47 protein-coding genes and 2 pseudogenes (2 of these 49 cut by a window edge) are annotated in these 57,341 nt (G+C 71.7%); 17 read left to right on the top strand and 32 right to left on the bottom strand.

Features of this window, described 5'->3' with window-relative positions:
* The 12 genes and pseudogenes from ACIQ1J_RS14800 to ACIQ1J_RS14745 all read right to left on the bottom strand — a co-directional run.
* Positions 1 to 1,999 carry the 5' portion of a flavin reductase gene (locus tag ACIQ1J_RS14800; protein WP_403557082.1) on the bottom strand. The gene continues 1,040 nt to the left of window position 1, outside the view, so only the first 1,999 of its 3,039 coding nucleotides appear in the window; its start codon is at positions 1,997 to 1,999; its stop codon lies off the left edge, out of view.
* Positions 1,996 to 3,486, bottom strand: coding sequence for a 4-hydroxyphenylacetate 3-hydroxylase N-terminal domain-containing protein (locus tag ACIQ1J_RS14795; RefSeq protein ID WP_403557081.1), 1,491 nt, complete (start codon positions 3,484 to 3,486; stop codon positions 1,996 to 1,998). The genes ACIQ1J_RS14800 and ACIQ1J_RS14795 overlap by 4 nt, the downstream gene beginning before the upstream one ends.
* Positions 3,487 to 3,497: 11 nt before the next feature.
* A complete protein-coding gene (locus ACIQ1J_RS14790; protein ID WP_403557080.1) occupies positions 3,498 to 4,997 on the bottom strand; it encodes a hypothetical protein in 1,500 nt (499 codons plus the stop codon).
* Positions 4,998 to 5,002: 5 nt separating this feature from the next.
* The gene (locus tag ACIQ1J_RS14785) at positions 5,003 to 5,248 is read right to left on the bottom strand and encodes a ferredoxin (RefSeq protein WP_403557079.1); all 246 of its coding nucleotides are present in this window, start codon (positions 5,246 to 5,248) and stop codon (positions 5,003 to 5,005) included.
* Positions 5,245 to 6,615, bottom strand: a complete 1,371-nt coding sequence (locus tag ACIQ1J_RS14780; protein WP_403557078.1) for a phenylacetate--CoA ligase family protein — start codon at positions 6,613 to 6,615, stop codon at positions 5,245 to 5,247. The genes ACIQ1J_RS14785 and ACIQ1J_RS14780 overlap by 4 nt, the downstream gene beginning before the upstream one ends.
* Positions 6,612 to 7,586: a BtrH N-terminal domain-containing protein gene (locus ACIQ1J_RS14775; protein ID WP_403557077.1), complete on the bottom strand. Its 975-nt coding sequence runs from the start codon at positions 7,584 to 7,586 to the stop codon at positions 6,612 to 6,614. Before ACIQ1J_RS14775 ends, ACIQ1J_RS14780 begins: the two co-directional genes overlap by 4 nt.
* Entirely contained in the window at positions 7,583 to 8,269 is a 687-nt protein-coding gene (locus ACIQ1J_RS14770) for a hypothetical protein (RefSeq protein WP_403557076.1), read from the bottom strand. The genes ACIQ1J_RS14775 and ACIQ1J_RS14770 overlap by 4 nt, the downstream gene beginning before the upstream one ends.
* The gene (locus tag ACIQ1J_RS14765) at positions 8,266 to 8,958 is read right to left on the bottom strand and encodes a class I SAM-dependent methyltransferase (RefSeq protein ID WP_403557075.1); all 693 of its coding nucleotides are present in this window, start codon (positions 8,956 to 8,958) and stop codon (positions 8,266 to 8,268) included. The genes ACIQ1J_RS14770 and ACIQ1J_RS14765 overlap by 4 nt, the downstream gene beginning before the upstream one ends.
* Complete coding sequence (locus tag ACIQ1J_RS14760) at positions 8,936 to 11,059, bottom strand: molybdopterin-dependent oxidoreductase (protein ID WP_403557074.1); 2,124 nt, start codon at positions 11,057 to 11,059, stop codon at positions 8,936 to 8,938. Before ACIQ1J_RS14760 ends, ACIQ1J_RS14765 begins: the two co-directional genes overlap by 23 nt.
* Positions 11,060 to 11,064: 5 nt before the next feature.
* Complete coding sequence (locus ACIQ1J_RS14755; RefSeq protein WP_403557073.1) at positions 11,065 to 12,102, bottom strand: BtrH N-terminal domain-containing protein; 1,038 nt, start codon at positions 12,100 to 12,102, stop codon at positions 11,065 to 11,067.
* A gap of 26 nt (positions 12,103 to 12,128) precedes the next feature.
* A complete protein-coding gene (locus ACIQ1J_RS14750; RefSeq protein ID WP_403557072.1) occupies positions 12,129 to 13,478 on the bottom strand; it encodes a TrpB-like pyridoxal phosphate-dependent enzyme in 1,350 nt (449 codons plus the stop codon).
* A gap of 924 nt (positions 13,479 to 14,402) precedes the next feature.
* A pseudogene (locus ACIQ1J_RS14745) lies at positions 14,403 to 14,558 on the bottom strand (transposase); the annotation flags it as partial.
* Positions 14,559 to 14,802: 244 nt separating this feature from the next.
* On the opposite strand from ACIQ1J_RS14745, the gene ACIQ1J_RS14740 reads away from it, so the two are divergent.
* From ACIQ1J_RS14740 to ACIQ1J_RS14710, 7 genes are all read left to right on the top strand, one after another.
* A complete protein-coding gene (locus ACIQ1J_RS14740; protein ID WP_403557071.1) occupies positions 14,803 to 15,852 on the top strand; it encodes a C39 family peptidase in 1,050 nt (349 codons plus the stop codon).
* A gap of 10 nt (positions 15,853 to 15,862) precedes the next feature.
* Positions 15,863 to 16,471 (top strand): hypothetical protein, encoded by a 609-nt coding sequence (locus ACIQ1J_RS14735; RefSeq protein WP_403557070.1) that lies wholly within the window; start codon positions 15,863 to 15,865, stop codon positions 16,469 to 16,471.
* Positions 16,472 to 16,593: 122 nt separating this feature from the next.
* A complete protein-coding gene (locus ACIQ1J_RS14730) occupies positions 16,594 to 17,187 on the top strand; it encodes a transposase (protein ID WP_403557198.1) in 594 nt (197 codons plus the stop codon).
* A 312-nt stretch (positions 17,188 to 17,499) separates the two neighbouring features.
* Complete coding sequence (locus ACIQ1J_RS14725; RefSeq protein ID WP_403557069.1) at positions 17,500 to 18,951, top strand: ABC transporter permease; 1,452 nt, start codon at positions 17,500 to 17,502, stop codon at positions 18,949 to 18,951.
* 36 nt (positions 18,952 to 18,987) lie between these two features.
* Complete coding sequence (locus ACIQ1J_RS14720; protein WP_403557068.1) at positions 18,988 to 19,656, top strand: ABC transporter ATP-binding protein; 669 nt, start codon at positions 18,988 to 18,990, stop codon at positions 19,654 to 19,656.
* A gap of 161 nt (positions 19,657 to 19,817) precedes the next feature.
* Positions 19,818 to 20,555, top strand: coding sequence for a response regulator transcription factor (locus ACIQ1J_RS14715; RefSeq protein ID WP_403557067.1), 738 nt, complete (start codon positions 19,818 to 19,820; stop codon positions 20,553 to 20,555).
* Positions 20,552 to 22,078, top strand: a complete 1,527-nt coding sequence (locus ACIQ1J_RS14710; RefSeq protein WP_403557066.1) for a sensor histidine kinase — start codon at positions 20,552 to 20,554, stop codon at positions 22,076 to 22,078. The genes ACIQ1J_RS14715 and ACIQ1J_RS14710 overlap by 4 nt, the downstream gene beginning before the upstream one ends.
* Before the next feature lie 732 nt (positions 22,079 to 22,810).
* On the opposite strand, the gene ACIQ1J_RS14705 is transcribed toward ACIQ1J_RS14710, so the two are convergent.
* From ACIQ1J_RS14705 to ACIQ1J_RS14660, 10 genes are all read right to left on the bottom strand, one after another.
* On the bottom strand, positions 22,811 to 24,292 hold the full coding sequence (locus ACIQ1J_RS14705; protein WP_403557065.1) for a polysaccharide lyase 6 family protein: 1,482 nt from the start codon (positions 24,290 to 24,292) through the stop codon (positions 22,811 to 22,813).
* A gap of 458 nt (positions 24,293 to 24,750) precedes the next feature.
* Positions 24,751 to 25,530, bottom strand: coding sequence for a polysaccharide lyase family 7 protein (locus ACIQ1J_RS14700; protein ID WP_403557064.1), 780 nt, complete (start codon positions 25,528 to 25,530; stop codon positions 24,751 to 24,753).
* A gap of 87 nt (positions 25,531 to 25,617) precedes the next feature.
* Positions 25,618 to 26,694: a nitrous oxide reductase family maturation protein NosD gene (locus ACIQ1J_RS14695; protein WP_403557063.1), complete on the bottom strand. Its 1,077-nt coding sequence runs from the start codon at positions 26,692 to 26,694 to the stop codon at positions 25,618 to 25,620.
* A complete protein-coding gene (locus ACIQ1J_RS14690) occupies positions 26,691 to 27,278 on the bottom strand; it encodes a hypothetical protein (RefSeq protein ID WP_403557062.1) in 588 nt (195 codons plus the stop codon). Before ACIQ1J_RS14690 ends, ACIQ1J_RS14695 begins: the two co-directional genes overlap by 4 nt.
* 10 nt (positions 27,279 to 27,288) lie before the next feature.
* Positions 27,289 to 29,331: a hypothetical protein gene (locus tag ACIQ1J_RS14685; RefSeq protein ID WP_403557061.1), complete on the bottom strand. Its 2,043-nt coding sequence runs from the start codon at positions 29,329 to 29,331 to the stop codon at positions 27,289 to 27,291.
* Between the two features lie 6 nt (positions 29,332 to 29,337).
* Positions 29,338 to 31,092 (bottom strand): heparinase II/III family protein, encoded by a 1,755-nt coding sequence (locus ACIQ1J_RS14680; protein ID WP_403557060.1) that lies wholly within the window; start codon positions 31,090 to 31,092, stop codon positions 29,338 to 29,340.
* Positions 31,080 to 31,847, bottom strand: a complete 768-nt coding sequence (locus tag ACIQ1J_RS14675) for an SDR family NAD(P)-dependent oxidoreductase (RefSeq protein WP_403557059.1) — start codon at positions 31,845 to 31,847, stop codon at positions 31,080 to 31,082. The genes ACIQ1J_RS14680 and ACIQ1J_RS14675 overlap by 13 nt, the downstream gene beginning before the upstream one ends.
* A gap of 83 nt (positions 31,848 to 31,930) precedes the next feature.
* Positions 31,931 to 32,857 (bottom strand): carbohydrate ABC transporter permease, encoded by a 927-nt coding sequence (locus ACIQ1J_RS14670; RefSeq protein ID WP_403557058.1) that lies wholly within the window; start codon positions 32,855 to 32,857, stop codon positions 31,931 to 31,933.
* A complete protein-coding gene (locus tag ACIQ1J_RS14665) occupies positions 32,847 to 33,758 on the bottom strand; it encodes a carbohydrate ABC transporter permease (protein WP_403557057.1) in 912 nt (303 codons plus the stop codon). The genes ACIQ1J_RS14670 and ACIQ1J_RS14665 overlap by 11 nt, the downstream gene beginning before the upstream one ends.
* Before the next feature lie 76 nt (positions 33,759 to 33,834).
* The gene (locus ACIQ1J_RS14660) at positions 33,835 to 35,124 is read right to left on the bottom strand and encodes an ABC transporter substrate-binding protein (RefSeq protein ID WP_403557056.1); all 1,290 of its coding nucleotides are present in this window, start codon (positions 35,122 to 35,124) and stop codon (positions 33,835 to 33,837) included.
* A 186-nt stretch (positions 35,125 to 35,310) separates the two neighbouring features.
* On the opposite strand from ACIQ1J_RS14660, the gene ACIQ1J_RS14655 reads away from it, so the two are divergent.
* Together ACIQ1J_RS14655 and ACIQ1J_RS14650 are read left to right on the top strand one after the other, a co-directional pair.
* Positions 35,311 to 36,348 carry a LacI family DNA-binding transcriptional regulator gene (locus ACIQ1J_RS14655; RefSeq protein ID WP_403557055.1) on the top strand — a complete coding sequence of 346 codons (1,038 nt, stop codon included), beginning with the start codon at positions 35,311 to 35,313 and terminating at the stop codon, positions 36,346 to 36,348.
* 267 nt (positions 36,349 to 36,615) lie between these two features.
* Complete coding sequence (locus ACIQ1J_RS14650; protein WP_403557054.1) at positions 36,616 to 37,959, top strand: MFS transporter; 1,344 nt, start codon at positions 36,616 to 36,618, stop codon at positions 37,957 to 37,959.
* Positions 37,960 to 38,637: 678 nt separating this feature from the next.
* On the opposite strand, the pseudogene ACIQ1J_RS14645 reads toward ACIQ1J_RS14650, so the two are convergent.
* Both ACIQ1J_RS14645 and ACIQ1J_RS14640 read right to left on the bottom strand, forming a co-directional pair.
* Positions 38,638 to 38,873: pseudogene (locus tag ACIQ1J_RS14645) on the bottom strand (hypothetical protein); the annotation flags it as partial.
* A gap of 64 nt (positions 38,874 to 38,937) precedes the next feature.
* Positions 38,938 to 39,264 (bottom strand): TraR/DksA C4-type zinc finger protein, encoded by a 327-nt coding sequence (locus tag ACIQ1J_RS14640; protein WP_403557053.1) that lies wholly within the window; start codon positions 39,262 to 39,264, stop codon positions 38,938 to 38,940.
* 339 nt (positions 39,265 to 39,603) lie between these two features.
* Between ACIQ1J_RS14640 and ACIQ1J_RS14635 the strand changes: the two genes are divergently transcribed.
* The 4 genes from ACIQ1J_RS14635 to secD all read left to right on the top strand — a co-directional run bounded on the left by ACIQ1J_RS14635 (position 39,604) and on the right by secD (position 44,225).
* Positions 39,604 to 40,557, top strand: a complete 954-nt coding sequence (locus ACIQ1J_RS14635) for a HAMP domain-containing sensor histidine kinase (RefSeq protein WP_403557052.1) — start codon at positions 39,604 to 39,606, stop codon at positions 40,555 to 40,557.
* Between the two features lie 2 nt (positions 40,558 to 40,559).
* Positions 40,560 to 41,273, top strand: a complete 714-nt coding sequence (locus ACIQ1J_RS14630; protein ID WP_210963064.1) for a response regulator transcription factor — start codon at positions 40,560 to 40,562, stop codon at positions 41,271 to 41,273.
* Positions 41,274 to 41,374: 101 nt separating this feature from the next.
* Entirely contained in the window at positions 41,375 to 41,809 is a 435-nt protein-coding gene (locus ACIQ1J_RS14625) for a hypothetical protein (protein ID WP_403557051.1), read from the top strand.
* Positions 41,810 to 41,885: 76 nt separating this feature from the next.
* Positions 41,886 to 44,225, top strand: coding sequence for a protein translocase subunit SecD (secD, locus tag ACIQ1J_RS14620; RefSeq protein ID WP_403557050.1), 2,340 nt, complete (start codon positions 41,886 to 41,888; stop codon positions 44,223 to 44,225).
* Between the two features lie 68 nt (positions 44,226 to 44,293).
* On the opposite strand, the gene ACIQ1J_RS14615 is transcribed toward secD, so the two are convergent.
* On the bottom strand, positions 44,294 to 45,145 hold the full coding sequence (locus ACIQ1J_RS14615; protein ID WP_403557049.1) for an FCD domain-containing protein: 852 nt from the start codon (positions 45,143 to 45,145) through the stop codon (positions 44,294 to 44,296).
* Positions 45,146 to 45,312: 167 nt separating this feature from the next.
* Between ACIQ1J_RS14615 and ACIQ1J_RS14610 the strand changes: the two genes are divergently transcribed.
* Together ACIQ1J_RS14610 and ACIQ1J_RS14605 are read left to right on the top strand one after the other, a co-directional pair.
* Complete coding sequence (locus tag ACIQ1J_RS14610) at positions 45,313 to 46,158, top strand: (2Fe-2S)-binding protein (RefSeq protein WP_403557048.1); 846 nt, start codon at positions 45,313 to 45,315, stop codon at positions 46,156 to 46,158.
* Positions 46,159 to 46,450: 292 nt separating this feature from the next.
* On the top strand, positions 46,451 to 47,509 hold the full coding sequence (locus ACIQ1J_RS14605) for a DUF2637 domain-containing protein (protein ID WP_210963059.1): 1,059 nt from the start codon (positions 46,451 to 46,453) through the stop codon (positions 47,507 to 47,509).
* A gap of 34 nt (positions 47,510 to 47,543) precedes the next feature.
* Here the strand turns inward: ACIQ1J_RS14605 and ACIQ1J_RS14600 are convergent, their stop codons facing one another.
* The 3 genes from ACIQ1J_RS14600 to ACIQ1J_RS14590 form a co-directional block, all read right to left on the bottom strand.
* Positions 47,544 to 47,942 carry an ATP-binding protein gene (locus ACIQ1J_RS14600; RefSeq protein ID WP_403557047.1) on the bottom strand — a complete coding sequence of 133 codons (399 nt, stop codon included), beginning with the start codon at positions 47,940 to 47,942 and terminating at the stop codon, positions 47,544 to 47,546.
* Positions 47,943 to 48,055: 113 nt separating this feature from the next.
* Entirely contained in the window at positions 48,056 to 49,798 is a 1,743-nt protein-coding gene (locus ACIQ1J_RS14595; RefSeq protein WP_403557046.1) for a pyruvate dehydrogenase, read from the bottom strand.
* A gap of 28 nt (positions 49,799 to 49,826) precedes the next feature.
* Positions 49,827 to 51,188, bottom strand: a complete 1,362-nt coding sequence (locus ACIQ1J_RS14590) for a protein phosphatase 2C domain-containing protein (protein WP_403557045.1) — start codon at positions 51,186 to 51,188, stop codon at positions 49,827 to 49,829.
* A 971-nt stretch (positions 51,189 to 52,159) separates the two neighbouring features.
* Here ACIQ1J_RS14590 and ACIQ1J_RS14585 point away from each other — a divergent pair.
* Positions 52,160 to 53,143, top strand: a complete 984-nt coding sequence (locus ACIQ1J_RS14585; protein WP_403557044.1) for a helix-turn-helix domain-containing protein — start codon at positions 52,160 to 52,162, stop codon at positions 53,141 to 53,143.
* Positions 53,144 to 53,244: 101 nt separating this feature from the next.
* Positions 53,245 to 53,727 carry a DUF456 domain-containing protein gene (locus tag ACIQ1J_RS14580; protein WP_403557043.1) on the top strand — a complete coding sequence of 161 codons (483 nt, stop codon included), beginning with the start codon at positions 53,245 to 53,247 and terminating at the stop codon, positions 53,725 to 53,727.
* Between the two features lie 158 nt (positions 53,728 to 53,885).
* Here ACIQ1J_RS14580 and ACIQ1J_RS14575 read toward each other — a convergent pair whose 3' ends face one another.
* From ACIQ1J_RS14575 to ACIQ1J_RS14560, 4 genes are all read right to left on the bottom strand, one after another.
* A complete protein-coding gene (locus ACIQ1J_RS14575; protein WP_403557042.1) occupies positions 53,886 to 54,419 on the bottom strand; it encodes a methylated-DNA--[protein]-cysteine S-methyltransferase in 534 nt (177 codons plus the stop codon).
* Positions 54,416 to 55,894 carry a bifunctional transcriptional activator/DNA repair enzyme AdaA gene (locus tag ACIQ1J_RS14570; protein ID WP_403557041.1) on the bottom strand — a complete coding sequence of 493 codons (1,479 nt, stop codon included), beginning with the start codon at positions 55,892 to 55,894 and terminating at the stop codon, positions 54,416 to 54,418. The genes ACIQ1J_RS14575 and ACIQ1J_RS14570 overlap by 4 nt, the downstream gene beginning before the upstream one ends.
* A 34-nt stretch (positions 55,895 to 55,928) precedes the next feature.
* Entirely contained in the window at positions 55,929 to 57,038 is a 1,110-nt protein-coding gene (rsgA, locus tag ACIQ1J_RS14565; RefSeq protein WP_403557040.1) for a ribosome small subunit-dependent GTPase A, read from the bottom strand.
* 240 nt (positions 57,039 to 57,278) lie between these two features.
* Positions 57,279 to 57,341 carry the end of a cellulose binding domain-containing protein gene (locus tag ACIQ1J_RS14560; protein WP_403557039.1) on the bottom strand. The gene runs 1,485 nt beyond the window's last position, so 63 of the gene's 1,548 nt are visible here — the last part of the coding sequence; its start codon lies beyond the right edge, outside the window; it ends in the stop codon at positions 57,279 to 57,281.

The raw sequence follows: 57,341 nt of genomic DNA, 5'->3' as shown, positions 1-57,341 counted from the left end.
CGGTCGTCGACAGGACGTCGTGGATGTTCCGGCCGTCGAGCCGCACCTCCAGGACGTGCCCCTGGAACCGCCGCCCGTCGCACTCCGCGCACACCACGTGCTCGCTGCGGAAGAGCGTGGTGTCGACCTCCGCGAGCCCCAGGCCCTTGCATGCCTCGCAGCGGCCGCCGGCCACGTTGGTGCTGAACTCGGTGCGGCCGAGGTTCCGTTCGATCGCGTCGGGGCTGCCCGCGAAGGCGTCCCGGATGTGGTCGCCGATACCGATGTAGGTCGCCAGGGTGGAGCGGCTGGACCGGCCGATGGGGCGCTTCTCGACGTAGGTCACGTCGTCGAGGTGCTTGATCCCCTCGATGTCGCCGGCCGCCCCGTGGTCCCGCAGCGCCGCCCTGACCTTCTCGTGCAGGGCGGCGACCAGCGAGCTCTTGCCCGCCCCGGACACCCCGGTGACGCAGGTCAGACCGCGCAGCGGCAACCGTACGGCCTGCTCCTCGACGTTGTTGCGGGACAGGGAGCGCACCTCCAGCCACTCGCCGTCGCCACCACGGGCCGCCTCGCGGGCGGTCGGCGGGGAGTGCAGGGCCTTCGCCGTCGGGGAGTCGGGGTGCTCGAGGAGCTCGGCGACCGGGCCCTCGAAGACGACCTCGCCGCCGCGGGAGCCGGCGCCGGGGCCGAGCTCGACGACCCAGTCCGCGGCGGCGATCACGGACTCGTCGTGCTCGATGGCGATGACGGTGTTGCCCAGGTCCCGCAGCCGGCGCAGCGAGGCGAGGATGTCGTCGGTCTCGGCCTCGTGCAGGCCGGCGGTGGGCTCGTCCAGGACGTAGCAGACGCCGGTGAGGTCGCTCGCCAGGTGCTGGGCGAGCAGCAGCCGCTGCAGCTCGCCGCCGGAGAGGGTGACGACGGTCCGGCGCAGCTGGAGGTGGCCGAGGCCGACCTGCGCGATGTCGTCGCACCGCTTGACGATCTCCCGGGCCAGCTCGCGGACCCGGCCCGGCAGCCGGCCCCCGGCGAGCGCGTCCCGCAACCGCTCGACGGACGCGGTGAGCTCGTCGCGCTGGAACTCCGGGAAGGTCCGCCCGTCGACGGTGGCGCGCAGCGACTCCGGCCGCAGTCGGCCGCCGTCGCAGACCGGGCAGGCGTCCCTGACCAGGTAGTGGGTGAACGCCTCGCGCCGGGCGGGGCTGCTGGCGTTGCGGTAGGCGCGCTCCAGGAAGCCGAGGATGCCCTCGAAGCGGAAGTCGTTGGTGACCTTGGACAGCTTGACGGAGTAGACGGTGTCGCTGCCGTGCAGGACCCGCTCCCGCTGCTCGTCGGTGAGCCGGGAGAACGGCCGGTCGAGCGGGATGCCGGTGTCCTCGGCCATGGCCTCGAACACCTTGCGGCAGTTGGGGACGGCGAAGGTGCCCGGGTCGGCGCCGTCCCAGATCTGCCGCAGCGTCCGCGACGGGTCGGGGACGACCCGGTCGAGCGAGAAGCCGACCAGCTCGCCGACGCCGTCGCAGTGCAGGCACCTGCCCTCGCTGCGGTTCGGGCTGAAGTGCTGCGCGGTGTGCGGTTCGGCGTAGACGCCGCAGTCGGGGCAGAGCAGGTCGGCGCCGGTCGGGCCGAAGCAGGCCGGGCACACCGGGCGCGAGCCGGCGCCGAACAGCATGCGGTAGAGCCCGTCGATCCCGGTCAGGGTGCCGACGGTCGAGCGCGGGTTGCTGTAGCCGCCGTCGCGCTGGCGCAGGGCCACGGGAGGCTGGATGCCGGAGATGCGGTCGAACTGGTAGTCGCCGTCGCCGAGGTCGAGGGACTTCGCGGAGAGCGCGCCGAGGTAGATCGACTTGGCGTGCTCGAACAGCGTGTCGATGATCAGAGAGGACTTCCCCGATCCGGAGACCCCGGCCGCGACGACGAACCTGCCCTTGGGCAGGGCCACGTCGACGGACTTGAGGTTGTGGGTGGTGACGCCCTCCAGGACGATGCTGTCGTGGCGCACGGGGCGGTCGTCGGTCACGGGTGCTCCAACAGGTCGGCCAGGGTGCGGGCGGCGGTCTCGCAGCCCGGGAGGTCGGCGAAGGTGTTCCACAGCGCCGTGCGGACCCGGGCGGGGTCGCCGCGGTTCCACGCCTCGTACAGCTCCTGCCGCATGCCGAAGCGGTCGACGACCAGGTCGCCGGCGAGCCGGAACATCCGTGACTTGTCCTCGACGGAGGTGTCCCGGCCGCCCATGTAGCTGTCGAGCGCGGCGCGGATCTCGGGTGCGCCCAGGTCGCCCTCGGTGGGCTGCATGATCAGTCCGGAGGCGCCGATCTGCCGGACGATCGCCGAGGCCCGCTCGGAGAACAGGCCGGCGATCGCGTCGAGCGGCGCGGTCGGCCCCGGCGCGAGCAGGCCGCTCTTGGTACGGGTGGCGTCCCGGCCGATCGACCGGAGCGAGAGCTCGACCACCGAGACGTAGGAGGCCAGTTCGCCCAGGAGCGAGCCCACCTCGCGGAACCTCTCCACACCGATCGACTTCGCGAGCAGCGAGGCCGTGCCGAGGAGCACCCGCAGCCGGTGGTGGAGGCGGATCTGGCCGGTGTACAGGGACCAGCGGTTGAGCGCGTGGAAGCCCTTGACCGCGGTGGCGGCGTCGTCGAGCAGGAAGATCCGGTCGCGGGGGACGAACACGTCGTCGAAGACGAGCATGGCGTCCTGCTCGTCGAACCGGGAGCCCAGGGTGTGGGGCTGCCCGTGGTACGAGCGGCGGCACAGGATCCGCAGCCCCGGGCTGTCGAGCCGGGCGCCGAACCAGCACACGTACGCCGGGTCCTCGCGCAGGTAGTTGGCGGGCGAGAGGTAGACGAGGACGTCGTGCGCGTACGGGGCGAGGGTGGCGATCTGCTTGGCCCCGCGCACGACGATGCCGCTGTCGTCGCGGTGCACGACCCGCAGGCCGAGTTCGGGCCGCTGGGTGGGGGTGACCGAGCGGTCGACCTGCGGGTCGCCGAGGCCGTGGGTGAGCACCAGATCGTTCTCGCGGCAGTGCCGGTAGTACCGCTCGGCGTTCTCCGCGAACACCGGGTCGACCTCGGCGAGGGCGTGCCGGAAGTCGTACAGGCCGACCACGACGTTGGCCATGAAGTCCGGCACCCGGCTGATCTGACCGTGTGAACCCTCCGCCCAGTGCCGGGAGTTGAGCCACTTGCGGTCCAGGTCCTCGGGGGTCTCCGGCGCCAGGTAGGAGAGGCTGACCGCGTTCCCGCCGGGCTCGGGCCGGTAGGTCATCTCGTGCGTCAGCTCGGGGGAGCGCTGGCGGTCGTAGAGGCCGGCGAGGGTGCGCAGCATCGGCCGGAGGTCGGGGTGGTCGGTGACGTCGACCCGCTCGCCCTCGACCCAAACCTCGCGGTCGTCGGCCAGCCCGGCGACGAACGAGGCGCCGTCGTGGGCCCCCCGGGCCGGCCGGCCCGGGCCGCCCCAGGGAGCGGCGGGCGCGGCGGTCTCGAATTCTGGTGTCGGCATTCCCGGCCTTCCTACGGCGTGCGCTCGGGGGCGCCCGAGGCGAACGGCTGGTAGCCCTGCTCCTGGACCTCGGGGAAGAACTCCCGGGTCGCCTCGCCGACGACGCGCATCAGCTCGGCGTCGACGGAGGCGGGGTCGGTGATCAGGGCGGTGAGCGGCGAACCGTCGACGAGGCTGGTGAGCTTGACGCCCCGGGCCCGGTGCACCGCGTGCAGCGACTGCTGGGCGTTGGCGGCGTCCCGCATCTTGTAGACGGCCGCAGGACCGTCCGAGACTCCGATCATCGACTTGGTGCCGCCGCTGCCCAGGCAGTTGCGCGGCATGTGCAGGTGCTCGTGGCGCCACTCCTGGTAGCTGTGGTGCAGCCGGAACGCGTGGTGCAGCAGCTGGTGCCGCAGCCAGGAGGCGGGGTCGGCGTGCCGGTCGGCGTCGATGGCTTCGGTGGCGGCCTCCAGGGTGCCGTCGGCGCCCAGCCACCGGGCAAGGTCGTTCCAGAAGTGCTTGAACAGGTCGCGGAACATGTGCTGCTTGATGGCGAGCGAGTGGGTGCCGCTGGCCGGGCCCAGGTTCTCCCGGAAGCCGTGGTACTCGCCGGTGGCGAGCAGCTCCGCCATCACCCGCTGGGCGTCGACCATCGGGCCGAGGACGGAGGTGCAGACCGCCAGGTGCGCGGTCGCGCGGCTCAGTTCGCCCGCGCGCAGGGCCCGGACCGCGAGCTCCAGGTGGTCGTTGGACTCAGCGGTCAGGATCTCCGGGATCTGGTGCAGGGCCACGAACTCGCCGTGCAGGGTGCCCGGGTCGAGCTCGGTGGCGGCGACCGCGTCCGCAAGCAGTCCCGTGCACAGGACGTCGTTCAGGTCGCCGTCGAGCGGCAGCGGCACGCCCGACAGGTCGCTCTCCCACTTGGTGGCGTCGTGGCTGCTGAGCCGGATGCCGTGCAGCAGCCGGTACAGCTCGTCGTCGATGCCCTTGGTCGCGATCGTGGCCCGCACGGTCTGCGGGTCGCTGACGAGGAGCGAGCAGCGGACCTCGTCGTCGAAGGCGCGCAGCTCGTCGGCGTAGGCCTCGCAGCCGGCCGTCCCGGCGATGTCCACCAGCCGCACGCCGGGACGGGCGGTGCTGCCGGAGAGGCTCTGCACCTCCTGGCAGGCCTTGCCCAGACCCCGCAGGAGCCGGTGGAAGCCGGCGGTCCACTGCACGAAGCGGGCGGCGGTGGCGGTGTCCCCGGCCTCGATTGCCTCCCTGGCCCGGCCGGTGAGCCGGGCCAGGTTGAGCAGGCTCACCTCGGCGGCCTGCAGCACCGCGCGGACGGTGGACGGGTAGGAGCCCGGCGGGACGGGGTACTTCTCCCGCGCCGCCTGGACCAGGTCGATCCGGTGGAGGTGGTCGTAGCTGGGCGCGATCGCGCCGAGCGCATTGCGGGGCAGCCCGGTCTCGGGGCAGCCGACCGGTGCCGCGGTGCCCGTCCCGAGGGCGGTCACCGGGCACGCGCGAGTCTCCTGCGTGGTCATCGCGGTCACTCCTCGGTCGGGAGGCGCAGGTACTGGATGGAGTTGCTGGGACACGACTCGTAGGCGTCGAGGACCCGGTCGAGCTCGTCGGCGTCCTCGGGCTGCTTGTGGACGACGTGCATCTCCGTGTCCGGGTCGCTGTCGAAGTTGTCGGGGGCGAGGTCGCGGCAGAGCTGGCAGTCGATGCAGGTGTCGTCGATGTGGAAGCGGCCCTCGAGCGGCAGCCGGCTGGGGAGCGGGGCCTCGGTCATGTCGTCCGCTCCTGCGGGGCGCGCAGGAAGGTGCGCATGGTCGGTTTGGCGGAGGTGCGCAGCGCGTGCTCGAAGGCGGGTACGTCGAGAACCCCGAACCGGGTGCCGGCCCCGAACCGCCGCCGCGCCCCCTCGGCGATCGCGTCACGGACCCGGTCGTCGGCGGCGCTGTCGGGCGGCAGCGCGACGTGCAGCGCGGTGTCCTCGACGTCGAAGGCGAAGTAGTAGGGCGGGCGGGTGAGGGCGCCGAGCACGACGTCCTCGATCTCCAGCTGGGAGGCGGATCCGTGGCCGACGGCGATCCGGTCCCCCAGCCGGCCGCGGTGGCGCAGCCGGCGCAGCGGGGAGCCGCAGGGGCACGGCTCGGCCTCGATCAGGCAGGTGTCCCCGGTGCGGTAGCGGACGAGGGGCATGGCGCGCGACGCGAGCGTGGTGACGGCGAGTTCGCCGCTGGAGCCGTCGGGGAGCGGCTCCCCGGTGGCGGGATCGACGATCTCGAACCAGGTCCTGGTCTCGACGAGGTGGAGGTCCTGCCGGGCGCAGAACATAGCGAGCGTGTTGGTCTCGGTCATCCCGAACATCGAGTGGACCGCGGCGTCCCACTGCCGGGCGAGCAGTGCCTTCTTGGCCGGCGAAGCGCCCTCCCCGGCGGTGAGGACGTGCCGGACGCGCAGGTCGCGGGCGGGGTCGAGGCCGCCGCGCCGGGCGGTCTCGCCGAGCAGCAGGGCGCGGGTTCCGGAGCAGATCAGCGCGGTCGCGCCGGAGCGGGCGAGGGCGCCGACCATGCGCTCCGGGGGGCAGTCGGGCGACGCCGCCCCGAGCGGCACGATCGTGCAGCCGAGCAGTTCGAGCGCCCGGTCGAGGTCCTGGCCGACGCCCGCCAGTTCGTAGGGGACGGCGACGGCGACGACGTCGTCCGGGCCGAGCACGGCGGACAGCAGCCGGGCGACGGTCAGGTTGTTCTCGACCCAGTCCTCGGCGGAGAAGAAGGCCGCGATCGAGCTGCCGTCGCCCGTCCCGGAGCTCTCGTCGAACCGGGTCACGTCCCGCAGCGGGACGGCGAGCAGCCCGAGCGGGTAGGCGGCCGCGAGGTCGCCGCGGGTGGTGAAGGGCACGGCGCGCAGGGCACCGGGGTCGGTGGCCAGGGCCTCGACCAGGGAGGCGGGGATCCGGTCGGCGTAGAAGGGCGAGTTGCGGTGGGCGTGGGCGACGGTCCGGGTGAGGGCGTACGCCGCCCAGGCGTCGAGGCCGGTGCGGTCCAGGGCGGCGACCCGGGCGACCCGGCGGGCGAGGCCGCGGCGGGCGGTGAGCGCCTCGTGGAGGCGGTCGGTGCGGGTCGCCGGGCGGTCAACGGACGTCGTCGTCACGGGGTACCCGCCAGCTTCTCCATCACGTCGCGTTCGGCCGGGCCGAGTTCGGCCAGGACGCCGGCGACGTCGTCGGCGGCCTTGCGTAGGACGGCGGGGTCGGTCTCGTCGGCCAGGAGTTCGGCGATCCTGGTCCAGCGGGCGGACAGCCCGCGGTAGGTGGCGGCGGCCTCCCGCCAGGACGCCTCGCCGGTCAGTCCCGCCGCCTCGTCGAGGAAGTCCGCCCACAGGGTGCGGAAGAAGCCGCCGCCGGTACCGCCGTCCTCGATGCTGTGAGAGAGAAAGCTGAACGCGGCGGCCGGGTCGTCGAGGGTGTCGCACCAGCCGCGCACGGCTTTGGAGGCCTTCTCGAAGCCCTTGTACCCCATGTTGGTGATCGGCGGTTCGAGGAAGGCCCGGGCGGTCTCGGTCACCGCCTCCCGGCAGGCGTCGGGCAGACGGGCCGGGTCATACCCGGAGCGGCCGAGGCGGAACGCGAGGCTGCGGGAGCTCATCGGCCCCTTGGCCGCCCTGGCCCGGGCGACGCTCTCCAGGCTCGTGGTCCGGACACCGAGGCCCTGCGTCTCGACGACGGTGTACGTCCCGTCCTCGTGGCCGACGCACGCCAGGTAGTGGGCAGCGAAGTGGTAGCTGTCCTCGGCGTAGTCGAGGTGGAAGCGGTCGAGCTTGAGGCCGACGACCTCGCCGGCGTCCAGGTCGGCGAGGAGCTCCCGCTCGGCCTTGGCCTGCGAGGTGGTCTCGCTCTCCCGCAGCTCGACGCCGAGCGCGCGGGTGGCGTTGCGCATCAGGTGGTCGGGCTTGACCCGCCCGCCGAGGAACGGGGCCGGCATCTGCTTGGAGTGCCAGTAGAGGAACGACAGGCCGCGGCCGAGGCCGAAGACCATGGGTTCGCTGACGTCGATGCCGCGCGGGCGCAGCATGTTGACCAGGGTGCTCGACTCGCAGTGCTCACCGGACAGCCAGTTCGTCATCGGACCTCCTCCGCCCGCCCGTTGCCGCCGGCCGGCTTCTTCTTCCCCGCGTCGTGGACGACCTCCAGGACCGAGCGCGCGGTGTTGTTGCGCAGGTGGCCGTAGGTGTGGCCGACCTCGTCGGCCTCGGTGTAGGCGATGGCCTCGACGTGGGCGAGGTCGCGTTCGAGGCGGTCGAGGACCTCGCGGACGTCGTCGGCGGCGGGCACCTCCAGGGCGACGTGCGACATGAGCCGCCGGCGCTCGTCGGCCGGCCGGGCGGTCCAGTCGCCGTAGTGCCGGCAGGTGAAGGTCTCGATGACCCGGCCGTCGTTCAGGGTGACCGACAGCCACCAGCCCGGCGTCCCGTACTGGCGGGGGGAGATGTACGACGGGCCCATCTCGACCGCCGCGAGCCCGCCCCCGCGCCGCAGGTGCTCCAGGTGGGCGTGCCAGGCGAACACCTGGTCGTCGGTGGTGTAGTCGCCGAGGTAGACGCCGATGTGGTTGACGCCGGTGAACCGGGCGGTGACGTCCGCGGGCGCCTCGCCGCACCAGGTGCGCAGGTAGCCGGGGACGTCGACGCGGGTCCAGGCGGCGGACTCGGCGAGCAACTCGTCCCAGACTGCGGGGAAGTCGCAGAGCCTGGGGAACGTGCCCGCCGCGGAGCGGTGGGCCAGGGGGTGGCCGGTGACTGTGGTCATGACAGCTTCTCCTTCTCTTTGCGTCCCGCGATCACCAGTCCCATCTGCACCGCCGTCACGCTGTCGGCGCGGATGCCGGCGTCCCGGAGCAGATCGGCCGCCTCGGGGACCGTGTACGCGGACCGGACCGAGGTCAGGAACCCGGGCCGCATGTCGACGGCGATGTTGGCCTTCATGAACTGGATCGTTGTGCGGTCCATGTCCCGGCGCAGGTCCGAGACGCAGAACGCGCCGCCGGGGCGCACCACTCGGTGGATCTCGCGCAGGGCCCGCACCGGGTCGGCCCACTCGTGCAGGGAGGCGGAGCTGAAGGCGTGGTCGAACGACGCGTCCGGGAAGGGGAGTTCCAGGATGTCCGCCGCGGTGTAGGCGGTGCAGGGGCCCACCCCGTAGGCTTCGGCGTTGGTCCGGGCCCGGTCGAGCATGGCCGGGGAAATGTCGACGCCAGTCAGGGAGCGTTCGCCGGAGGTCTGGTCGAGCCACTCCAGGCCCAGGTAGCCGGGTCCGCAGCCGGCCTCCAGGACCGGGCCGGAGCGGATGCCGGCGGCCAGGACGCTGTCGACCTTCTCCTGCAGCCAGCCGCGGTCGCGGATGTGCCGCTGCATCTCGTCGTACTTGCCGGCCAGTTCGGGCCCCTGGAGGCCGTCCTCGGTCTCGTGGACCCGGTTAGTGCCGCGGATGCGCGCCACGGGCACCCCCTTCCGTGTCGTCGCCGGCCCCGTCCACGACCCGGCGCAGGCCGACGGGCAGGCCGCGGAGCATCGAGCTGCCCATGTAGGGGTCGCGGCGCTCGCCGTCGGTGAGCAGGTTGACCGAGGACCGGGTGGCCCGGCCGACGTCCTCCTCGCCCGGGTACCACCAGCCGGCGTCCGCGACGACCACGTCGGGGGCGACCGTGTCGGAGACCACGGCCCGCATCACCACTCCGGGCCGGCCCGAGCCCCGGTGGATTTCCACCCGGTCCCCGTCGGCGATCTCCAGGCGGAGCGCGGCCCGCGGGTGGAGCGTGACGCGCGGTTCGCGGTAGCGGCGGCCGGTGGTGGGGAGCTGCCGGAACTCGGTGTTGAAGAACTGGAGGTTGTGCGCGCTGGTCATCACGTACGGCATGGCATCGGTAGTGACGGGCGGCGGGCGGAACGCCGGCAGGGGGTCGTACCCCATCGCCGCGAGGCCCCGGTGGGCCAGTTCGACCCGGCCCGAGCGGGTGCGGAAGCCGTTCTCGGCGTACTTGCGGTAGCGGCGGGCGTTGGGGATGTGGCCGACCTCCTTGAACTCCTTCCAGGTCAGGCCGATGCCGCTCAGCTTGGCGTCGAGGGCGTCCTCGACGCTCGGGGCGAAGTGGCGCCCGACGCCGAGCCGCCCGGCCAACTCGATGATCATCTCCTCGTCGGACCGGGCGTCCCCGACGGACGTCACCCGCTGCCGGGCCGCGAGGTAGGCGTTGAACTCCACGATCTGGTCCCGCTCCAGCCAGGAGGAGGCCGGGAGCACGACGTCGGCGAGGCGGGCCGACGGCGTCATGAACATGTCCGCGACGGCGTAGAAGTCCAGCTTCTCCAGAGCCTGCCGGGTCGCGGGCGCGTTCTCGTGCGAGACGAGCGGGTTTGACCCGAAGACCAGGAGCGAGCTGACCCGGTAGGGGCGCTCGTGCAGGATCGCCTCCTGGAGGTCGGCCGGGGCGACCCAGCCAGTCATGGAGAGCACCTTGTACGCGGCGCCGCCGATCCGCTTGGCCGCCTGCTCCGCAGGGAGCAGGTCGGTGCGGGGGAAGCCGCGTCGGCCCTCTATCGGCATCGGCTCCCACACGAGGTCCCCGCCGGGCGCGTCGAGGTTCCCGGTCACGGCGGTGAGCAGGGCGATCGCCCGGTGGGTGTCGAAGGCGTTGTCGGACTGCGAGAGCCCGGTCCCGGCCTCGACGCAGGCGCGGGCGGCAGTCGCGTACATCCGGGCGGCGGCCACGACGTCCTCGGCCGGGACGCCGGTGATCGCGGCGACCGTCGCCGGGCCCCAGTCGCGGACGTGCGCCCGGAGCTCCTCGAAGCCGGAGGTGTGCCGTTCGACGAACCCGGCGTCGTACCAGCCCTGTCCGAGCACCACGTTGAGCAGGCCGAGCGCGAGCGCCGCGTCGGTGCCCGGCCGCGGCTGGAGGTGCAGCTCGGCGCGGCGGGCGGTGCGGGTGCGCCGGGGGTCGATCACCACCAGGCGGGTGCCGCGCTCCAGGGCGCGCATCAGGCCGACGCCGATCACCCCGTCGGAGTGGGTGTTGAGTTTGTTGCTGCCCCAGAGCACGGCCACCTCCGGGTCCCCCGCGTAGTCGCAGAAGGTGAAGCCGCCGTAGGTGAGGATCGAGGCCATGACTCGCGGGTAGAAGCAGACGTGGGCAGGCCCGACCACATTCGGCGTGCCGAGCGCGTTGGCGAGCCGGAAGACCCACTCCTGGTAGTTGCGGTCGGTGCCCTGGGCGAGGACCACGGACTCCGGGCCGTGGGCGTCCGCGCCCTCGCGCAGCCGCCGGGCCACCAGGTCGAGCGCCTCGTCCCAGCCGGCCGCCCGGAAGGAGCCGCTGCCGCGCGGCCCGGTGCGGATCAGCGGGGTGCGCAGCCGGTCGGGGCTGGTGACGAGGTCCAGGGAGGCCTTGCCCTTGACGCAGAAGTAGCCCTCGCTGGTGGGGTTTCCGGGGTCGCCGGCGATCGCCGTGGGCACCCCGTCGGTCAGCTCGACGAGCGCGCCGCAGCCGCCGTGGCACATCCGGCACACCGTCCGCACCGTGGTGGCGTGTCCCCCGCCCATCGCGCTCACCGGACCCGGACGCGGTCGCGGGCGAGCTCCAAGAGCCGGCCGAGGACGGCCTCCTCCTGGTCGGCGACGGCGTGCAGCCGGGCGGCGGCCTCCTCCAGGTGCGTGACGCGGTCCGGCGCCCCGGTGTGCGCGGCGAGGTGGTCGACGAGCTCCGTCCACGACGCCACGACGGCCTCGAACGCGGAGACGGCGGCCGGCAGGTCCGGGTCGCCGGTGAGGTCCCGCGCCTCGCCGAGGAACGCGGCGTACAGACCGCGGAAGTTGGTGCCGCCCGTCCCCGCGTACCGCCAGAACCGCGCCACCTCCGGGTAGGTCTGCGCGTCGCGCGGCGGCCGCCCCCAGCCGGGCAGCTCCTCGGCGGCCCGGCGCAGGGCCGCGATCCCCCGGTCCGCGCCGCGCCCGGGGTCCAGGAAGCGGGCGGCGGCGCCCTGGACGGCGGGCCAGAGCAGCGGGACGAGGTCCGCCGCGCCGACCCTCAGCGCGCCCGGGCCGGCCTCCAGGTGCCAGTGCTGCCGCGGCGACGGCATGAAGCCCACGGCGGAGGCGCGCGCCCTGGCCAGCGACTCCCGCGGCAGCTCCACCGCGCCGCCCTGCTGGGCGGTGTCGACGACGTACGCGGTGGTGTCGTCGAGCGCGTGCAGGGCGACGCAGTGGGCGGAGAAGTGGTTGCGGGAGGCGAAGTAGTCGAGGTGGAAGATGTCGACGGTTACCCCGACGACCCGGCCCGCCCGCAGCGCCTCGACCGCCCGCGCCTGGGCGGCCGCGTCGTCGGCCTCGCGCAGGCTCGTCAGGCCGAGGCCCAAGGCGGCGCAGGCCCGCTCGGCGATCAGCCCGGGGCCGGTCCGCCCGGTCAGCATCGGGGGCGCGGGGACGCCCGGCAGGGGCGGGAAGTACTGGGCGTCGATCCCCTCCCCCAGGCCGAGGAGCATGGCCTCGGAGAGTTCGGCGCCGGCGTGCCGCAGCATCGTGCCGAGCATCGTCGTCTCGCAGTGCACGCCGGGCTCCGGACGGAGGCCGTCCAGCGCCGCGCTCACGGGGCGGCCCGCCGACCGCGCCGCGCTCACCGGGCGCCGCCGGCGAGCACCTGGTGATAGCTCTGCAGGTCGAGCAGGCCCGAACCGCTGGCCAGGACCACGATCACCGGTTCGCCGCCGGTTTGGTCGGCCCGGGCCGCGACGTCGACGGCGGCGGCCAGCGCGTGGGTGGTCTCCGGCGCGAGCAGCAGTCCCTCGGTCCGCAGGACCAGCAGGCCCGCCTCCAGGGCGCTCCGCTCCTCCACGGCCACCGCGTCGAGCCACCGGTGGTGCCGCAGCAGGCTGACGGCCGCTGAGCTGTGATGGTTGCGCAGCCCGGCGGTGTGCACCGGGGGCGGGACGAAGTCGGGGCCCATGGAGTAGCCGAGGACCTCCGGGGTGAGCCCGGCGAGGTCGGAGCGTCCGTAGCGGTAGCTGCCCGCCGTCAGCCGGGGGGCCGCGGTGGACTCGGCGGCCAGCAGCCGCAGTTCGCGGCTCCCGTCGCCGACCGATGCGAGGAACGGGCCGATGAGCCCGCACAGGTTGCTGCCACCGCCCGAGCAGGCGATGAGATGGTCGCCCCGGCCGGGGACGCCGACCGGCTCGTCCAGCGCCTCCAGCTGGGCCTGGACCTCCAGGCCCAGCAGGGTCTGGTGCAGGTACACGTGCGGCACGCCGCTGCCGGACAGGTAGGCCGCCGCGGGGCCGAGGTCGAGGGTGTGCCGGATCGCGTCGCTGATAGCCGTGCCCAGGCTCCCGGGGTGGTCGGGGACGCGCGCGAGCAGCTCCCGGCCGACGGAGGTGTCCGGCGACGGCGAGGCGCGGACGGTGGCGCCGAGCAGCTCCATGTAGTGGCGGCGGTAGGGCTTCTGGTCGAGCGAGCAGCGGACCATGAAGACCTCGCTGTCGAGGCCGTGCAGCGCGGCGGCGAGGGCGACGCTCATCCCCCACTGGCCGGCGCCGGTCTCGGTGACCAGCGTGGTGCGGCCCTCCTCGGCCGCGTAGTGGGCCTGTGCGATCGCCGAGTTCAGTTTGAAACTGCCGGTCGGCAGGACGTCCTCGCGCTTGAGGTAGATCCGGGCCCGGGTGCCCAGTGCGGACTCCAGCGAGCGCGCCCGGTGCAGCGGCGTCGGCCGGCCGATCCGGCGCAGCAGGTCGGCGACCGGCTCGGGGATCGGCACCCACCGCTCGGCGGGCCGGTCCTGCTCCAGCAGCGCCTTGGGGCGCACCTGGCGGGCGATGTCGGCGGCCGACGGCGACGACTCGTCCCGGACCGGCGGCAGCGGGACGGGGAGGTCCGGCAGGAAGTCGTACCACCGCGCCGGCAGCTCGACCGGAGCGGATGTGAGGTGTTCGGCGGATTCCGCGGCGAGACGCGCACGCGTATTGCTCGACATGTTCCCCCCGAGAACCGGATGCCGGAATGCCGGAATGCCGAACACGATCACAGAGCGGCTAACGCACCGTCAAGAGGGAGTGAGTAATTCCGTTAGACCGACCTCCGACGGCATGATCCAATTCGATCCCTTCAACTGGCATTTGCAGCGCAGCCCAGAGTGGGTGCAAGGCCTCTTGGAAACCCTTTCGGAAACCTAAAATATTCTTCCCGCGGAATAGCCAATTCCGCTCGGTTACCGAAAGCAGCTACCCGGAACAGAGAAACAGAAGAGGTACTTCAATACTCAATCAAACAGCCGGACCCCGCCTCACCGCGCAGGGTCCGTGGCATGATCACCTTGTGTCCGGGTTCATCCGGTGAGGCAGAGGGCGGTCAGGGCCTTCGGTAGTCGCGGGCGGCACGGCGTAGGGCGGCGGCGATGCCGGCCTGTCCGTCCTGGCGGTGGATGCCGATTGCGAGGTTGCGGAGTCCGGCCATGATGCGGGGCAGGCGGCCCGTGCGGATCTTGGAGTGGTCCTCGCGGAAGGTGCGGTCACGACGTGGCGGAGAAGGCCTTCGATCTTCCAGTGGCCCCTGGGCTGGTCCCGGGTCAATTTCAGCAGGCGCTGAAGACGCGTGCCAGCCTTGCGCAGGTCGGCCTCGGGAACCTTCGCCGCGGCGGGGACGGGGCACGGCCGGGTGCGGCGGGCCCGGAACCCGGGCGAGGAGAGGGGGCGCGCGCTGCGGGCGCCTCGGCGGTTCGCCCGGCTTTCGCTCCGCCCGTGCTCCGCTTCCCCGTGGCGCAGCCTGGGGCTTCGGCGTTCCGTGCGGGCGGCGGCCCCTCGGCAACGGTGGCGCCCGCGTGCACCGGCGTCACGACGCCTTCCGCGGATGCGGCAGCGTACGAGGCAGCGCCGTCACTAGGCGGCGGTACGGACTCCGGGGCCGGAACTGGAGCGGGGCGCCCGCCCGTCCTGAACCGCCAGATCACCCCTTCGAACTGCTGCCGCAGCCGCTCGGGATACGGGCCGTACTCCCCGATCGGCAGGTACGACCCGATGAACTCCCACTCCTCGTCCGTCAGTTGCACTCGCGTCATCCACCAAGACCTACCCGCCCAGGCCCCGCCACGACAGCGAATCGCACAGATTGGTCACAACCGAATACACGCCTTAGCACACCAGTGAGCCAGGTGCAGCGAATTGCGAATTTCAGCCACTGATTACCATAGTAAGGCGGATTTTCACCTCTTGTACGATCTCGCCACCCGTAGGACGATGACGGACCCATCACGCGCTTTCCGGGCGTCGGTGGCTTGATCGACTATGAGGAGGGCATCGTCGATGACCAACCTGACCGAAGCTGATCTCGCCACGCTCGGGGATTCGCCGATCACCATCAGGTCGGCACATTTCGAGAACATTCACCTGCGCATGGACGGCAGCGGAGTAACCAACCAGACCGGCAACGGTGGTGGGACGGTGAACTGCTCACCCAGCGTGGGATCCTGCGAGGCGTTCAGATTATGGCGCCAGGGCGACGGGTCGTATTCCGTGGAGTCGGTGGCATTTCCGAATGTCTACCTGCGCATGACGGCCCCGGGGTTCACCGCCCCCACCAATCAGGGCGGCGGGCTCGTGAACTGCCAGTTCAACGCCAGGGGCGGCTCGGACGAGAAGTTCCGGCTGCACCAGCAGCCGGACGGATCGTTCTCGTTCGAATCCACATCCTTCGCGAAGACCTTTATGCGCATGGATGGTTCCGGAGTGGCCGCCGGGCCCGGTGGGACGGTCAACTGCCAGATCGGCACGACCACCGGAGGCGGCCTCTACGAGAAGTTCTTCCTCTCGAAGGTCGACCAACAGGTGGTCGGCTTCCAAGGCCAGCACCAGCAGCGGACCAACTGGTGCTGGGACGCGTGCTCGGTCAGCGTCGAGCGCTACTATCGCCCGCAGTCGGACTGGACCCAGTGCAGGCTGGCCACCGCACTGGCCATCGACCGCGGCAACGCGGGTGCCCAATGCTGTCCGGCGCCGGCGATGCCAGGGAGCGGTGGCGGTGTCTGCAACCAGGGCTCGTGGCCGGACCGACCCATGGCGTTGATGGGCCTCAGGCATCGGGTGCTCAATCGCCCGTTGACGGCCGCCGAGGTGAGAGCGCAGGTGACACAGAACCGGCCGATCCTCGTGGATCTGCACTGGAGGGTGAATGGCGCTCTCCGGCCGGGGCATATCGTCATCATCTACGGCTACCAGTCCGTCGGCGGAGTGGATCGCGTCGTCATATACGACCCGGGTAATGGCGGAAGCGTCGAGAATTACGCCTATGCCGACTTCTGCGTGCGGTACTCCGGCAACGGAGAATGGGTCAACAGCTATACCACCGAGCCTTAAGGGGACCGTCATGCCACTGAACATGCCTGACCCGCCGGCACGGACGCGAGACAAGACGCGCTCGACGCTCGGCGTGGTAGCCAGAGGTCGCGGGGCCGGCCTGCAGAAACTGGACGCGGCCCGCGTGGAGGACCTGGAACTGTCAACACCGCACCAGGTGTTCGTCATGGGCCCCGACGCCGCCGAGGTCGGCAGCGGTCTGGACCGCGCCCGTCCGACCGGCTGGCGCTTCCTGGTGGAGTCCGGGGGCGAAGTGATCGCCAGCGCCGAGAGCCCTGAGGGCCCGGACCAGCCGGAGGGAGTCGGGGCACCGTCCTTCAGCGAGGGGCAGATCGTGGCGTCCACCGCGGCGGCGGTGAAAGCGGCGCGAGCGTTGCCGCAGCTCGCGAAAGCCGGATTCGAACTGCGGCTGCTTCGGATCCCGGCGATGTATCAGAACGCGCTGTGGTTGCATTCGCCCCATGCCGACCTGCTGATTCCGCTGGAGCCGTCACCGATCGGGGATGTGGGCAAAGTCGTCCCGCCTCCGGTGTTCTTCCGGAAGCTGGCCGAGTACGCCCGTGACTGGAACCCGCTGGGGGCACAGCCCCATGGCGGCAGCGGAGGCGACCACAACTAATACTCCAGCTGTAGATCGTGATCTTGCTGGTCGGGGCCGGTGCGGAGACGGGTGCGGCCACCGTTGATCATCGTGACTTGTGTGGAGTAGCGATGAGACGGTGGCCGCAGGTCACAGCATAGATCCCGTCCGTTGCGGGAGGCGTTCGAGGTGGCCATGGGCCGGATCGCGGGCCGGTTCGCCCGGGCCGAACCACGGCTGCGGGCCGGGCGGTTGGTGCTGGGTTCGCATCGGACCTGCCGCGCAAGAACTGCTGGACGAGCGCGGAATGGGCCGGGGAGAGCAGCCCGCACGGCATGCAGCATCTGCTGTGCCGGGCCGTCTGGGATGCCGACGCGGTCCGTGATGACGTGCGCGAATACGTCGTCGAGCACCTGTACGACGATGCCGCGGTCCTGGTTGTCGACGAGACCGGCGACGTGCAGAAGGGCACCCACACGGTCGGGGTCCAGCGCCAGTACACCGGAACGGCTGGACGGATCGAGAACTCCCAGGTCGTGGTCTACCTCGTATACGCGGGATGCGCGGGCACGCGGCGGCGGACCGGAAGCTGTACATCCCTCGCTCCTGGACGTGCGACCCGGACCGCTGCCGGGCGGCCGGACTCGGCGAGGACACCGTCGGACAAGTCGGTTGCGTACGGCACCCGTTGCATGCCCACGAGCCCAACATGCACACGACAGGATGCCCATGTGGAACCGCCCCATCACCAATGAACGGGCGACACCACATCATCAGGAACGGGACTTGACGCCCTCTTACGCCTATGGAGCAGAACCCGCACGCCGGCTCTCACTTGGTAGCGGATCGACGCTGGGCTCCCAGTGAAGGACATGCGCCACTCGCTACGAGAAGACCGCACCCTTCTACCTGACCCGAACTCCGCCTGGTGGGCATCTTCTCTGGTCCGCCCGATGATCGAACGACGCCATCGTCGGCGAAGAACAGTGTCCGTTGCGGTGAGACTCTCGGCGTCCTCTCACACAACGCTCACGGTGCTGCCAGGCGGCCCGGTTAGCGTGCGGCGCATGTTCTTCACCTATCTGCGCCGTGAGCTGCGCCGCCGGAGAAAGTCGGCGCTCGTCGTCGCTTCCGGCCTGGCTCTCGGTATTGCTCTTGTCATCGTGGTCAACGCAGTCTCCACCGGCATGGGGAGGGCCCAGGAACAAGTCCTGGAATCCCTCTACGGGCTCGGTACCGACATGACCGTCACCAAGGCCCCGGAGCCGCCGTCGGAGACCGGTGGCGAGCGGCCGCGGTTCCGCTTCGACGCAGGTGGCGACGGGGAAGATGGTGAGCGGCAGAGCAGTGACCGGGTCATGGTGCAGGGCCTGCAGACTCTGGACGCCGCTACGGTCTCGTCCGTGGCGAAGGCGGACGGTGTGGCGGACGCCGTGGGCGGGCTCAGCCTCAATGTGGTGAAGGTCGACGGTGAGTTCAGCCGCGGCCAGTTCCAGCAGCGGCCGGACGCTGGGCGGGGCGGCGGCTCGGATGGTGAGGTGACGGGCGGCGGTGCCGACTTCTCCATCGACAGTTTCACCGTGTACGGCACCGACGTCGCGCATCCGGGGATGGGCCCGCTGTCCTCCTCGGAGATCACCGACGGGCGCGGCTTCGAGACGTCGGAGACGTCGGAAAAGATGGCTGTGGTGGACAGCGCCTACGCCCAGGAGAAGAAGCTCACCACCGGTGACACGGTGACGGTGAGCGACACGAAGTTCGAGATCGTCGGCGTGGCCACCGCGACCAGCGGGGAGGCCGCCGCCAACGTCTACCTGCCGCTCGCCCAGGCGCAGGCCCTGGCCGATGCCAAGGACAAGATCACCACCGTCTACGTGCAGGCCAATGACACCCAGCAGCTCGGGGCGGTGGAGTCCGCGGTTCTCAAGGCGGTTCCGGACGCCACTGTGACCACGTCCGAGGATCTGGCGGACACCGTCTCGGGGTCCTTGTCCACCGCGTCCGGCCTCGCCGAGACGGTGGGCCGCTGGCTGTCCGTGGTGGTCCTGACGGCGGCGTTCCTGGTCGCCGGCCTGCTCACCTCGTCCGCCGTCGCCCGGCGCGTGAGGGAGTTCGGCACCCTCAAGGCACTGGGGTGGCGCTCGCGCCGGGTCACCGGGCAGGTCGTCGGTGAGGCCGTCGTGACGGGCCTGGCCGGTGGCGCCATGGGCATCGGGCTGGGCCTGGCCGGTGCGTGGGCGGTCACCGCCTTCGGGCCCTCGCTCTCCGCTGAGCTGGGCGCTTCCGACGGCGGCATGCGCGGCCCAGGGGGCGGTGGCGGCATGGGCGGTGGCCCCGGCGGCGCCGCACAGGAGACCGCCGCGCGGACGCTGGATGTGGTCCTCTCCGCACCGGTCAGCCTCTCCGTGATCGTCCTGGCCGTCGGCCTCGCTGTTGCGGGCGGCCTCGTCGCCGGGGCCTTCGGCGGGTGGCGTGCCTCCCGGCTCCGCCCCGCCGACGCCCTCTCCCGCGTCGCCTGACCCGTTCTCGTCCCTCTCCGCAGGAGCAACCACACCATGTACGAACTCACCGGCGTCACCCGGCGCTACACCCGCGGCAAGGGCGTCGTCAACGCGCTCGCCGGAGTGGACCTCACCATCACCGCAGGCGACTACCTGGTCATCAAGGGCCCCACCGGAGGCGGCAAGTCGACCCTCCTTCAGATGCTCGGCGGCCTGGACCGGCCGACCTCCGGCAGTGTGCTGCTCGACGGTGCCGACCTGGCGAAGCTGCCCGAGGCCCGTCTGACCCGCCTGCGCAGCGAGAAGATCGGCTTCGTCTTCCAGAGCTTCAACCTCATCCCCACTCTCACCGCCCAGGAGAACGTCGAGGCAGCCCTCGTACCGCTGGGCGTCAAGGCGAAGGAGCGGCGCGCACTGGCCGCCGAGGCCCTCACTTCGGTGGGGCTGGGAGAGCGGCTGGGCCACGTGCCGGGCGAGCTGTCCGGCGGCCAGCAGCAGCGGGTGGCCATCGCCCGGGCCCTGGTCAAGAAGCCGCAGGTTCTGCTCGCGGACGAGCCCACGGGCAACCTCGACGAGTCCACCCGCGACGAGATCATGGACGTCCTGCAGACCCGCTGCAAGGAGGATGGACTCACCTTCATCATGGTCACGCACGACTCCCACCTGGCCAAGCACGCCCCGCGAGCGGTCACGCTCCGCAAGGGCGCCCTGTCCTCGTCCTGACCCGCCCCCGCCCCCGCCCCCGCCCCCGCCCCCGCCCCCGCCCCCGCCCCCGCCCCCGCCCCCGCCAGGAGGCTATCCCGCGCCGGGCCCGGTGCGGGATAGCCTCCTGGCGGGGGCGGCGGATGCCGGGGCCTTGTGAGAGAACGGATCGTAGTGCTGACATGACCGAGCGGACCGACAAGAAGCGGCAGCATCGGCTTCTCGTCGTCGAGGACGAGCCCAGCATCCGCACGCTGCTCGAATCGACGCTGAGTCTCACCGGCTACCACGTGCGGAGCACCGGCACGGGGGCCGCCGCGCTGGCCGAGGCCGCGCGCTTGCAGCCCGACCTGATCCTGCTGGACATCATGCTGCCCGACCTTGACGGCTACGAGGTGACGCGCCGGCTGCGCGCGGTCGGCAACCTGGTGCCCGTTCTGCTCCTCACCGCCCGCACCGGCGTGGACGACCGCATCCAGGGGCTGAGCCTGGGCGCCGACGACTATGTCTCCAAGCCCTTCAACATCGAGGAGGTGCTCCTCCGCATCCAGGCCATCCTGCGGCGAACCCTGGGTTCAGGCGCCCTGCTGCCTGACACCATCGTGCGCTGCGCCGACCTCGAACTCGACGAGAGGGCACACGAGGTACACCGGGCCGGCCAGTACGTACAGCTCTCGCCGACCGAGTTCAAGCTGCTGTCCTACCTCATGGACAACGCCGGCCGGGTCGTGAGCAAAGCCCAGATCCTCGACCATGTGTGGCATTACGACTTCGCGGGCGACACCCGCGTGGTCGAGACCTACATCAAGTACCTGCGGAAAAAGATCGACCGCTTCGACCCACCGCTCATCCACACCGTCCGCGGCGTGGGCTACAGCCTGCGGGTACCGCGCACCAGCCACGGGACAGCAGAGCTTTGACCGGCCTCCGCGCCCCCCGCTCGCTGCGCCGGCGTCTCGTCCTCGGAGTCACCGTACTGGCCACTCTGGCCGTGCTGGCCGCCGAGCTCATCGGCTTCCTCGTCCTGCGGTCCTGGCTCCTCGACGGCGTCGACCAAAGGCTCGCCGACTTCCGGCCCACGCCCGCCTCCGCCTTCCTCGACACACGCCGCCCCCACCGGCCGGAACCCGAGGCGCTGCCCTCGGACTTCCGCGTCTACTTCTACGACGCCAGCGGCAACCGCCTGCCCCAGAAACTCGGCACGGACGACAAGCCCGGCCCCCAGCTCCCCGACAGCATCGACCGCCTGCCCACCGAAGGCAGCCCGACCTCGGTGGCGGCCGACACCGGAGACGGAAACTGGCGCGTCCTGCGCCGGGACGGACCACGCGACCTGACCGCCGTCATCGCCCTGCCGCTCGACACCGTGGACGGAGCCACGTCCAAGATCCTCTGGCTCAACGGCCTGCTGCTCATCATTACCGTGGTGGCCGTGTGGGTGCTGGGCCGTGAAGTGGTCCGGCTCAGCCTGCTCCCGCTGACCCGGATGGAGCGCACCGCCGAAGCCATCACCGCCGGACAGCTCGACCTGCGGCTGCCGGACACCGACCCGCGCACCGAGATCGGACGGCTCGGCACCGTACTGAACACCATGCTCGACCGACTCCAGCAGGCCCTGCACGAGCGCGAGACCTCCGAGACACGGCTGCGCCGCTTCGTAGCCGACGCCGGACACGAACTGCGCACCCCTCTGACCGCCATCCAAGGATTCGGCCAGCTTGCACTGCGCTCCGACCGCCGCACCACGAAGGAACGGCAGGAAGCCGACCGGCACATCGTCCAGAACGCCCAACGGATGAGCCTGCTCGTCGACGACCTCCAGCTACTCGCCCAACTGGACCGGCACCCCGACTACCAGCAAGAACACGTGGACCTGCTGTCCCTGGCAGCAGACGCGGTGAGCGCAGCAGCCCTGCAGCGACCGGACCACGCCGTGAGCCTGTCCCCCCTACGTGAGCGCACCGCCGACGCCGGGGAGGGGGAGGGGGAACTGGATGTGGTGGAAGTCGTGGGAGACCTCCATCGCCTGCGGCAGATCGTTGAGAACCTGCTGTCGAACGCCCACACCCACACCCCACCCGGCACCCGGATCCAGGTCCGCGTGGGGGCGGGCCGGGCCGGTGCCCGCACCGGTGGCGCAGATGTGCCGGGACGCGTCAGCATGGCACCGCCCTTTCCGGCCGGAACTCGAGTCGCCGTCATCGAGGTCGAGGACGACGGCCCGGGGCTGACGGCCACCGACGCGGCACGCGTGTTCGAGCGCTTCTACCGGGCGGATCCCGCACGCACCCGGACACGAGGCGGCTCCGGACTGGGCCTGGCCATTGCCACCGCCATCGCCGAAGGCCACGGCGGCCGACTCGAACTCGACCCGAGCCACGGCCTCGGCGCCACCTTCCGCCTTGTCCTGCCACTTCCCCTGCGAGCTGATCGTGCCGCCTGAGTAGTGCGACCGACCGCCAGACCGCTCCTGCCGGAGCTGAAAATCTGCCGAGCAGGCCCCGCAGCGGCTCCCGCATGGCGGCCACGAGCTGCTCGTTCGCCACCTGCTCACCCCGGCCGCCAACTGACCCACTGCAGAAACTGGATCAGCCGTTTACTGGACACACCCGCGCGCCCCGCGCCTGCTCGCCGCATGCCGGACCACCGGCCGCAGCACCGCCTCCGCCCGCGGCGCGTCCTGCCGGCCGGCCTCGCTCGCAAGGCCGACTCGGCGCCTCTGCTGGACAAGGAGATCGTCGTGCGGGCGGCGTGCACCAGGGAGAGATGGGCAGGAGGCCGCGCCCCGGCGGCCGCGGGGACGCCCGTACGGGAGCGGCTGCTGCCGGACTCGCGTCCAGGCGGGCGGCCCTGGAGGCCGGTTCAGCCCGTTGTACCGTGCTGGGCGGTGCCGGGCCTCCTGGTCCGAGGCCCGGCACCGCCTCGTCCCTCAGGTGTGGGTGACCTGGAGCTGTTGGCCTCGGTATACGCCCCGGCCTTGAGTGGCCATGTGCGCGCTGGACGTCTGGAAGACGCCGTTGTAGTACACCGCCGTCGACCTGCGCGCCGACGACGTGCGCTCTGGTGCTCGGGAACTTGTTGGACACCTCCCGAAGGCGAGGGTGTGCGTGCCCGTTCGAATCGGTGGCTGCCCGCCATACCTCGAGGTGTGGCGGGCAGAGCTGTTCCGGCCCTGTCAGGGGGCGCTGATTCCGACGTCGTCAGAGCTGAGCGGCTTGTGGACCACGGTGCCGGTGGACAGTTCGTCCGCTCCGACATCGGCCGTTCCACTGCGTGACTGACCGTCCATGTCATCGGCGAGGAAGCTGTAGCTACCCGACGCGGTGTTCACCGCGGGGCTACCGGTGCCGAGGCGGTAGACCTCACCCTGCTTGGCCAGGAGCGGGTTCACGGTGCGGACGCCGGTGGTGATCCCGATGGTGGCGGAACCCGTCGGCCAGCCGATGTTGCCCGCGTACGTCATGTTCTTGGGCGTCTTCAGCTCGTTGAAGAGCTTGCCGGAAGAACCGACGACGATGTTGTCGGCGACCAGGCTGTCGACCGGGGCGAGACTGTAGTTGGCGCCGATCTCGATGTTCGAGACGTTGTTGACGAAGGTGTTGTGCACTGCCGTGGCCCGGTACACCCGCCAGTGCGAGGAGAGCGCGCCTGAGGTGTCGACGTCCCCGCCGTCGAGTTGCAGCGCCGCGTCGTAGCCACTGCCGGTCAGTCCTTCGAAGTGGTTGTTGTAGATCTTGTGGTCCTGGCCGTAGACCCGGACGCCGCCGGTGCCGGTCTTGCCGCCGCCGAAGAAGAAGTTGCCGTGGACCTGGCTGCGGTTGCCGTGGCGCAGGGACACCGAGCCCTGTGATGTCCGGAAGGTGTTGTACCGGACGGTGTTGGCGTTGCTCTTCACGGAGACGATCTCAGGGTCGCCGTCGCAGTTCTCGAAGAGGTTGTTCTCGACCGTGGTGAACCCGTCCGACTTGGAGATCGCACTCCAGCCGACTCGGATCGCTTCCATCTCATTGGTGGCGCGCGGACCGATGTTGCGGAAGTGGTTGTAGTCGATCAGGTCGTACTGCGACTGCTGGGTCGAAGAGCCGTCGATGGTGATGAAGTTGCCGAGCTTGTGCTTCTCCTCGAACAGGTTGTGGTCGATCCGGTTGTGGTGGCTGTTGGCTCCCTGGATGACGATCCACTTCAACGAGCTCGACTCGGTGAGCCGGAAGTGGTGGCGAGTTAACCGAATGTGGTGCGAACTGGCGATCTTCAACGTGTTGCTGTTCGTCCACTTCAGCCCGGAGAACGTCACGTACGACGAGTTGAGAACCTCGAGCTGCCCTCCGGTGATGACCGCCTTGCCTTGTTGGGCGGCCATGATCGTGATGGGTGCGCTGGAGGTGCCGTTCTTGGCGTTGAGCTTGCCGATCGAGTAGGAGCCGTTGGCCAGGACGATCGTTTGGCCGGCTACGGCGTTGGCCATCGCGGTGGTCAACTGCTTCGACGACGAGACGTTGACGGTGGCGGCGTTGGACTGTGGGGCCGAGGTCGTGCTCGGGATGAGCGATGATGTGTCGCCGGTGGAGGCGAGAGCGGGTGCTGCGGTGGTGAGGGCCGTGATCGTGAGCGCCGCGACGGTGATCGCGCCGTAGGTGCTGAGCTTTGTTCTGGGCATGTTTCTTCTCCGCACGGTAGAGATGGGCATGCGATGTCGAGCAACCCAGCACTGGGCAAGAATGCCGTCCAGTGCTGGCAGGACGAGCCTGTGACAGTTGCGCGTCACGGCTATGGGCGCGCCGGCCTGGCGGAGGCCGGATGACAAGAGGTGGCAGTCGGTGGCTCAATCGGTGACGTGCGAACTCGCGGCGCCGACTTGTGTCCGTCGTTTGGCTCAGACTGGATCAGAGAGCGGGGTGTGTGCGTGCGATCGCAAGGCGGAGGCCATGCCGCCCGACGCCGCGGCTGGCATGCGTGCCAGGGCCCGCGAGCCCAGCCTGGTCCGCACGACAGGCACTGGACCACGGTGTCTCCCACCGCGCACGCCGGTGGCTTGTGGGCGGAGATCCGCGCCGCTCGTTGTACCGTGCTGGGTGGTGCCGGGCCTCCTAGTCCGAGGCCCGGCACCCCCCTCTGTCAGGAGTGGTTGACCAGCAGCTTGTAGATGGTCACCTGCCCGTAGTTGGAGCTGCTGCAGGGGGAGGAGTTGCCGCAGTTGGCCTGGGTGTAGCCCCCTGCCTTGAAGTAGTTCCCGGAGGCGGTGTGCGCGATGGTCGTCTGGAGGACGCCGTTGTAGTACGCCTTGATCTGGCCGCCGCTGACGACGAACTTGCCCTCGAAGACCGTGTTCAGCTTGTAGTTGCTGGTCACCAGCTTGTGGTGGGTGTCGTTGCCCTTGGTGATGTAGAGGCTGGTGCCCTCCAGGCGGAAGACCGTCACGTCGTCGTCGCCGTCGTGGATCTGGGCGCCGACCACGTGCGGCTTGTCGTTGGGGAGCTTGTTGAACGCCTCCCTGAAGGTCATGGTGTGGGTGCCGGAGGTGGCCGACCAGGAGGCGTTCTTGGTGCCGTTGTCGGTCATCTCGCGCAGTTCGGAGCGGGCGTAGCTGGAGCCGGACGTCGTGACGCCGTTGACCGCCGACCGGAACTGGACGCCGGTGCACGCGGAGTTCACGGTGAACCAGGGGCTGACGGAGAAGGTCGCGAGCGAGGGCTGCTTGATCTCGGTCGGCGAGCCGCTCGAACCCGTCGGGAGGGTCTCCTTCCAGTTGGTCAGGTTGAGCTGCTGTGCCGGGTAGTCGCACGGTGCGGCGGCGGTGGCGGTGCCCCCCGTGACGAGCGGCAGGGTCAGGGCGGCCAGGGCGGAGAGTGCGGCCACGCCTGTGGTGGCGAGAGTGCGCTTGCGGGTGCGGCTCATGTCTGCTGCTTCCTTACTGTCGGTTGTGACTGTCGGTTGTGACTGTCGTTGCGTGACTGTCGTGCGTGTCGGGGCCTTCTTCTGCGGTCAGCAGGGACGCGACGGTTCGTACTCGTTGCCGTACGTGCCCGTCGCGTCGCCGCCGGTGTTGCCGGCCAGGGTGTTTCCGCACACCCGGCCCTGCGGGGTGGCCTCGAACTTGATGCCCCCCGCAGAGTTGGAGAGGAGGACGTTGTCCTCGATGGTGTTGCCGGTGCCGTCCGCGGGGGTGTCGCCGCCGACCCGGACTCCGGCGCCGGCGTTGTCGTACGAGCGGTTGGCGCGGAACGTGTTGCCGCTGCCGCGTGCGTCCAGGCCCGCGGAGTTGGGGTCGCGCTGGCCCGTGCAGTCGTTGCGTTCGACGAGGTTCGCGGTGGAGTTCTCCTTGATGTCCACGCACTCGTTGCCCTGGGTGTCGATCCGGTTGTGGTGGATCCAGTTGTCCCGGCTGACGTCCGGCCGGTCGTCCGGGGCGCCGTTGAGCCCTTGCTGCTCGGGGGCCGTGCCGAGGTAGATGCCCTCGCCGACCTTGCCGCCGTCGGCGAAGCGGAAGTCCCATACCCCGCATCCGGTGATCCGGTTGTGGGCGACCTCGGCGCCGGTGACGAGGTAGCGCAGCCGTACGCACTCCTCGCCGGCGTTGCGGAAGGTCATCCGGGTGACGCGCAGGCCGTCGACACCGTCCCCGGGTGTCATGCTCATGACATACAGCAGCTTCTTGCGGTAGGCGGACTTCTCGGCGGCGTCGCCGATCAGGCCGTCGATGGTGAAACCGGTCAGCCGGACGCGGTCGTGCTGGATCTCCCCGATGGCACGGCCCGCACCGGATCCCTGGACCACGGCGGACGGGGGTCCGGTGAGGGTGACGCCGGGACTCCGGCTGACGAAGTCCTCCAGGTAGCGCCCTGGTGCCAGGTGCACGGTCGATCCGGGGCCGGCCACGTCCAGGGCCCGCTGGATGCCTGCGAAGGGAGCTTGGCGGGTGCCGGGGTTGGTGTCGCTGCCGCGCGGTGAGACGTAGATGTCGTGTCCGCCCCGGGGTGCGGCGGCGGATGCCGCGGGCGCAGACGTCCCTGTGACGGCTAAGAGAGCGGCTGCCGAAGCGATGTACCGGATGAGTCTCATGCTGGTTTCCTCGGGTTCATGGGTGCGGACAGGGACAGGGCCAGGAGGAGGGGAACGGTGGGCCCGAGCAGCAGGGGGCCGAGGGGAACGGGCAGCATCGCCGGCGGCACGAGCAGCAGGGCCAGTAGCAGAACCAGGCTGCGTCGCGGCGAGGCGAAGGCGAGGACGGCCGCGCGGCGGCGGAACCCGTCGTCGGTGCCGGCCGCGGCTGAGGCGGCGAGCGACAGCGCGTAGACCGCCAGGGCGGCCAGCAGGGCGAACTGGACGGGGAGCAGGACCCATGCGGTCGCACTTCCCCGGCCCAGCAGGAAGAGGCAGTTCGTCGCCAGGACGGCGATCAGGGCGCTGGCCGCGAGTGCTTCCTTCCACAGGGCGTGCCAGCAGCGCGGAAAGGCGCGCAGCGTCCCGGTGAACGGCCGGCCACCGCCGTCCCTGCGCCAGTCCTGCAACGCGGTCGCCGCGGCGGCCAGCGCCGGGAGCCAGGTGACGACGCCGAGTGCCAGCAGGCAGAACGCCGCTCCCGCGAGTGCCGGCTGTGCGACGAACTCCATGGCGCGCAGTGCACCTCGCTCCCAGCCCTTCATGGTGTGCTCCCTACGCGCCGGTGGTGTCGGTGGGCAGTACGCCGGTGAACGGCTCGTCCGACCGGAGCCCCACGGCGCCGTCGATGTCGACGCGGCGTGCCCGGACGGCGGCGACCCGCGTGCCGGAGAGTATGACCGCGGCGGCGTCGGCGCTGACGCGTTCCGTCTCGATGACGCCGGCCCGGGGAGCGAGGAGGACCAGTTCCTTCGCGTCCCCCTGGCCGACGGACACCGCGTGGCCCTGGTCCGAGGTCAGGAGTACGGCCGGCTCCGGCCGCGGATCCAGCGAACCCGTGCTGTCGAGGACGGTCAGGAAGGTGGCCGTGCGGGCCCTGGGAGTGGTGAGGCGCAGGGTGTGCATGGTTTTGCTGACCTTGAGACTGGGGGTGCTGGAGGTCGGGTTCGCCTCCACCTCGGCGCGGTGACGCGTGGCCGCCGCGTCCGTGGGCAGCAGCCGGGTGAGCCGTGCGCTCGCCGGCCCGGACTCCAGTCGCCAGCCGTCGGGCTCCAGTTGTGTCGTGGGCCAGTCGGAGTGCAGCAGATACGTCCACTCGCGCGGCGCCTCGGCCTCGAGCTCGTCGAGGACGACCACGCGCCCCAGAGGCGTCACCACCAGCGTGCGGTCGACGCGCCGCACGCCCAGCCGTTCGGGGAACATCGCCGCGGTCTCCGCCGTGGCGTGGGCGAATCCGTCCTGGGCGAGCACGTCACGCACACGCGCCCGGCGCTCCTCGGGTATCCCCTCGTACACGTGGTAGCGGCCCTCGTCGGCCCAGCCCTCTCCGTCGACCAGGACCAGGTTGTGGTGGGCCGCGCTCTTGTGGTTGCTGTAGCCCTCGTCCACGGCGAGGAAGGCGCCGTGTGAGTGGAGGACGAAGGCGCCGGCGTCGGGGTGGTGGTGGCCCGCGCTCATCGCGTCCCAGCCGCCCGCGGCCTTCAGCCGGTGCCCCTCGTCCCAGGCCCGGTGGCCGCCACCGGGGGCGGCCTTGAAGCTGACGCAGGTCGCGGCGCTGTTCCAGCCGGTGCGCGCGGTGATCTGCCCCAGATCCGGGAAGTACGCGGTGCCGGGCTCCCGGTCCGGTGCCACGGGTGCCACCCGCGGGTCGTACCAGAGCAGTTCGAGGAAGGCTTCGGGCATGACACCGGGACGTACACCCGACTCGTACGCCTCGCGCCAGAAGTGACGCTCCGCCACGAGGTTCCCCAGCCACTGCGCCGTGCCGTCCTGGTAGGCGGAGGCCAGGCGGTAGTAGAGGGCGACGCTGTGGCCGCTGCGCCGGTCGTGGCAGTCGCCGTGGTCGATGTTCTCCTCGAAACCCGGCACGCTCTGGTGCAGGCGCCAGCGCGTGGTGTTGCGCAGGAAACCGCCGACCGACCACAGATCGGACCGCTCCTGGCGCTGGACGAGGTCGGTGTGGATGGCGAGCCACGGCACTCCGTACCGCCAGTAGACGACGCCTTCCGAGTCCGATCCGTCCTCGGGGAGCATCCTGAGAACGGTCTCCAGGTTGGCCCGGGCGGCCTTGGTCCACTCGGAGCGTCCCAGCGCGTAGCCCGCTGTGGCGATACCGGTCCAGCAGATCCAGTTGTGGTTCTGCCAGTACGCGCTCGACCACCAGCGGCCGGTGGTCTCCTCGGCGAAGGAGTGGAGCCGCTCGCCCTGGAGTTCCAGCTTGGCGCGCAGGACCTCACGCCGCTCCGGCTCCAGGTCCTCCCCCAGCCAGGAGTACGCGAGGGAGAGACCGTGCAGCAGCCAGCCCGCGTCCAGGTCGTGGTCGGGCATGTGAGCACGACCCCAGTGGGGGAAGGCAACGCAGGTGGCGATCCAGCGCCACGCCTCCTCCAGGTATCCGCGCTGTCCGGTGAGCCGGTAGGCGAGCGCCAGGTTCGCGGCGGCGGGACCGAAGTACGTGATGCTCGCCTCGGGATGCTCCGTGGGCGGGTTCTGGCGGCGGTACCAGTCGCACTGCTCGTACAGCCTCCGCCACTGGGCGGCGTGCGTGCCGTTCAGCTCGCCGCGCAGTGCGTCGAGTCGTCCCTCGAGAAGCAGCATGCGTTCTCACGCTCCGATGGGATGGGTGGCGACGGTTCCGTCGGCCAGATCGATGTGGACGGTCCGTTCGGACAGGCTCACCCGGCGGACCGGGGGCGCGGTCTCGGCGGACTGGTAGACGGAGACGAACACGGCGCGCCGGCCGGTGAGGGACCAGTCGACGCCCTGCCGGTTCAGCGCCGGATCATCCGCGGGCCCGGGATGAGCGACGACGGTGAACTCCGCCTGCGGGCGCGACGCGTGGCAACCCGTCAGGACCGCGGACTCGCCGTCGCCCCAGACGGTGCGGGAGCGGTCGGGTCCCTGGGCCACGACGTCGAGATCGGTGCCCGGACGCAGCTGGGCGGTGAGCCGGCGCTCGGTGGCTGCCTCGAGGACGAGGATGTCGAGCAGGTAACGCCGGTCGGTGACGACGCGGCGTGTCGCCGTGACTCCGTCGTACGCCTGCTCGCACCGGCCGGTGTCGCCGTCGAGGACGGCGTCGCAGGGTCGCTGTTCCGCCTCGTCGACCCGGAAGGTGGGGTGGGCCGCGGTACTCGCGTAGTACGCGCGCAGTTTCCGGTGGGCGTAGGGGACCTGGCCGGGGTCCGGCTGCCAGGCGGTGCCGTCGTCCGCGTACAGGTAGAGCGACAGCTTGTCCTGGTGCCCGTGTCCTCCGCCGTGCGGTCCGGCGTCCAGCAGGGCGTGGACGCCCGCGGACCGGAAGACCGCGAACCCGGCGTCGGGGAAGGTGCAGCGCGGTGACGGCGTGGGCAGCGGGACGCCGGCGAACCACCCGTCGAGGTCCGCGGGGAGCGCGGCGGCCGAGTCGCGTTCGGCGGCGTGGGCGACGGCCTTCAGCGGGGCGCCCGCGAACAGTTGGGCGGCGAGCGCGGCCACCTCTCTGATCTCGGCCGCCTGTGCCTCGCGCCGGTAGGGGCCGTCGTGCAGGGCCGGCAGGGTGCCGTCCGGAGCGGCGACGCCCGCGAGCGCCGAGACCATGGCGCCCAGTGCCGCCGCGATGTCGTCGGGCAGTTGCTCCGGGCGGGCGCCGCGCAGCGCGAGCAGGTAGGCGTGCAGGACGAACAGGTGGTAGTAGGTGCTTGCCTCCCACTCCCAGCCGTCCCGGTGGACCGCTGTCCGCATGTGGGCGGCCAGCCCGTACTCCTGCGCGAGGCCGATCGCGTCGGGTTCCTCTCCGGCGATCAGATCGGCGGCGCAGCGGCAGGAGATCTCTGCGGCGGCGAGCCAGGCGGTGTAGTTCGAACGGGCCTCTCCCTTCCTCAGGAGCTCGGCCCGCGCTGCTCCGGCCGCTTTCCGGAGCGATTCGAAAAAGGGGACGAGCTCGTTCAGTCCGGGGTCTTCCGGGTCCGCCGCCAGCGTGCGTGCCGCGTGCGCGATGTTGACCGCCCAGATGGCCTCGGTCAGCGCCTGGTGGAAGAGCCGTCCGCGCAGCATCCAGTCGTCACCGCCCGCGTGCGCGCCCGGCAGGCCGGCGTAGAGCTCCGCGTACTGGCGCAGCGCCGCCACGGCCTCGCGGCGTTCGCCGGGCGAGCCGGCGGCCAGGTGCCGCAGGCGCCGGGCGATCTCCTGGTGCGCCAGGACGGTCCACGCGCCCCGAATGGCGTCGGTGTCCAGGCGGCAGCCGTAGCGGCAGGCGGCACCGCCGGCGGGGAAGGCGCCGCCGAGCAGGTCACCGTGGTCGAGTTCCACGCCGTGTGCCGGGCAGACGTAGGCGTGCCACCACCCGCCGGGCTCCTGCGGAACGGTCAGCGCGGCCATGCGCCGCCCCCGATGTCGAAGGTGGCACCGGTGACGTATCCGGCCTCGTCCGAGGCCAGGTAGACGGCCGCGCCCGCGACGTCCTCCACGGTGCCCGCCCGGCCGATGGGCAGCTTCTCGACGATGCCGCGCCGGGCCTCGGGCGCGGTGAACGTGCCGTGGAAGGCGGTCTCGCCGATGTATCCGGGAGCGAGGGCGTTGACCGTGGCCCCGGCACCGCCGATCTCCTTGGCCAGCCCCTTGGCGAAGCCGATCACTCCGGCCTTGGCCGCCGCGTAGGCGGTCGCGCCGGGACCGCCGCCGTCGTGAGCCGCCTGTGAGGCCATGAGGACGATCCGTCCCGCGCGCCCGGATTCCCGCACGTGAGGCAGGGCTGCCCGGCACGTCCGGAAGGCGGAGACGAGGTTGACGTCGATCACGCTGCGGAAGTGTTCGTCGGTCATGTCGGAGACGGGGACCCGTCCGACGAGATGTCCGGCGTTGGCGACGACGATGTCGAGGCCGCCGAGGAAGGTGACGCTCTCGTCGACCAGGCGCTCGACGGCGGTGGAGTCCGTGACGTCCGCGGCGACGGCGGTGGACTTGCGTCCGAGCGAGCTGATGTCGGCCACGACGCGCTGAGCCGACTCGGCGGAGTGGCCGTGGTGGACGATCACGTCGGCGCCCGCCCGGGCCAGGCCGAGCGCGACGGCCGCGCCGATGCCGTGCCCGGCGCCGGTGACGAGCGCACGACGCCCCGTGAGGTCAAAAGGCATGAGGAGTTCTCCGGTTGGTATGTCGTATCTGGTGTGTCGGATCTGATATGTCGGATCTGATATGTCGCGGCGGGACGACAGGGCTATTTGATGCCGGAGTTGGCGAAGCCCTGCACGAAGTACCGCTGGGCGAGCAGGAACAGCGCCACCATCGGGACGGTGGCGAGCGTCGTGCCGGCCATCATGTAGGCCCAGGCGTTCTGGTCGGCCTGCTGGAAGGCGGACAGTCCCACCTGGATGACGCGCAGGTCGGTGTCGGTCGTGATGATCAGCGGCCACAGGAAGTTGTTCCAGCTGCTCTCGAAGGTGAGCAGGCCGACGGTGGCGATGGCCGGCTTGACCAGGGGTGTCATCACCCGTGCGTAGATGCCGAACTCCCCCATGCCGTCGATGCGGGCGGCCTCCTCCAGTTCGCGTGGCAGCGAGAGGTAGAACTGCCGGAAGAGGAAGATGGCGAACGGAGTGAGTGCGCCGGGAACGATGAGCCCCCACCACGAGTCGAGCCAGCCGTGGCCGCCCCTGCCCAGGTAGTCGTTGCCGCCGAAGAACGGGATCCCCTTGGCGATCAGGTACTGGGGCACGATCTTGGTGTAGGTCGGAATCATCATCGTGGCCAGGACGCCCATGAAGATCACGGTGCTGCCCCGGAACGGGATGCGGGCCAGGGCGTATCCGGCCATGGAGGCCAGCGCCAGGTTGAGTGCGGTGTGCCCGAGCGAGATGAACAGGCTGTTGCGGAAGTAGGTACCGAAGGGGGCGTATTCGAGGGCCTCGGGGTAGTTGTCCCAGTCCCAGATCCGGGGCAGCAGCCCCGGAGGGTAGGAGGCCAGGTCGGGGTCGGTCTTGAGCGAGGTGACGATCATCCACAGAAAGGGGATGGCCATCACCAGCGACACGGTGGCGAGCACCAGGTGCAGTGCCACGCGCCGCAGTCGCCGGGTCAGCAGCGGTCTGCCTGCGCGCGGGGGCACCGCGGTGGCGGCGCCGGCGGCGAGCTTCTCAGCGGACATCCTCTTCCTTTCCGGTGAGACGTCGGCTGATCAGCATGAGCACCAGCAGGAAGGCGAACAGCACCACGCTCTGCGCGCAGGCCGCGCCCATGTTGAACTCCTTGAACGCCGTGCGGTAGATCTCGTACGTCATGACCGTCGTCGAGTTGCCGGGCCCTCCGTCGGGCGTCAGCACGTACAGCTGGTCGAACGCCTGGAAGGAGTCGATGATCGACACCACCAGGACGAAGAACGTCGCCGGTTTCAGCAGCGGCAGGGTGATGGAGAAGAACTGCCGCACCTGTGAGGCGCCGTCGATCCTCGCCGCCTCGTACACGTCGTTCGGCATGGCCTGCAGCGCGGCCAGGTAGATCAGCATCTTGATGCCGATGCCCTTCCAGATGCTCACCACGATCACGGCGGTGAGCGCCCAGTCGGGGTCGGCCAGCCAGACCGGCCCGTCGATGCCGACCCAGCCGAGCATGGTGTTCACGACGCCGAGCCGGGGTTCGAACATCCACATCCACACCAGGGCGATCGCCACGGTCGCGGTGACATGCGGCATGAAGACCGCCGTCCGGTACCAGGCCGCCCCTCGCATCTTCACGTTGAGCAGGAGCGCCAGGACGACCGCGATCGCCATGGCCACCGGCACGGTGAAGAAGGTGAAGACGACGGTGTGCCAGATGGACGAGTTCCAGGTCGGGTCGCCGAAGATCTCCTGGAAGTTGTCCAGACCGTTGAAGGTGACCGTGCCCGCGAGGATGTCGTAGTCGGTGAACGCCAGGGCGAAGGTGGCCAGGACCGGGAGGCCGATCCACCACACGAGATGGATGACCGAGGGAGCCAGCAGGAGGAGGGCAACCCGGCGCCGCTCGCGTCCGAACTGCCGTCGGCGCTGAGGTCGCCCCCTGTGCGGCACCGACGAATCGGTGGATCGATGCACTATGGGGGCGTGCGGACGTGTCGTGTCCACGGCCGGATGACTGGGCACCGGATCACGCCCCCTTGGCGATGATGGCCTCGGCCTTCTCGGCCAGTCCCCGCAGGGCGTCGGCCGGACTGGACTTGCCGAGGAGGGCGCTCTCCAGAGCCGGCTTGAACTCCTCCCGTATCTCCAGCCAGGTCGGCACGCCGCCCTCGGAGAAGGCGTGGTCCAGGTTGTCCACCGCGAACGAGACGAGCTTGTTGCTCCGCACGTATTCGGAGTCCGCCGCGCTGAGGACCGCGGGGATGTTGCCGCGCTGCTCGGCCGCCTGCGGCGACACCTTCTCCCCCGACAGGAACTCCACCAGAGACTTGGCCTGGTCGGGGTACCGCGTCTTCGCCGACAGGGTGGCAAGCGTGCCGCCCTGGAACAGCGCCGGACGCTGCTGGTTCAGCATGAAGCCGGCGATCCTGTCCTCGGCGATGAGCTCCGGCGCGCTCTCGGACACCTGCCGCCACATGTCGTTGTGCCCGACCATCATTGCCGCCCGGCCCTGGACGAGGGGAGCGACGACCGCCCCCTTCTGGGTGAAGCCGTAGTCCTCGATCTTCTCCGTGCGGATGATGTCGACCATCCACTGGAGGGCGTCCACGGCCTCGTCCGAGTCGAAGACGGGTTTGCCGTCGGTGAACAGGTCGGCGCCGTGCGCCCACATGACCGGAAGATAGGTCTGGCGCAGGTCGTTGCTGAGGATGTCCACCCCCGCCCGCGTCAGCTTGCCGCCCTCGCGGACCGTCAGCTCCTTCGCCATCTCCTTCAGCTCGGTCAGGTCCTTCGGCGGCGCGCCGATCCCCGCCTCGGCCAGGATGTCCTTGCGGTAGATACCCATACGGGTGTCGAGCAGGATGGGACGGGCGTACGTCTTGCCCTCGTAGACCCCGGGCTGCACCACACGCGGGTTGTACAGGCGGTCCAGCTCGGACTGGCTGGTGCCGAGATCGGCGAGCACACCCTTCTCGACGAAGGGCGGGATCCAGCCGACACCCATCAGCATGACGTCGTAGGGCTGTCCCCCCACGATCGACGTGGCGAGCTTCTCGTTGAGCTTCCCGTACTCCGTGTAGTCCACCTGGACGCTGACGCCCGGGTGGTCCTTCTTGAAGTCGGCGAGCAGCGAGGTGAGCAGCTTCTGCCCGTCCGCCCGGTCGAAGATCGGGGTGAGCAGCCGCAGGGAGGCGTCACCGCCGCCCTCCTTCTGGGGTGCGGGACCACCGCAGGCGGACAGTGCGGCGCCTGCGGCGGTGGCGGCACCCAGTCCGAGGAGTCTTCTTCTGGAGAGGGGCGAAGTGCGTGGGCGCATAGGAGACTCCCGGCTGAGAGATACGTACTGAGCGGGTGACGAACTTGCGTTTTGATTAGTGCATCGATTTACTAGTGCTTCGATGCACGAGACTAGGAACGGCCGTACGGGCTGTCAACACAGTGGAAACATTTGGTTTCCGATTCATCGGGAGAGGGTGCAGTGGCCGGGGTAACGATCTACCAGGTGGCAGAGGAAGCGGGGGTCTCCCCGAGTACGGTCTCCAACCTGCTCAACGGCCGGACCGGCAAGATGCTGCCCGAGACACGGTCCCGGGTGGAGTCGGCGATCCGGCGCCTCGGCTACCGCCCCAACCGCGCCGCCCAGCAGCTGCGCACCGGACGGATCCAGATGCTCGGCCTCATCGTGCCGTCGGTGGCCAATCCGTTCTGGGGCACGTTCGCCCGGCATCTCGAAGCGGCGGCGCTGGCAGAGGGTTTCTACATGCTCCTGTGCAACAGCGAGCGAGACCCGGAGCGGGAGCGTCGCTACGTGGAGGAGCTCTGGGGCGACGGCATCGGCGGGGTCGTCCTGTGCTCGTCCCTTCCCTCCCTCGACCATGTGAAGCCCACCGTCGAGGCCGGGCTTGGACTGGTCGCCTTCGACCGCACCGCCCAGCCCGGCGATCCGCACCGCGCGGTGAACATCGGGACCGACAACGTTCTCGGCATGCGCCTGGCGACGGAGCACCTGCTGGCCCTGGGGCACACGCGCCTGGCCTTCGTGTCGGGCTCGATCGGGAGTGTCAACCGGGCCGAACGCTACAGCGGGTTCCAACAGGCCATCGAGGCCGCCGGCCTGCCCCCGGAGGCCGGAGTCGTGTGGTCGGGAGCCGACACGGTGGACTTCGACGACCGGGACACCGCCGAACTCGGACGTGTCGCCGCGCTGGAAATCCTCTCCTCCCCCCATCCGCCGACCGCGATCGTCGCCATCAACGACATGTGCGCGCTCGGTATCGTCGCGGGCGCCAGGGAAGCGGGCCTGGTGGTCGGCCGCGACGTCTCCGTGACCGGCTACGACGACATCATGCTCGCGGGCATGGCCATGCCCGCGCTCACCACGGTGCGGCAGCCGGTGGAGGAGATGGCCGCCACCGCGTTCGCCAAGCTGCGCCAGGTCATGGACGGGGGCGGCGGGGAGACCGGTCAGTCCATCCTGCACCGGCCCGCACTGGTGGTCCGCGACTCGACCTCGGCACCCGCGATGTCCCCGGTCGTGTAGCCAACCGCACCTTCTCGCCGCACCCGCACCCGCACCCGCACCCGCACCCGCACCCGCACCCGCGGATACTCCCCCGCACACCCGCCTACGTGCCCGGCAGCCCTGCACGACGCGACACTCATGGTCGGACGCGCAATCGCCGACGGGCGGGCCCGGCCGTCGGCGGACCGGTCCACCCGGACCGTCGTCGTCTTCGGCGGCGCCGGAGCCGCACACCGGAACAACAGCCGACGCACGCGCCGGACGACGACCAGGAGGCGAGCCCGATTGAGTACGGAACCCGGCACCGGTTCCGCCCCCACACCCGACACCCGAGATTCGTTCGGCACTCTTTCCCCCAGGGCCCCTCTGTTGTCGGCACTGAAGGTGAGGAACTACCGCCTGTTCTTCCTCGGGCAGGTTGTCTCCAACAACGGCACCTGGACGCAACGCATCGCCCAGGACTGGCTGGTCCTCAGTCTCACGGGCTCCTCGACCGCCGTCGGTATCACCACCGCCCTGCAGTTCCTGCCCCTGCTGCTATTCGGCCTGTACGGCGGCGTCCTCGTCGACCGCCTGCCCAAGCGCCCCATACTCCTCGCCACCCAGGTGGCCATGGCCCTCACCGCTCTCGCGCTCGCCGTCCTCACCTTGGCCGGCCGCGTTAACGTCCTGCACGTGTACGCCGCCGCGTTCGCCGTGGGCCTCGCGACCGTGCTCGACAACCCCGCCCGCCAGTCCTTCCTCTCCGAACTGGTCGGCCCGGAACTGCTGCGGAACGCGGTCGGCCTCAACTCCGCGAACTTCCAGTCCGCCCGGCTGATCGGTCCGGCCCTAGCGGGGCTCCTGATCACGGGCGTCGGCACAGGGTGGGCGTTCCTCCTCAACGGTGTGTCCTTCGCCGCCCCCCTGGCCTGCATGATGCTGATGCGCAGCCGCGAACTGCACGCCGTCGAGCGCGCGCCACGCGGAAAGGGGCAACTGCGTGAGGGCCTGCGCTATGTCGCCGGCCGCCCCGACCTGGTCTGGCCCATCGTCCTGGTCGGCTTCTTCGGCACCTTCGCGCTCAACTTCCCCGTCCACCTCTCGGCCTTCGCCGACGACGTCTTCCATGCCGGTGCGGGCGCCTACAGCCTCTTCAACACCCTGGTCGCAGCGGGCTCTCTGACAGGCGCGCTGCTCGCCGCCCGACACGAGGCCACACGGCGGAGACTGCCCTTCCTCGCCGCGCTTGCCTTCGGCGTACTGCAGGCCGTGGCCGCCGTGACGCCGACTCTGTGGAGCTTCGCGCTGCTCATGGTCCCCATGGGCCTGTTCGCCATGGTCGTCAACGTCACCACCAACGCCACCATGCAGACCTCCACTGCCCCGGCCTTCCGCGGCCGGGTCACCGCGCTGTACATGATGGTCCTTCTCGGCGGCGCGCCTCTCGGCGCTCCGGTGGTGGGCTGGATCACCGACACCTACGGAGCCCGGGCCGGCCTTGCTGCGGCCGGCGCGGTGGCGGCTGTCACCGCGACGGTCACCGGCCTCCTCCTCGTCAGAGCCGGCGGCCACCGGCTCGCGGTCGGCTGGAGCCACCCTCTCCCGCAGATCCAGATCGAGCCCCGAAAGACGAGCAAGGGAGCCTGATGCCGTAGAGGTCGGCCTGCATCGCCAGGATCCTGCCGGCCTCCGTGGTGCTGTCCGGCGTCTTGACCTTCAGACCCATCTGGAAGCAGATGGTGCCCATGCCCCGGTTGAGTTGCACGCTCTCCTCCTGGATGTGGAGGGCGAAGTTCCCAGCGTCTCCGTCGAAGCGCAACACGATCACGACTGGTTCCTCCGTAGCGATGTCCCGGCCTGGTGATTCTCCATCAGCCGAAGCCGCAGGTCGCCTTTTTATGAGAACCCGCCAAGAACGCCTCCAGCCGCAAGGTTCCGGTGGACCACGGACGCCCGCTCAGTTCCGGGCGCGGATCGTCTACCGGCGGCCATGCGGTTGTCCACCGCTCCGCACGCTCGTTGCACGCCTGTCCACCGGTTGTCCACCGGTTGTCCACCGACGGCGATCATGGAGCCTTGAACGAGGCACTCCACCCACGTCATCCGATCTCGAAAACCACAAAGGCCCAGGTCAGATGCTATCTGTCCTGGGCCTTCACTGAGCCGCCTTCGGAATTCGAACCCGAGACCTACGCATTACAAGTGCGGTGGCCACGTGGCGGCGCGGACGGCGAGGACGACGCCCAGGAAGGCGAGGATCGCCCAGCCCATCGTGCGGCTGCGGATCTGCTCCGAGGTCAGCGGCGGCTCGGTGATCTCCCCCACCGCGTCCACCCAGACCTGAGGGCGGGCGAAGCGGGGCAGGCGGTGACCCGGTAGCCGGTCGAGCATCCGGGCCCTGCCCCGGGTGTCGACGACGGAGCCGCGCTCATGGGATACACCGCACCGGCGCCGGGGAAGGTCACCGTCGGCACGTCGAGGGTCATTGCGCGCCCGGAGACCCGGGCGCGGGGACGGGCGCTGCCCATGCCGAGGGCGACGCCGCCGCACTGACGGCACATCGGCCACGGCCGGTGCCGGGCGAGGCCGGGGCGGGGCGGGCGACGAGGACTGGACGGACGGTGGTCAGGCGGCGGTGCGGCGCTGGCAGGCGACGCAGTACCGCGTGTACGGGAGGATCTCCAGACGCTCCCCCGGGACGGGCTTGCCGCAGCCCAGGCAGGCGCCGTAGGTGCCGTCGTCGATACGGGCGAAGGCCTCCTCGATCTCCTTGAGCACCCGCTCGATGGCGGTTTTCTGCGCGGACATCAGCTGATCGTCCGCCTGGCCGCTCTCTCCGAGGGCCCGCAGCTGTGTCATGCGGGTGTTCCGGGCGTGTTCGAGACGCTGGCGCGCCTCGTGAGCGGTCAGCCGCTCGGGGCGGGGTTCGATGCGGGAGGCGTCGAGCGACACGGTGAGTCCTTCTCTCGGAGAGTTCCGCGGGTATGACGAGAGCCGGGCCGATCGGACCCGGTCGTCCTCAACCCTGGCCGGGCCATCGGGGGAAACCCATCGGGCGCAGGCCCCATCCGGCCGGGGACGGAGGATCCACTCGGCGGCGCCCGGGGGCGGCCGTATGGGTGTACCGCGACCCGGAAATGGGGGCCGGGCCCCATCGACCCGGCGGTGGCGGACGGGGGAAGCTGGTCGCTTGCTCGGTCGCGACCTGGGCCGCAGCTCCCACCGAGGGTGCGCGATGGCCGACAGTGGAGGCGTACCAGTCGACGCGTCGCAGAAGGAGGCGTACCCCCGGTGTCCCTGTTCTGGCGGATCTTCGGGCTCAACGCGGTGGTGCTGGGCTTCGCCACGGCACTGCTGCTGTGGGCTCCGGTGACCGTCTCCGTGCCGGTGCTGCTGACCGAGGCCGTCATCCTGGTGGGCGGCCTGGGCGTCATGCTGGTGGCCAACGGCGCCCTGCTGCGCTGGGGTCTGGCACCGCTGGACCGGCTCACGAAGCTGATGACCACCGTCGACCTGCTGCGCCCCGGCCAGCGGCTGCCGGTGTCCGGCGGCGGCGAGGTCCCCGAGCTGATCCGCACCTTCAACGCCATGCTCGACCGGCTGGAGCACGAGCGGGCCACGAGCACCGCCCGCGTCCTGCTCGCCCAGGAGGAGGAGCGGCGCCGTATCGCGCAGGAGCTGCACGACGAGGTCGGGCAGAGCATGACCGCGATCCTGCTGGTCCTGGGGCGCGCCGCGGACGACGCCGACCAGCCGCTGCGCGACGAGCTGTACCAGGCGCAGGAGATCACCCGGGAGAGCCTGGACGAGGTCCGTCGCCTGGTGCGCCGGCTGCGGCCCGGCGTCCTGGACGACCTCGGCCTGATCAGCGCGCTGTCCTCGCTGACGCACGACTTCGCCACCCACACGGGGCTGCGTGTGGTGCGGCGTTTCGACGCCGATCTGCCCGCCCTTGACCCCGAGACCGAGCTGGTCCTCTACCGCGTCGCGCAGGAGAGCCTGACCAACGCCGCCCGGCACGCGGACGCCCAGCGGCTGGAGGTGGGCCTCGGCCCCGCCGACGGCGCGGTGACGCTCAGCATCGCCGACGACGGCCGCGGCATCGAGGCGGCGTGCGAGGGCGCCGGTATCCGCGGCATGCGCGAACGGGCCCTGCTCATCGGGGCCGCCCTCGACATCACCTCGGCACCCGGCGCCGGCACCCGGATCCGGCTCACCGCACCCGTCCCCAGGAAGCAGCCCTGACCATGTCCGACCCCTCCCTGCCCGGTCCCACCGCGTCCCACCGGGCCGCGGCGCCCACGCCCGACCCGTCGAGGATCCGCATCCTCCTCGCCGACGACCACGCGCTCGTACGCCGCGGCGTGCGGCTCATCCTCGACCGGGAGCCGGACCTCGAGGTGGTGGCCGAGGCCGGGGACGGCGCGGAGGCCATCGACATGGCGCGTGCGCACGCCGTCGACCTGGCGGTCCTGGACATCGCGATGCCCCGCCTGACCGGTCTGCAGGCCGCCCGGGAGCTGGCCGCGCTGAAGCCGGGGCTGCGCATCCTGATGCTGACGATGCACGACAACGAGCAGTACCTGTTCCAGGCTCTGAAGTCGGGGGCCTGCGGGTACGTGCTGAAGTCCGTCGCCGACCGCGATCTGGTCGCCGCCTGCCGGGCCGCGATGCGCGACGAGCCCTTCCTGTACCCGGGCGCGGTGACCGCGCTGATCCGCAACTACCTCGACCGGGTCCGGCACGGCGAGGAGAGCGCGGACCACATCCTCACGCCCCGGGAGGAGGAGGTCCTCAAGCTCGTCGCCGAGGGCCACTCCTCCAAGGAGATCGCCGAGATCCTCTTCATCAGCATCAAGACCGTCCAGCGGCACCGGGCGAACCTCCTGCAGAAACTCGGTCTGCGCGACCGCCTGGAACTGACCCGCTACGCCATCCGGGCCGGACTCATCGAACCCTGACCGGTCCTGCCGGCCCGGCCTCTCCGAACCGCCGCATCACCCACGGCGAACCCACCACACGCATCGCCCGACAGGAACCCGCGACGAAAGGGGACGGTGCATTGCGCCCCGCACGACGCACCGCCCCCGCACGACGCACCCCCGCCCCGGGCTCCGGGCACCGGCTCGCGGCGACGCTCACCGCGCTGCTGGCCGTTGTGCTGACCCTGGTCCCGGCCTGGCCCGGGGCCGGCGCGGGCATCGCTGTGCCGGGGCCGGCCGCGGTGCCCGCGGCGGCGACCGTCCCGCGCCCGGACGGCGGCCACCACGCCGACGACGGCTGTGCCACCACCTGCGCCGCCCAGGCCAGGGCCCGGCACGACCATCTCGGAGAGCGTCCGGCACCACCGGACCGCCCCGGCACCACCACGCGCGCCTCGGGCACCGCCCCGGCCGCCCTCCGGCGGGCCCCGGCCGTGCCGGACCCCGTACCCGTCTCCCCCGGCCGTACGAGCCACGACCGCGGGCGGGCTCCTCCCGTCCCCTCCGGCACCTGAGACACCCCGTCCTTCCACCATCCCTCGCCGCGGCCGCGCTGGGCCGCCGTCGCGGCGCGCCCGCCGGAGGCCCGTGTTGAAACGTTCTCGTCCCCGCTCCCGAGCCCACTCCACGAAGGGGCGCGCGCTCGTCGCCCTCCTCGTGATGGCCGGGGCCGTGGCCATCGCCCTGACCATGCCGATCCGCCTCGGACTCGATCTGCGCGGCGGCACCCAGATCGTGCTGGAGACCAAGTCCACCGCCACCACCGAGGCCGACCGTGAGGCCACCGACCGCACCGTGGAGGTGCTGCGCGGCCGTATCGACGCGCTCGGCGTCGCCGAGCCGGCCATCGTCCGTTCCGGCGACAACCGCGTCGTCGTCGAGCTGCCCGGCGTACAGGACCCGAAGAAGGCGGCCGACGTACTGGGCCGCACCGCGCAGCTCACCGTCCACTCGGTGCTAGGCCCGGCCGATGCCCCCCAAAACAGCGCCGGGAACCCGTCCGGCACGGACGCCGAGCCCGTCCTGCCGGACGAGTCCGGTCAGTTCCTCCGGCTGAAGGCCGCCACACTGACCGGACAGGACGTCAAGGGCGCCGACGCCCGCTTCGACCAACAGGGCGGAGCCGGGTGGCACGTCACCGTCGACTTCGAGGACGCGGGCAGCGACCGCTGGGCCGAGGTGACCGGTGAAGCCGCCTGCCATCCGGCCGGCGACCCGCAGCGCCGGGTCGCCATCGTGCTCGACAACAAGATCATCTCCTCACCGCAGGTCGACCCCTCCGTGGCCTGCGGGGCGGGCATCGCCGGTGGCTCCACCCAGATCACCGGCTCCTTCGACGACGCCGAGGCCCGCGAACTGGCGCTGCTCATCAAGGGCGGTGCCCTGCCCGTGCCGGTCGAGACCGTCGAGCAGCGCACCATCGGCGCCACCCTGGGCGACGAGGCGATCTCGGCCGGCGCCTGGGCCGCCGTCATCGGCACCGCGCTGACCGGGCTGTTCATCATCGTCGTATACCGGCTGATGGGCGTCCTCGCGACCGTGGCCCTGCTCTGCTACGGCGTGATCTCCTACGCCGCCCTGGCCGCGATCGGCGCCACCCTGACCCTGCCCGGCCTGGCCGGCTTCGTCCTGGCCATCGGCATGGCGGTGGACGCCAACGTCCTCGTGTTCGAACGCGCCCGCGAGGAACAGGCCGCCCGTACCCGCCCGAGCACGCGCTCGTCGCTGACCGCCGGCTTCCGCAGCGCCTTCAGCGCGATCGCCGACTCCAACATCACCACGCTGATCGCCGCCGCCCTGCTGTTCTTCCTGGCCTCGGGTCCGGTGAAGGGCTTCGGCGTCACCCTGGGCATCGGTGTCCTGGCCTCCATGGTCAGCGCCCTGGTGATCACCCGGGTGCTCGCCGAGTTCGCCGCGAGCCGCCCCCCGGTCTTCCGCCGCCCGCACCTCACCGGCATCTCGACCACCGGACCGGTCCGTGACGCCCTGCTGCGCCGCGACCCGTTCCTCATGCGCCGCCCGCGCCGCTGGCTGGCCGCCTGCGCGGTCGTGCTGGTGGCGGCCGGCTCCGGCATCCTGGTCCGCGGCCTCGACTTCGGCATCGAGTTCACCGGCGGACGGCTCATCGAGTACTCCACGGCCGCCCAGGTCGACGCCGACCGGGCACGGGACGCCCTCGCCGACGCGGGCTTCCCCCGCGCCGTCGTCCAGTCCTCCGGTGCCGGCGACCTCACCGTGCGCACCGAGAAGCTGACCAACGCCGAGGCCGAGACGGTCACCAAGGCCATCAGCGAGCTGGGCGGGGAGACGGAGAAGGTTCGCGACGAGCTGATCGGCCCGAGTCTCGGCGCGGAGCTCCGCAAGGACGCCCTGATAGCGCTGGGCCTGGCCCTGGCCGCCCAGCTGACGTACCTCGCCGTCCGTTTCCGGTTGCTGTTCGGCACGGCGGCGGTCGGCGCGCTCGCCCACGACGTGGTCATCCTGGTCGGCGTGTTCGCCTGGCTGGGCAAGCCGATCGACGGGGTGTTCCTGGCCGCGCTGCTGACCGTGATCGGCTACTCGGTCAACGACTCGGTCGTCCTCTTCGACCGCATCCGGGAGCTGCTCGCCGGCAAGGACCGTAAGGCACCGTTCGCCCGGCTCACCAACCAGGCGATCCTGCAGACCCTGCCGCGCACGGTCAACACGGGCATGGGCGCGGTGCTCATCCTCGCCTCGCTGGCCTTCCTCGCCGGCGACTCGCTCACCGACTTCGCCCTCGCGCTGCTGATCGGCGTGGGAGTCGGCACGTACTCGTCGGTGTTCACCGCCTCTCCGCTGGCCATCGAGATGTACGACCGCGGCTCCGGGTCCCGTCCCGCGCGTCGCAAGGGGCGGACCACGGAGAGGAAGGTGCCGGCGAGCCGCACGGAACGGCAGGAGGTCTCATAGCCACCCCGTAGCCACCCCGCGAGCCGTCTCGCGGGGACCCCGCGGGGTTCGCGCCCGCGTCGTCGCGCTCAGCGCGTCTCGCCGAAGTGCTCCCCCACCAGGGTCCGGACCAGGTCCGGGTCGCCGGCGATCAGCGCGTCCAGCAGCGCCGTGTGTTCGTGCGCGTCGGCGATCAGGTCGGCCCGCCCCCGCACCAGGGGGGCGGCGCCGGCCGGCGGCCACTGGGCACGGCGGTGCAGGTCACCGGCGATGCGGACGAGCTGGTCGTTGCCGGCCAGCGCGAGCACCGCGCGGTGGAAGGCACGGTCGGCCTCGGCGTACGCGGCCGGGCAGCCGGACGACGCGGCCCGGACGGTGGCCTCGGCGAGGGGGCGCAGTTCCGCCCAGCGCTCGGCCGGCACCGTACGGGCCAGGCGGAGCAGCACGGGGACCTCGATCAGGGCCCGGACCTCGGCCAGCTCGGCCAGTTCCCGGTCGCCGCGCTCGACGACGCGGAAGCCGCGGTTGGGGACGACCTCGACCGCGCCCTCCAGGGCGAGCTGCTGCATGGCCTCCCTGACGGGCGTGGCCGAGACGCCGAAGCGCTCGCCGAGTGCGGGCGCCGAGTAGACCTCGCCGGGCCGCAGCTCACCGGAGACCAGCGCGGTGCGCAGGGCGTCGAGTACCTGCCCGCGCACGGAGGAGCGCTGGACGAGAGCGCGCGGGCGGGGCGGGGGAGGTTCGCTGTGCGTGTGCTCGCCGCGCGCTCCGGCCGGTTCCACGGCGCCGCGTGCCCTGTCCCGGTCCACGTCCGAGGCACTCGGCTGCGCCGGAACCCGCACCGGTGCGGCCGGTTCGCGCGACGCGGCCGATCCGGTCGGCCCGGCGGTGCGGACCCGTCCGGTCGCCGTCCCCGCGGGACCCTGCGCGCTCGGCTTCACGGGTCCTCCTGCGGGACGTGTCGGTACTTGGGGTCATTACGGCGGGTTGTCACCCGTCCGTCAAGCACCATAAGGGCACGGGCCGCCAGTTCAAATCCCGAGGATCTTGGGTAAGGTAAGGCTTACCTCAAGCAGCCCGTTGCTCGGACGTGGATCGGTGGTCCCGCATGCCTGTCACCCGCTCGGCCCTCACGGACGCCTACGCGCGCCTGTCCGAGGCTCTTCCGGGACTGGGCGTCACCGAGCTGGACGCGGCCGGCGAACTTCCGCGCGGCGGCGGATGGGTCGCGGCCGGCGCGCTCGCCGCGGGCGGGGCGGAGCTGGAGGCGTTCCTCGCCTGGGACGACGCCCAGGTGGTCCGGGACTACGGGCAACGGGCCCGGCCGGACGTGGTCGCGAGCTTCGGACTGCACCGGTACGCGTGGCCGGCCTGCCTGCTGATCACCGTGCCGTGGTTCCTGCACCGCAGGGTGCCCCGCTACCCCGCGACCCACGTCGCCTACGACCGCTCCGCCCCCGGCCTCCCCCTCGGCCGCATGGCCGTGCACTCCGCCGGTTTCGCCTGCCTGCCCGGCGATCCCGCCGCCGGACTGCCCGGCGCCCGCGTGGTCGCCGACGAGGAGGCGCTGCGGGCCGAGGTGCGCGCCGCGGTCGCCGAGCACATGGAACCGGTGCTGGCGGGGTTCGGACCACGCATGCGACGGCGCGGCCGCGCTCTGTGGGGCATGGCGACCGACGAGGTCGTCGAGGGCCTGTGGTACGTCGCCCATCTGCTCGGCGAGCAGGAGCGGGCGCGGCACGAACTGGAGCTGCTGCTGCCGGGCGCGACCAAGCCCTACGTCGGCAAGGCGGCGTTCCGCGAGCTGACCGGACCGGACGGCGAGCCGCTGCACACCCGGGACCGGGCGAGCTGCTGCATGTTCTACACCCTGCGCCCCGAGGACACCTGCGCCACCTGCCCGCGCACCTGTGACGCGGACCGCGTCAACAAGTTGCTCGCCACAGCGGGTTGAGCTCCCCCCGGGCGCACTCACGCGCGGCCACCCCCGTGATCGTCGGCTAAGATCACCGGCGTCGTTCCACAACTTCCTCACGCGTCACGGGAACTTTCCGTGGAACCACTCGTACGGGTAGTCTTATTCGAACTCAACTCCCGCCCCTCAAGCGATAGTTCGAGCAGAACGCCGCCCTGGGCATCCCCTCGCACTCCCTTGGCTGCCTCTTGCCCCGAAACCCTCTGAGGGCCGCCGGGTTTGGGCCACCATGGCGGGCGTTACGCCCTATCCCAAGGCAAGGGACCCCCAGATGAGATTGACCGACATATCGCTGAACTGGCTGCTTCCGGGCGCCGTGCTGCTCCTGGGCATGCTGGCGGCTGTGGCGGTGCTCGCGCGCGGCAAGCGTTCCTCGGGGAAGGACGCGGGCGCTGACGACTCGTGGGAGCGCATGGAGGAACGCCGCAGGCGCAAGGAGGCCCTCTACGGCACCTTCTCCTACGTCCTGCTCTTCTGCTGCGCCGCGGTCGCCGCGGCACTCTCCTTCCACGGTCTGGTCGGCTTCGGCGAGCAGAACCTCGGCCTGAGCGGCGGCTGGCAGTACCTGGTCCCGTTCGGCCTCGACGGGGCGGCGATGTTCTGCTCCGTCCTCGCGGTGCGCGAGGCCAGTCACGGTGACGCGGCGCTCGGCTCCCGCATACTCGTGTGGACGTTCGCGTTCGCGGCGGCGTGGTTCAACTGGGTGCACGCGCCCCGCGGCATCGGTCACGCGGGTGCCCCGCACTTCTTCGCGGGCATGTCCCTGTCGGCGGCGGTGCTGTTCGACCGGGCCCTGAAGCAGACCCGCCGGGCCGCCCTGCGCGAGCAGGGCCTGGTGCCGCGCCCGCTGCCGCAGATCCGCATGGTGCGCTGGCTGCGGGCGCCCAGGGAGACGTACCGCGCCTGGTCGCTGATGCTCCTGGAGGGCGTGCGCAGCCTCGACGAGGCCGTCGAGGAGGTGCGCGACGACATGCGCAAGAGGGAAGAGACCAAGCAGCGCCGGCGCGAGCAGGAGCGTCTGGAGCGGGCGCAGCTCAAGGCGATCAGCCGGGGCCACGGCGGCCCCCGGGGCTTCCCCGGTCGCGGCGGTCGGCAGGTCGAGGTCGAGGTGCAGCAGGTGGAGCGGGGCACCGAGCGCGCCGCCACCGCGGAGCCTGCCATATCCGCGCCGGAACCCCTGCCCGCGGCCCGGCGGCCCTCCCTGCAGCCGGTACGCCACGGAACTGACCAGGTCACGGTCGACCTCACGGCGGAGGACGACACCCAGGCCCTGCCGCGCCTGGACTCCCTGGAGCGCAAACTCAAGGATCTGGAGCAGCAGTTCGGCTAGCCGAGGTGTGCGGCGCCGGGGGGCTCCCGGCGCCTCACGCGGCCTCGGCGTCCAGTTCGAACCAGACCGACTTTCCCACCTCGCAGGGGTGCACGCCCCAGCCGTCGGCGAGGGACTGCACCAGGACCAGGCCTCTGCCGTTGGTGCACTCCTCCGCTTCCGGGGCGCGCGGCCGGGGCATCCGGCCGACGAAGTCCCGTACCTCGACCCGCAGCGCGCGCGGTCCGACCGTCGCGGTCAGGACGGCGCCTTCGCCGGTGTGGACGAGCGCGTTGGTGACGAGCTCGCTGGTCAGCAGCTCCGCGACGTCCGATCTTCCGGGCCCGCCCCAGTGCCGCAGCAGCTCACGCAGGGCGCGCCGGGCCTCGGGCACCGCCCGCAGGTCCGCCCGCCCCAGCCGTCGCCTGAGCTGTGGTGCCGTGTGTCCCTTCATGTCCCCCGTCCGCGTGCTGATGTCGCTCCCCTCTCGTTCGAACGTGTTCACGGGGAAGCCTTGCCCGTTCGGACCCCCGGCAGTCATGTCGATTCACGACGGCCATGACACCGTCACGGTCGCGGCACGTTGCGCAGGTTCGAGCGGGCCATCTGGAGCATGCGTCCGACACCGCCGTCCAGCACGATCTTCGAGGCGGACAGGGCGAAGCCGGTGACCATGTCGGCGCTGATCTTCGGCGGGATGGACAGGGCGTTGGGGTCGGTGACGATGTCGACGAGGGCAGGGCCCTTGTGCTTGAACGCGGCCTTCAGCGCCCCGGCCAGCTCCTTGGGCTTCTCCACCCGCACCCCGAAGGCACCGCAGGCTTCGGCGACGGCGGCGAAGTCGGGGTTGACGTTGGCCACGCCGTGCGAGGGCAGGCCCGCGACCAGCATCTCCAACTCGACCATGCCGAGCGAGGAGTTGTTGAAGAGGACGACCTTCACCGGCAGGTCGTGCTGGACGAGGGTGAGGAAGTCGCCCATCAGCATGGTGAACCCGCCGTCACCGGACATGGAGACGACCTGCCGGCGCCGGTCGGTGAACTGGGCACCGATCGCCATCGGCAGCGCGTTCGCCATCGAGCCGTGCGAGAAGGAACCGATGATGCGCCGGCGGCCGTTGGGTGAGACGTAGCGGGCGGCCCAGACGTTGCACATGCCGGTGTCGACGGTGAACACCGCGTCGTCATCGGCCATTTCGTCGAGCACGGCGGCGACGTACTCGGGATGGATCGGGACGTGCTTGTCGACCTTGCGGGTGTACGCCTTGACGACGCCCTCCAGCGCGTCCGCGTGTTTCCTCAGCATCCGGTCGAGGAAGCGGCGGCTCTTCTTCTCCCTCACCCGCGGGATCAGGCAGCGCAGGGTCTCCTTCGCGTCGCCCCACACCGCGAGGTCGAGCTTGGAGCGGCGGCCCAGATGCTCGGGCCGGACGTCGATCTGGGCGATCTTCACGTCGTCGGGCAGGAAGGCGTTGTACGGGAAGTCCGTGCCGAGCAGAATCAGCAGGTCGCACTCGTGGGTGGCCTCGTAGGCGGCGCCGTACCCGAGCAGGCCGCTCATCCCCACGTCGTACGGATTGTCGTACTGGATCCACTCCTTGCCGCGCAGGGCGTGCCCCACCGGGGATTTGATCTTCCCGGCGAACTCCATCACCTCGGCGTGCGCGCCCGCCGTGCCGGCGCCGCAGAACAGGGTGACCTTGTCGGCGTCGTCGATCATCCGCACCAGCCGGTCGATCTCCTCGTCGCCGGGGCGGACGGTCGGCCGGGAGGTGACGAGTGCCGTCTCGGCGGCCTTCTCCGGCGCGGGCTCGTCCGCGATGTCGCCGGGCAGGGAGACGACGCTGACGCCGCCCTGGCCGACGGCGTGCTGGATGGCGGTCTGGAGCAGCCGGGGCATCTGTTTCGGGCTGGAGATCAGCTCGCTGTAGTGGCTGCACTCGCGGAAGAGCTGGTCGGGGTGGGTCTCCTGGAAGAAGCCGAGGCCGATCTCGCTGGACGGGATCTGCGAGGCGAGGGCGAGGACGGGCGCCATCGAGCGGTGGGCGTCGTAGAGGCCGTTGATGAGGTGGAGGTTTCCGGGGCCGCAGGAGCCGGCGCACGCGGTCAGCTTCCCGGTGATCTGGGCCTCCGCCCCGGCGGCGAAGGCGGCGGTCTCCTCGTGCCGGACGTGCACCCACTCGATGCCGGTGTGGCGGCGCACGGCGTCCACGACCGGGTTGAGGCTGTCGCCGACGACGCCGTAGAGGCGTTCGACTCCGGCGCGGGTGAGGATGTCGACGAATTGTTCCGCGACGTTCTGTTTGGCCATGGCTCCAGCTATGGCACAGCGAGCGGCGTCACGCCTCCCAAACGGCGGCGGCCGTACGGTCATCGGCGTAACCCTTGACCCGGACCCGGCTGTCGGTGAGGAACTCGGCGAGGCCGGGTGGGGTGCGGCCGGCCCACCGCCGCGCGAGCAGGCCACCCAGCTCGGGCTCGTTCAGCAGGGGTTCGGCGAGGCCCGCGGTGCACATCAGCAGCACATCACCCGGGCGGGCTATGGAGGTCCGGAAGCGGAAGGGCTCGCGGGACGGCTCGGCGGGCGGCCCGTCGTACGGTCCGGGCGGTGCGGTGATGCCCAGGTCCATGGTGAGCCGGTCGCCCTCGGGGGCCTGGTCCGGCGTCCCGCCCGGCCCCGCCCGGCGGGCCGACCCGAACCCGACGACGGGCTCGCCGGCCACTTCGCCGACGCCCGGCTCCATGTCCTGCCAGGCGCCGTCCCGCAGCCGGAGCAGTCCGCCCGCGCCGGCGCCGAAGAAGACCCGCGTACGGCACTCGGGGTCGGCGGGCAGCAGCAGACAGCGCAGGGTGGCCGCGTACTCGTCCGGGGCCAGACCCTGCTCGGCGGCGCCGGCCCGGAGCCTGCCGAGGCTGCGGTCGGTGAGGCGGTGCAAGCCGGACTTCAGCTCGCCGCACCGGGCGGCCCGCAGGTCCTCGGCGAGCCGGGCGTGGCTGCGGCCCACGGCCCGGCCGATCCACCGGCACACCTCGGCGGCGGCACGGTGCGCCCCGGCGGTCGCGCGGGCGCCGGTCGCCATCGCCACCAGGACGAGTGCCTGCTCCCCCGCGCCGAAGCGCGCCACGAGCAGCGCGTCGCGACGCGGGTCGCCCCGGTACCGCGCGGAGTCCCCCCGCACGGATACGGCCCGCAGCGTGCAGGTCCCGTAGCGGGCACCGTCCAGCACCGTGTCCGCCACCAGCCCGTCGAGCCCGTCGGGGTCAGCCGACGGCAGCGCGGTGGGCTCGGCGTCGTAGGTGGGCGGCCCGGAGCCGACGAAGTCACGTGCAACCGACGGGACCTCGCCCGCGCCGTCCCGGGACGGCGCGGGCAGGGACTCCGGGGGTTGCGAGGCGAGGAACGGGGGCGGGAGCGGGGGCAGGCCCGGGGCGGTCCGAGGCGGGGGCGGGGGTGTACCGGGGGCCGACCGGCCGGCCGGGAGGGTCGGGTCGGGAGGTTCCGTGAGGTCGGCGGGGCCGGTCCCCGAGGTGGTGAGCCCGTGCGGTCCTGGTCGGCGGGCGGGCTGGGGCTGGGCGGGCTGCGGGGGGTCGGGCTGCTGGGGGTCGGGCCGCGGCGAGGCGGATGGCGCGGGGCCGGGCTGCAGCGGTGCCGACGGCGGCGGGTCGGTCCCCTGCGGGACGGACGCCACGGCACCGGTCACCGGCGGGACGGGCGGCACAGGGCCGGACTCCGGCAGGCCCGGCACCGGCGGGACAGACGGCGGAAAGCCAGGCTCCCGCGCGACAGACGCCACGGGACCGGTCACCGGCGGGACGGGCGGCACAGGGCCGGACTCCGGCGGGCCCGGCACCGGCGGGACGGACGGCGGAAGGCCAGGCTCCCGCGCGACGGACGCCACGGGGCCGGTCACCGGCGGGACGGGCGGAGAGACTCCGGGCTGCGGCGAGGCGGACGGCGCGGTGCGGGGAACGGGGATGTCCGGTGGCTCGGCGGCTGCCCACCAGGGGGGCCGGTCCGCGGCGGGAGAGGGACTCCGCTCGGCGGAATGGTCCGGTGCCGCGGGCGGGGTCCGGTCTCCCCCGGACCAGGGGCGGCCTGCCGGGGGCGGGTGGGGGTCATCCCCCGCCTGGGCGGGGCCTGCCGCGGGCGGGGGCGGGGCTTTCGCCGCCTGGGCGGGGTCTACCGCGTTCGCGGGCGATGTCGTGCCTCTCGTGGTGCCGTGGTCCGGGCGGCGGCCCACCGTCCCCGCTGCGGAGGCGAACCGGTCGTCCAGGGAATCGGGCGCGGCCGTGGGGCCGGTGTCGCCGGTGGAGTCGTCGTACAGCTGCCCCCACCAGTCGTCGTCACGACCGGTGGGTGTTCCCCCCTGCTGACTCATGCTCCTGATTGTCCACCGACGGAGCCGTATGAAAACGGGGCATCCGGAAAAACCGGCGGACCGGCACCGCGCCGGACGGCGTGTCGGGGGACGTGTCGAACACATGTAGCGAGGTGGGGTGGCCGAGCGGTCCCACCCCCCACGGGAGAACCGCTCGGCGACGCCACCTTGGCAGAGTGACCGGCGGTACGGCGATGATGTCCGGAGGCGGGTTTGCGCCGTGGCCGTTTTCCGCCACGGACGCTCCGCACGTTGTGGTGGTGAGGTTTGTTCTCGGGGAGGGGCAACGCCTGATGCTGGGAGTGCTGGGGCTGGAGCACACGCACGAGTCGGCGTACCGGGCACTGGTGTCCTTGGGCGCGGCAGAAGTGCCCGACCTGGCCCGGCGGCTGGCGCTCGGCGAGCGGGACACCGAGCACGCGCTGCGCCGGCTGGAACAGAACGGGCTCGCGGCCCAGTCGTCGGCCCGTCCCGGCCGCTGGGTCGCCGCGCCGCCGGGGGTGGCGCTGGGCGCGCTGCTCACCCAGCAGCGGCACGAGCTGGAGAAGGCGGAGCTGGCGGCGGCGCTGCTGGCCGAGGAGTACCGGGCGGCGGCGGCCGAGCCCGCGGTGCACGACCTGGTGGAGGTGGTGACCGGCGCCTCGGCGGTCGCCCAGCGCTTCCTCCAGCTCCAGCTGGGGGCGAGCGACGAGGTGTGCGCGCTGGTCACCGGCAGCCCCGTCGCCGTCACCGGCATGGAGAACGACGCGGAGGAGCAGGCAGCCGGACGCGGGGTCGGATACCGGGTGGTGGTCGAGCGGTCGGTACTTGACCTGCCCACCGGCATCACCGAACTGACCGCCGCGCTGGGCCGCGACGAGCAGGTGAGGGTGGTGGACCGGGTGCCGACCAAGCTGGTGATCGCCGACCGGGCCCTGGCCCTGGTGCCGCTCACGGCGCGTTCCTCGGAGCCGGCCGCGCTGGTCGTGCACGCCAGCGGCCTGCTGGAACTGCTGTCGGGCCTGTTCGAGTCGGTCTGGCGGGACGCGCTGCCGCTGCGGCTCGGCGCCGCCGGCGTGAGCGAGCACGGCCCGGACGGGCCCGACGCCACCGACCTGGAGATCCTCTCCCTGCTGCTGGCCGGCCTGACCGACGCGAGCGTCGCCAAACAGCTCGACCTGGGTCTGCGGACCGTGCAGCGGCGGGTGAAGCGCCTGATGGAGCTGACGGGGGTCACGACCCGGCTCCAGCTGGGCTGGCACGCGTACGAGCGGGACTGGGTGGCCCGGAAACGCTGAACCGGCAACCGGCAACCGGCATTCGGCTCCCGGCCCCCGGCCGCCCCCACCCGCTCGGCCGGACATCTGCGGACCGCGCCCGACTCCTGCACCCTGGACAGATGGGAGCGTGGAACCTCCTGCTGTCCGGCCTGGTCATCCTGCTCGGGCTGTGCGGAGTACTGCTCCCCGGCATGCCCGGGTCTTGGCTGGTGTGGGCCGGGGTGCTGTGGTGGGCGCTGAAGGATCCGCAGCCCCTCTCGTGGGCCGTGCTCGTCGGCGCCACGGTCGTTCTTCTCCTGTCCCAGGCGGTGCGCTGGGCACTGCCGCCCCGGCGGCTGCGCGCGGACGACGCCACCCGCCGCGTCACCGCGTACGCGGGCGCGGGCGCGTTCCTCGGCTTCGTCCTGGTCCCGGTGCTCGGCGCGATACCCGGCTTCATGGGCGGCATCTACCTCGCCGAACGGCTGCGGCTCGGCCGGCACGGCGAGGCGATGGCCGCGCTGCGCACGGCGATGCGCTCGGGCGGTTCCAGCATGCTGACGGAACTGTTCGCCTGCCTGCTGATCACCGGGGCGTGGCTGGGCGCGGTACTGGCGGGCTAGGTGTATTGGTCACGAGCGTTGTTGACGCCGAGCGGGCTTGATCATGGCGAAGACCTCCGGTGGTGGAGCTGTTTAGGACTGCACCGCACGGAGGTCTTCGTGTCCCACCGTAATGCCCGGCTGACCGTTCACGGCAGGCGGGATGTGTCGGGCAGGGCCTAGCGGGCCGCCGCAGTGCCCTCCAGGGTGAGCAGCGCCGTCTTGCGTTCCAGGCCGCCCGCGTAGCCCGTCAGGGAGCCGTCGGAGCCGATCACCCGGTGGCAGGGGCGCAGGATCAGCAGCGGGTTGGCGCCGATCGCGCCGCCGACGGCGCGTACCGCGGGCCGGGAGGCCCCGATGCGCGCGGCGATCTCGCCGTATGTGGTGGTCGCCCCGTAGGGCACGTCGTCCAGGGCGGCCCACACGCGCTCCCGGAAGGCGGTGCCCTCGGCGCGCAGCGGCAGCCGGAACTCCTTCAGCTCCCCGGCGAAGTAGGCGGCGAGCTGCTCCTCGGCCGCGCGGAACGGCCCGGCGTCGTGCCGCCAGCCCTCCTGGACGCTCCGGCCGCCCTTCTGCCCGGGCACGGACAGGGAGGTGAGCGTCCCGCCCGGGCCGGCGGTGAGGAGCAGTGTGCCGACGGGGCTGTCGGTCTCGGTCCAGTACGTCGTGGTCATGGTGGTGGTCATGGTGGTGGTCATGCTGGTGGTCGTCATCGGTGTTCCCATTCTCCCGCTGCGCGCAGGTGGTTCAGGGCGTACGAGCGCCAGGGGCGCCAGGCGTCGGGGACTGCGTGGTCCGGCGGTGCGACGTCCGGGTCGCCGAGGGCGCGGGTGCGGACCACGGCGACGGTACGGGCGTCCACGCCGGGCACGGCGAGCAGCGCGTGCTCGGCGTCGTCCCGGTCGGTGCCCGGGTCCAGGCGTACGGCGCCGTCGGCGAGCGCGGCGGCGAGCACGCCCGGGGTGCCGTCCGGTTCGGCCCCGGCGAGGACGGCCGGTTCGGGGAAGAGGTGGGTGAGGGTGCCGCAAGGCGCGTCCAGCGTCTTGCCGTACCGCTGGACCAGCCGCTCGGCCTCCTCCCGCCCCACCAGGGCCCGTACGGCGAGTTCGTCGGGGTCGGCGGCGCCAGGTGAGCGGAGCCCCGGGCGGGCGTCGACCAGCGGGGCGAGGCGGGGGTCGGCGCCGAGCCGTTCGTCCACGGCGTACGGGTCGGCGTCGAGGTCGAACAGCCGCCGCAGCCGCTGTACGGACGTGGTCAGGTCACGCAGGTCGGTCAGGTGGAGGCGGGCGTCGAGCCAGCCGCCACTGCCCGCCGCGGGCAGACCCGGCCGTTCGTCGACGGCGACGATCCCGGTGCCGTACGGCAGGCGCAGGGTGCGCCGGTAGACGCGGCGGCCCGGCACGGCGCTCACCTCCTCGACTCCCGCGACGGCCTCCCGCTGGAGCAGGTCGAAGATGGGGCCCGCCTGGTAGGGGCCCCGGTGGGCGAGCCGCAGGGGGATGCCGGCGGAGGGGGTGGCGGCGCGCCGGGAGGCCCGGTCGCGTGCCGGGGCGGCGGCGCGCAGCCCGCTCGGGGTGGCCGCGTACACGGCCCGGATCGTGTCATTGAACTGGCGCACGCTGGCGAACCCCGACGCGAAGGCGATCTCCGTGACCGGCAGGCCGGTGGTCTGCAGCAGGACGCGCGCGGTGTGGGCCCGCTGGGCGCGGGCCAGGGCCACCGGCCCGGCGCCCAGCTCGGCGGTGAGCTGCCGCTGCACCTGGCGGGCGCTGTAGCCGAGCCGGCCGGCGAGTCCGGCGACGCCCTCGCGGTCGACGACGCCGTCGCCGATGAGCCGCATGGCCCGGCCGACGACGTCGGCGCGGACGTTCCAGTCCGCCGAGCCCGGCACGGCGTCGGGACGGCACCGCCGGCAGGCCCGGAATCCCGAGCCCTGCGCGGCGGCGGCCGTCGCGAAGAACCGCACGTTGCGCCGCTTCGGCGTGACCGCCGGGCAGCTGGGCCGGCAGTAGATGCCGGTCGTCTCGACGGCGAAGAAGAACGCGCCGTCGAACCGGGCGTCCCGGCTGCGCACGGCCTCGTACCTGCTGTCCTCGTGCGTCAGGTGCTCTGCGCTCTTCGTCCCGTTACCCGTCACGCCCTCCAGTCTCCGCCGGACCGGAGGGCCGGGCTGGCGGAAATCGGACATGGCGTCGGCGGGGCGTCGGCAGGAGCCGTGGCGGCTACCGCACTCGGCCCCGCTTGGCCTCCATCGCCGCCTTGCCGATGGCGCCCCGGCGCTTCCACTCCTTGCGGATCTCGGCGCGCGCCCGGGCGTCGGTCTTGGCGACGATGCGCTGGTTCTCCCGCAGGAGCTTGCGGTAGCTCTCCAGCCGCCGCTCGGGCAGCTCGCCGGTGTCGATGGCGGCGAGGACGGCGCAGCCCGGCTCGCTCTCGTGGGCGCAGTCGTGGAACCGGCAGTCACGGCCCAGTTCCTCGATCTCGGCGAACACCTGGCCGACCCCGCTGCTCGCGTCCCACAGCCCGACGCCCCGCAGCCCGGGGGTGTCGATCAGCACTCCCCCGCCGGGCATGACGAGGAGGTTGCGGGTGGTGGTGGTGTGCCGTCCCTTGCCGTCGACGTCCCGGATGGCCCGGACGTCCATCACGTCCTCGCCGAGCAGCGCGTTGGCGAGGGTGGACTTGCCCGCGCCGGACTGCCCGAGCAGCACCGCCGTACCGCCGGCGACGACGGCGGCGAGGACGTCGAGCCCTTCCCCCTGCTCGGCGCTGACGGACAGCACCGGCACGCCGGGGGCGGTGGCCTCCACGTCCTGGACGAGGTGCCCCAGGGTCACCGGGTCGGGAACGAGATCGGCCTTGGTGAGCACCACCAGCGGCTGCGCCCCGGACTCCCAGGCGAGGGCGAGGAACCGCTCGATCCGGGCGAGGTCGAGCTCGGCCGCGAGGGACACGGCGACGATCGCGTGGTCGACGTTGGCCGCGAGGATCTGCCCCTCGGACCGCTTGGAGGAGGTGGAGCGCACGAAGGCCGTACGGCGCGGCAGACACGTCCGTACGTAGCGCGGGTTGCCGTCCGGTTCGACGGCGACCCAGTCGCCGGTGCAGACGACTCGCAGGGGGTCGTGCGGGGTGACGAAGGCGGTGTCGGCCCGCAGGACTCCGTCGGCGGTGACGACGTCGCACTGTCCGCGGTCGACCCGGATCACGCGGCCGGGCAGCAGCCCTTCCGCGGCGTACGGGGCGAACGCGTCGGCCCAGTCCTCGTCCCAGCCGTGGGGTGTCAGCGCGGAGTGAGCGGTGAAGAGGGAGGTGGAAGACGTGGAAGACAAGGGGTGACCCTTCGGGGGGCGGCCCCGGCGGAAGGACTCAGGAGGGCTGAGGTCAGCCGGTGGCCACGGAGGTGGACTTGATGGATTCCTGGATGCGGGCAGCGCCCTTCGCAACGACAGCCATCGGTCGACACCTCCTCACTCCTGCGTTCTTCACCCCGCGGCGATCACCGCGTGACGTGCCGCCACGGTAGCCCGTCGGTACCGCGGTGCGTCAACGCCTTTTCCGGGCCCGGGGCGTCAGGCCCGTTCGCACGCCCCGCCGTTCAGTGTGAAGTCGTCCGGCGGGGAGTTCTTGCCGCG

Origin of the sequence: Streptomyces sp. NPDC097107 (assembly GCF_044762405.1) — a bacterium.
GTDB classification, from domain to species: Bacteria; Actinomycetota; Actinomycetes; order Streptomycetales; family Streptomycetaceae; genus Streptomyces; species Streptomyces thinghirensis.
Note: the sequence above shows the minus strand (reverse complement) of the source record. Positions and strands in the feature narration are given on the sequence as shown.

Coding starts and splice junctions, on each gene's coding strand:
- ACIQ1J_RS14770 (WP_403557076.1), bottom strand. CDS start 8,269: ATGACCACAGTCACCGGCCACCCCCTGGCCCACCGCTCCGCGGCGGGC.
- ACIQ1J_RS14735 (WP_403557070.1), top strand. CDS start 15,863: ATGCCACTGAACATGCCTGACCCGCCGGCACGGACGCGAGACAAGACG.
- ACIQ1J_RS14585 (WP_403557044.1), top strand. CDS start 52,160: ATGCTGGGAGTGCTGGGGCTGGAGCACACGCACGAGTCGGCGTACCGG.
- ACIQ1J_RS14595 (WP_403557046.1), bottom strand. CDS start 49,798: ATGGCCAAACAGAACGTCGCGGAACAATTCGTCGACATCCTCACCCGC.
- ACIQ1J_RS14720 (WP_403557068.1), top strand. CDS start 18,988: ATGTACGAACTCACCGGCGTCACCCGGCGCTACACCCGCGGCAAGGGC.
- ACIQ1J_RS14685 (WP_403557061.1), bottom strand. CDS start 29,331: ATGCTGCTTCTCGAGGGACGACTCGACGCACTGCGCGGCGAGCTGAAC.
- ACIQ1J_RS14605 (WP_210963059.1), top strand. CDS start 46,451: ATGAGATTGACCGACATATCGCTGAACTGGCTGCTTCCGGGCGCCGTG.
- ACIQ1J_RS14715 (WP_403557067.1), top strand. CDS start 19,818: ATGACCGAGCGGACCGACAAGAAGCGGCAGCATCGGCTTCTCGTCGTC.
- ACIQ1J_RS14600 (WP_403557047.1), bottom strand. CDS start 47,942: ATGAAGGGACACACGGCACCACAGCTCAGGCGACGGCTGGGGCGGGCG.
- ACIQ1J_RS14725 (WP_403557069.1), top strand. CDS start 17,500: ATGTTCTTCACCTATCTGCGCCGTGAGCTGCGCCGCCGGAGAAAGTCG.
- ACIQ1J_RS14695 (WP_403557063.1), bottom strand. CDS start 26,694: ATGAGACTCATCCGGTACATCGCTTCGGCAGCCGCTCTCTTAGCCGTC.
- ACIQ1J_RS14660 (WP_403557056.1), bottom strand. CDS start 35,124: ATGCGCCCACGCACTTCGCCCCTCTCCAGAAGAAGACTCCTCGGACTG.
- ACIQ1J_RS14610 (WP_403557048.1), top strand. CDS start 45,313: ATGCCTGTCACCCGCTCGGCCCTCACGGACGCCTACGCGCGCCTGTCC.
- ACIQ1J_RS14795 (WP_403557081.1), bottom strand. CDS start 3,486: ATGCCGACACCAGAATTCGAGACCGCCGCGCCCGCCGCTCCCTGGGGC.
- ACIQ1J_RS14575 (WP_403557042.1), bottom strand. CDS start 54,419: ATGACGACCACCAGCATGACCACCACCATGACCACCACCATGACCACG.
- ACIQ1J_RS14760 (WP_403557074.1), bottom strand. CDS start 11,059: ATGGGCGGGGGACACGCCACCACGGTGCGGACGGTGTGCCGGATGTGC.
- ACIQ1J_RS14675 (WP_403557059.1), bottom strand. CDS start 31,847: ATGCCTTTTGACCTCACGGGGCGTCGTGCGCTCGTCACCGGCGCCGGG.
- ACIQ1J_RS14785 (WP_403557079.1), bottom strand. CDS start 5,248: ATGACCGAGGCCCCGCTCCCCAGCCGGCTGCCGCTCGAGGGCCGCTTC.
- ACIQ1J_RS14630 (WP_210963064.1), top strand. CDS start 40,560: ATGTCCGACCCCTCCCTGCCCGGTCCCACCGCGTCCCACCGGGCCGCG.
- ACIQ1J_RS14580 (WP_403557043.1), top strand. CDS start 53,245: ATGGGAGCGTGGAACCTCCTGCTGTCCGGCCTGGTCATCCTGCTCGGG.
- ACIQ1J_RS14790 (WP_403557080.1), bottom strand. CDS start 4,997: ATGACCACGCAGGAGACTCGCGCGTGCCCGGTGACCGCCCTCGGGACG.
- ACIQ1J_RS14700 (WP_403557064.1), bottom strand. CDS start 25,530: ATGAGCCGCACCCGCAAGCGCACTCTCGCCACCACAGGCGTGGCCGCA.
- ACIQ1J_RS14750 (WP_403557072.1), bottom strand. CDS start 13,478: ATGTCGAGCAATACGCGTGCGCGTCTCGCCGCGGAATCCGCCGAACAC.
- ACIQ1J_RS14670 (WP_403557058.1), bottom strand. CDS start 32,857: ATGTCCGCTGAGAAGCTCGCCGCCGGCGCCGCCACCGCGGTGCCCCCG.
- ACIQ1J_RS14740 (WP_403557071.1), top strand. CDS start 14,803: ATGACCAACCTGACCGAAGCTGATCTCGCCACGCTCGGGGATTCGCCG.
- ACIQ1J_RS14570 (WP_403557041.1), bottom strand. CDS start 55,894: ATGTCCGATTTCCGCCAGCCCGGCCCTCCGGTCCGGCGGAGACTGGAG.
- ACIQ1J_RS14680 (WP_403557060.1), bottom strand. CDS start 31,092: ATGGCCGCGCTGACCGTTCCGCAGGAGCCCGGCGGGTGGTGGCACGCC.
- ACIQ1J_RS14705 (WP_403557065.1), bottom strand. CDS start 24,292: ATGCCCAGAACAAAGCTCAGCACCTACGGCGCGATCACCGTCGCGGCG.
- ACIQ1J_RS14690 (WP_403557062.1), bottom strand. CDS start 27,278: ATGAAGGGCTGGGAGCGAGGTGCACTGCGCGCCATGGAGTTCGTCGCA.
- ACIQ1J_RS14775 (WP_403557077.1), bottom strand. CDS start 7,586: ATGACGAACTGGCTGTCCGGTGAGCACTGCGAGTCGAGCACCCTGGTC.